Consider the following 56,994-nt stretch of genomic DNA (forward strand, 5'->3'; position numbering starts at 1 on the left):
CAGGGGGTGCAAGCCACCTTCGACTGGCAGGCGGCCCGCGACAGCGTGGTCGGCCGGATGTGCACCGCAACCCTCGTGAATGACGTGGAGACCTACTGATGCTCACGCTCGACCTGACAAACGCGCCGCGCTGGCATGACCTCTCGCCTGGCGTGCGGGTGCAGCTGCGCCCCCTGACCACCGCCCTGATGGTGGCGACGCGCAGCGATCCGGCCGTCGAGGCGGTGCCCGAAAACGCTTCGGACGAGGAACGCGCCGTTGCCTTCGCCAAGGCGCTCGCGCGGCGGGCGGTGCTCGCCTGGGAGGGCGTGGGCGACGCCGACGGCAACGCGATCGACCCGGGCCCCGAGGCCATCGACGCGCTGCTCGATATCTGGCCGATCTTCGAGGCCTTCCAGCTGACCTACGTCTCCAAGGGCCTGCTGCTGGAACAGGAAAAAAACGCCTCCGCGCCCTCGCCGAATGGTCCTTCGGCGGGGGCGACCGATACTGCCAAGCCTGCGCGCAAGCGTGCCCGGACTGTCCGGCGCAGCTGAACCGTCCGGAAACGACGGAGGGTTGGCAGGTCTGGGACCTGGTCGGCCGCCTCGGCGGCCAGATGCGGGTGCTGCCCGGCGCCGTGATCGGATGGGACATGTCCGCCGCGCTGGCGCTCGGTGACGCGCTCGGCGTGCCGCCGCTCGCCATGGCCGAACTGCTGCCCGCCATCGAAGCGGTGATGGTGGCCAAACTCAACGAACAGATGGAACACTCCCATGGCGGAAAAACGGGTTAGCGTCCGCCTCGCGGCCGTGGGTGGACGGCAGGTGCGCGCCGAACTGGAAGGCGTGGGCGAAGCCGGGTCGCGCGGCTTCGGACGGCTGAGCCGCGAAATGGAAGCGGCCAACGCCCGGCTGGCGGCCTTCTCGCGGCGCGTCCGGGTCGCGGCGGCCGCCGCAGTTGCCGCAGCGACCGCCGCGGGTGTGGCGATGATCCGCTCCGGGCTGCAGACAGTCGATGCGCAGGCCAAGCTCGCGCAGTCGCTGGGGACCACCGTGGCCTCGATCCAGACGCTCGAGCGGGCGGGCGAGCTGGCGGGCGTGTCGATGTCCGGCATCGAACAGGCGACCAAGGATCTGACGCGCCGTCTCAGCCAGGCGGCCGCCGGGACCGGTCCCGCCGCCGATGCGCTCGACCGGCTCGGGCTCTCAGCCAACGAGCTGATCGCGTTGCCGCTGGATCAGCGTGTGGGTGCGATCAACGCCGCCATCGAGAGCTTCGTGCCTGCCGCCGAGCGCGCGGCGGTCGCGGGGCAGCTCTTCGGTGAGGAAGGCTCCATCGCCATGTCGCGGATCGACACGGCGACGCTGCGCCAGGCGACGCAGGACGTGCTTGCCTTCGGGGTCGTGGTCTCGGAGCAGGATGCCGACCAGATCGAGCGGACGAACGACGCCATCTCCCGGCTCGGGCTGATCTGGCGCGGGCTGTCGAACCAGCTCGCTGTCGCCGCCGCACCGGCATTGGAAGCCGTTGCCAACGCCATGGCGGCGGTCGCCAGCCGCACCGGCCCACTTGGCATCACGATCCGCGGCCTCTTCGACAACATCGGCCGCCTGACGACCTATGCCGCGACCTTCGCCGCCTTCCTCGCGGGCCGCTGGGTCGCCGGCATGGCCGCCGCCGCGCTATCCGTCCGGGGCCTTGCCACGGCGCTTGTCGTCCTGCGCGGCGCGCTGATCCGCACCGGCATCGGGGCGCTGATCGTCGCCGCGGGCGAGCTCGTCTACCAGTTCACCCGCCTCGTGTCGGGCGCGGGCGGCTTCGGCGAGGCGATGTCGCTCCTGAAGGACCTCGCGGTCGAGGTCTGGGAGCGGATCAGGATGGGCGCCGCCGCAGCGGGCGCGGCCGCCACGGCGATGTTTTTCGACCTGAAGGCCGACGCCGCCTCCGGGATGCAGAGCGCCATCGAAAGCGTGGTCGGTTTCGGGAATACGGCGGCGAATACATTCGAAGGCGCCTACGAGGCGATCAAGGCGATCTGGGGTCTGCTGCCGGCCGCCATCGGCGATCTGGCGTTCCAGGCGGCCAACAGCCTGGTCGACGGCGTCGAGGCGATGCTGAACGGCGTGGTCGCTCGCATCAACGGCTTCATCGGCGGCATCAACCAGGGGCTGGAAGCGCTGGGGTCGGAGCGCCGCATCACGCTGGTGCCCGACCTCGACCTCGGCGAGATCGAGAACCGCTTCGAGGGCGCGGCGACCGCCGCGACGACGGCGGCACAGGCGGCCTTCGACCGGGCCTTCGAGGACAACCCGCTGACCGCGCCCGATCTCGGCCTGACGGAGGCGGCAAACCGGGCCCTCGAATCCGCGAACCTTTATCGCGGGGCCGCGCGCGATCTGGCCGAAGGGGCTCGCGCGCCGCTCGAAAGCTGGCAGGCTCTGCGCGACGCGGTGCGCGGCACCGACGAGGCCAGTGCCGATGCGCTGACCGAGGCAACCGCAGCGGCCGAGCGGCTGGAGACCGCGCTCGGCGATGCCGGACGTGCCGCGACGGATGCAGGCGCGGCGGCCGGAGCTGCCGCCGCTGCGGCAGAGCCCGCTACCGAAGCTGCCGTCACCGGTTGGCAGGCGGTCACCGCCGCGCTGTCGGACTACGCCAGCAAGGCGCGCGAAATCGGCGGCGATATCGGCCAGAGCCTCGTCGGCGCCTTCCAGTCGGCGGAGAACGCGGTCGGCCAGTTCGTGCGGACCGGCAAGCTGAACTTCCGCGACCTCGTCACCTCGCTGCTCGCCGATCTCGCCCAGCTGGCGGCGCGGCGGTTCATCCTCGGGCCGATCGCCAATGCGTTCTCCGGCGTGTTCTCCGGCGCGAGCGGCATCTTCGCCAACGTCCTTCATGCGGGCGGGATGGTCGGATCGGCCGGGCCTTCACGGTTGGTCCCTGCCATGGTCTTCGCCGCCGCGCCCCGGATGCATTCAGGCGGCATGGCCGGACTTCGCCACGACGAGGTTCCCGCAATCCTGCAGCGCGGCGAGCGGGTTCTCTCGCGCCGCGAGGCGCAGAGCTACGGCGCGGGCGGCGGGGTCAACGTCACCATCATGGCCCGCGATGCCGAGAGCTTCCGGCAATCCCGCACCCAGGTCGCGGCCGACATCGCCCGCGCCGTGTCGCTCGGGCGGAGGGGCATGTGATGGCGTTTCACGAGGTCCGGTTTCCCGACAATGTCAGCCGCGGCGCGCGCGGCGGGCCCGAGCGGCGGACGCAGATCGTCGAGCTCGCCTCGGGCGACGAGGAGCGCAACGCCGGCTGGGCCAATTCGCGCCGTCGCTATGACGTTGCCTATGGCATTCGCCGCGCCGACGATCTCGCCGCCGTCGTCGCCTTCTTCGAGGCGCGGAACGGTCGGCTGCATGGCTTCCGGTTCAAGGACTGGGGCGACCACAAGTCCTGCCTGCCTTCGGGCACGCCATCGCCGACCGATCAGTCGATCGGCACCGGCGATGGCACGACGACCGCTTTCCAGCTGGTCAAACGTTATGCCTCGGGCGCGCAGTCCTGGACGCGCGCCATTGCCAAACCGGTTGCGGGCAGCGTGCGCATCGCGCTGGCGGGAGTCGAGCAGCCCTCCGGCTGGACGGTCGATGCCACAACCGGCGTCGTCAGCTTGAGCCCCGCGCCGGGCTCCGGCGTCGCGATCACCGCGGGCTTCGAGTTCGACGTGCCGGTCCGCTTCGACACCGACGCGCTCGACGTGACGCTCGACCTCGAGCGGCTCGGCTCGATCACCTCCATTCCGCTGCTGGAACTGCGCCGATGAAGACCCTCGCGCCCGCCTTTCAGGCCCATCTCGACCAGGGCACGACGACGCTGGCTTGGTGCTGGCGGATCACGCGGGCCGACGGCGTCACCTTCGGCTTCACCGATCACGACCGGACACTCGCCTTCGATGGGACGGACTTCGAGCCGGAGAGCGGCCTGACGGCCTCGGAGGTGCGCTCGGGCTCGGACCTGTCGGTCGATGCGCAGGACGCCGAGGGCGTGCTGACCTCCGACCGGATTACCGAGACCGACATCCTGGACGGCCGCTGGGACAACGCCGAGGTCGAGGTCTGGCGCGTGAACTGGGCCGACACCGGCCAGCGCGTGCTGATGCGCCGCGGGGCCATCGGCCAGATCCGGCGCGGGCGGCTAGCGTTCGTCGCCGAGGTCCGCTCGCTCGCCCATGTCCTTGGCCAGACGGTCGGGCGGACCTTCCAGGCGACCTGTGACGCCGCGCTCGGCGATGGGCGCTGCGGCGTCGATCTCGAGGATCCGGCGTTCAAGGGCACGGGCGCCGTGATCGATCTCCTGCGGGACCGGGCCTTCACCGCCTCGGGCCTCGGTGGGTTCGCCTCCGGCTGGTTCACCTTCGGCACGCTGGACTGGACGAGCGGCGCGAATGCCGGGCGGCGCACCGAGGTGCTCGGCCATGACGTGACGGACGGCATCGCATTGCTGACCCTGCTCGAAGCGCCGGTGCGCGCGATCGCCGAGGGCGACGGCTTCACCATCCGTGCGGGCTGCGACAAGCGCATGGAGACCTGTGGGGCCAAGTTCGCAAACACCGCCAGTTTCCGCGGTTTCCCGCACATCCCCGGCCAGGACGCGGTCCTGCGCTACGCCACCAAGGATGGTGGGCACGAGGGGTCCGTGCTGTGACGCAACCCCTCACATCGGCCGACCCCGCGCGCGTCATCGCCGTCGCGCGCTCCTGGCTCGGCACGCCTTACCACGACCAGGCGAGCCTGCGCGGTGTCGGCTGCGACTGCCTCGGGCTGGTGCGGGGCGTCTGGCGCGAAGTCGTGGGCCCCGAGCCGTTCCCGATCCCGCCCTACAGCCGGGACTGGGGCGAAACCGGCCCGCGCGAGGTCCTCGCCGAGGGCGCGCGGCGCATTATGCCCGAGATCTCTCCGGCCGATGCCGGTCCCGGCGCGCTGGTCCTCTTCCGCATGAGGCCCCGCGCCATCGCCAAGCATGTCGGGATTCTGACCGGCCCCGACAGCTTCCTCCACGCCTATGAGCGGCTCGGCGTGATCGAGGAACCGCTCACCAACGCCCGGCGGCGGCGCATCGCCTTCGCCTTCCTGTTCCCGCAACGCTGAGATCCGCACATGGCAACGCTTGTCCTCGGCGCCGCTGGCGCCGCCATTGGCGGCAGCATCGGCGGCGCGATCCTCGGCGTCAGTGCCGCCACCATCGGCGGCTTCATCGGCTCCAGCATCGGCTCGGTCGTCGACAGCTGGATCATCTCGTCGCTGGCGCCGACGCAGCGCATCGAGGGCGCGCGGCTCCACACGCTGCGCATCACTTCGGCCACCGAGGGCGCGGTCGTCCCGCGGCTCTACGGCCGGATGCGGATGGGCGGCAACATCATCTGGGCGACGGATTTCCGCGAGGAGACGAAGACCACCACCCAAGGCGGCGGCAAGGGCGGCGGGGGCGGCAAGGTCAAGACGACCGAGTATCTCTACTACGCCTCCTTCGCCGTGGCGCTTTGCGAGGGACCGATCACCGGCATCGGCCGCATCTGGTCCGACGGCAAGCCGATGGACCTCTCCGGCGTCACCTGGCGCTGGTATCCGGGCGACGAGGCCCAGACCGCCGATCCGTTCATCGCCGCGAGGATGGGTGCCGCCAGCACGCCCGCCTATCGCGGCACGGCCTATGTGGTCTTCGAGGAACTGGCGCTCTCGACTTACGGCAACCGCCTGCCGCAGCTGTCCTTCGAGGTGTTCCGCCCGCTCGCCGATCCCGACACCGCCGAGGGGCTGACCCGCGCCGTCACCATGATCCCGGCCTCTGGCGAGTTCACCTACGCCACGCAGGCCATCCGCAAGACCGATGGCGGCGTGACGGTGCCCGAGAACCTGAACGCGCTGGCCGACTCCACCGACATAGTCGGAGCGCTCGACCGGCTGCAGGCGATGGCCCCGGCGGTCGAGAGCGTCAGCCTTGTCGTCGCCTGGTTCGGCGACGATCTGCGCGCGGGATCCTGCAAGGTGCGGCCGGGCGTCGAGGTGTCGGCCAAATCCACCACGCCCGCCAGCTGGTCGGTCAACGGCGTCAGCCGCGCCAATGCCTTCCTGGTCAGCCGCGACGATCAGGACCGCCCCGTCTATGGCGGCACGCCGTCCGACTTCGCGGTGGTGCAGGCGATCCAGGAGATGAAGGCGCGCGGGCTGCGGGTGACCTTCTATCCGTTCATCCTGATGGACGTGCCGCCCGGGAACGCACTGCCGAACCCGTACAGCGACAACGCCGGAGAAACCGGCCAGCCTGCCTTCCCGTGGCGCGGGCGGATCACCTGTTCTCCGGCGGCGGGCTACGCCGGAACCGTGGACAAGACCGCCACGGCCGCAAGCCAGGTCGCGGCGCTGTTCGGCGCGGCGACGCCCGCCAACTTCAGTGTCTCGGGTCAGTCGGTTTCGTGGACCGGCCCATCCGGTGACTGGGGTCTGTGCCGCATGGTGCTGCACTACGCCCATCTCTGCGCGGCGGCGGGCGGGGTGGACGCCTTCCTCATCGGGACCGAGATGCCGGGGCTGACCACCATCCGCTCGGGCGCGTCCACCTATCCGGCCGTGCAGGCCTATCGGGATCTGCTCGCGGATGTGCGCTCGATCCTCGGGTCCGGGACGAAGATCGGCTACGCGGCGGACTGGTCGGAGTATTTCGGGCACCAGCCGGGCGACGGCTCGGGCGACGTGTTCTTCCACCTCGACCCGCTCTGGGCCGATCCGGAGATCGATTTCGTCGGCATCGACAACTACATGCCGCTTTCGGACTGGCGGGACGGTTTCGAGCATGCGGACGCGGCCGAGGGCTGGCCCGCGATCTACGACCGCGCCTACCTGCAGGCGAACATCGCGGGTGGCGAGGGCTTCGACTGGTTCTATGCAAGCGCCGCCGACCGGTCGGCGCAGGTCCGGACGCCCATCACCGATGGCGCCGCCGGCAAGCCATGGGTCTTCCGCTACAAGGATCTGCGCGCCTGGTGGTCGAACGCGCACTACGACCGTCCGGGCGGGGTGGAGAGCGGGACGCCGACCGCGTGGGTACCCGAGTCCAAGGCGATCTGGTTCACCGAGCTCGGCTGCCCGGCCATCGACCGGGGCACAAACCAGCCGAACGTCTTCTTCGACCCGAAATCGTCGGAAAGCTTCACGCCGCATTTCTCACGCGGCTGGCGCGATGACGCGATCCAGCGCGCTTATCTGGAAGCGACGTATCTCTGGTGGGGCACTCCGGCGAACAACCCGGTGTCGTCGGTCTACGGCGGCCGCATGGTGCACGTCCCCGAATGCGCTGCCTGGACCTGGGACGCGCGGCCCTATCCGTTCTTCCCGGCGCTGACCGACGTCTGGACGGACGGCGCGAACTGGCGGCTCGGCCACTGGCTGACCGGCCGTCTCGGCGCGGTGTCGCTGGCAGCACTGGTCCGGCATCTCTGCCTGCGTGCGGGGTTGCCCGGGCCCCGGATCGACGTCTCGGGCCTCTGGGGCGCGGTCGAGGGCTACGCCATCACGGCGCTGGAAAGCCCGCGCGCCTCGATCACCACGCTGTCGCGCCACTTCGGCTTCGATGCGGTGGAGACCGAGGGCGTGATCCGCTTCGTCATGCGCGGCCGGGCCTCTGTCGCCACCCTCGCGCCCGACGATCTGGTGGCCGCCCGTGAGGGCGACGTGCAGGAACTGACGCGCGGCCAGGAGACCGAACTGCCGCAGGCGCTGAAGTGGCAGGTCGCGCGGGCGGACGAGGATTACGACGCCGCCCTCGTCGAGGCGCGACGCATCACCGTGGACACGACGCGGATCGCGTCCGAGTCCTTCCCCATGGCGGTGCCGCCCGAGGAGGCCGAGCGCCGCTGCCGCCGCGCGCTGATGGAGGCGTGGGTGGGGCGCGAGACGGCGGCGTTCCGACTGCCGCCCTCGCGGCTCGCGCTCGATCCGGCCGACGCGATCCGGCTGGAGCATGACGGGCGGTTGGTCGATCTGCGGCTCGTCTCCATCGCCGACGCCGAGGCGCGCGGCATCGAGGCGGTCCGCCAGGACCGCGCGACCTACGATCTGCCGCCCGGCGATCCCCGCGCGGCGTCGCTGACGCGGGCCGTGGTGTTCGGCGCGCCGGATGCGCTGCTGATGGACCTGCCGCAGCTGACCGAGGACCAGCCTGCGCATCGGCCGTTTGTCGCGGCGCATGCCGCGCCGTGGCCCGGCGAGATGGCGGTGTTCCGCAGCCCTTCGACGGATGGCTTCGAGCTGCTGACCACCTTCGGCAGCCGCGCCCGGATCGGGGCGCTGGTCTCGGACCTCTACGCGGGCCCCACGTCGCGCTTCGATCTCGGCAATGCGCTGGTGGTCGATCTGCTGACCGGCACGCTGGAAAGCGTCACGGACCTGACGCTGTTCGGCGGGGCGAACGCGCTCGCCATCGAGAGCGCGCCGGGCGTCTGGGAGATCGTGCAGGCGGGTGCGGCGGAGCTTCTCGCGCCCGGCCGGTATCGCCTGACCCGACTCCTCCGCGGCCAGCGCGGCACGGAAGGCGCGATGGGCAATCCGGCGCCTGCGGGCGCGCGGGTGGTGGTGCTCGACGACAGCCTCGCGTCCCTGCCGATCGCCGAGGCCGATCTCGGCATCCCGTGGAACTGGCGCATCGGTCCGGCCAGCCGTTCGGTCAGCGACGAGACTTACGTCGCGCAGTCCTTCGCGTCCGAGGGCGTTGGGCTGCGGCCGTTCTCGGTCGCCCATGTCGAGCAGCCGTGGCGCAGGCCGCGCACGCCCGGCGATCTGACGATCCGCTGGACGCGCCGGTCCCGAGCTCTCGCGGCCGACAGCTGGGGCGGACTCGAGGTGCCTCTCGGCGAGGAACTGGAGGCCTACGAGATCGAGATCCTCGACGGCGCCACCGTGAAGCGGGTGCTGAGCACCGCCACCACCAACGCGGTCTACACCGCCGCCCAGCAGAGCGCCGACTGGGGCGCGCCGCTCGGCCCCGGCGACAGCGTCACCGTCCGCATCTTCCAGCTCTCCGCCCTCGTCGGGCGGGGTGCGCCGAAAACCGTCACGCTGACCTTCTGAGGATCTCATGTCCGACGCCACGACCCATCTTCTGCTGCCCTACATCCTGGCGGCGCAGGCCCAGAAGCACGTCACCCACAACGAGGCGCTGCGGATCCTCGACGGGCTCGTCCAGCTCTCGGTGCTCGACCGGGACCTGACCGCGCCGCCTGGTTCGCCCGCCGATGGCGACCGCTACATCGTCGGCTCGGGCGCGACGGGCGACTGGGCGGGCTGGGACCTGAACGTGGCGCTCTGGACGGACGGCGCCTGGCTGCGTCTGCCGCCCCGGACCGGCTGGCGGGCTTGGGTCGAGGACGAGGGTCTGCTGCTTGTCTACGATGGCGCAAGCTGGGTTGGCACGACCCCGGACGCTCTGCAGAACATGGCGCTCCTGGGCATCGGCACGACAGCGGATGCGTCGAACCCGTTCTCGGCCAAGCTCAACGCCGCGCTCTGGACGGCGAAAACGGTGGCCGAGGGCGGGACCGGAGATCTGTTCTACACCATGAACAAGGAGGCCACGGGCGACGATCTCGGCCTGACGCTGCAGACCGGCTTCGTGACCAAGGCGCTGGTCGGGCTCTTCGGTTCCGACCGCTTCCGCCTCGCGGTCTCCGCCGACGGCAGCACCTTCTTCGACGGGCTCAGCGTCGACAACGCCACCGGCATCGTCGACCAGCCCCGGCTGCCGCGGTTCAAGGCCTATACCAACTACGACAACTACGTCGGTGTGGGGGCCTGGACGAAGATCGTCATCAACAACACCGACTATAACGATCAGGGGGCCTTCGACGCCGCGAACAACCGGTTCGTGGCGCCGGTCGACGGCACCTACCTCTTCGGCGCCACGCTCCTCTACAAGGTGAACGCCAGCACGTCCGCGCGGATGAGCGGGCGGCTCGTGCTGAACGGCACGACCGAAATCCCCGGCTCGCGGAGCGAGATCAGCGGGGCGCATGTTTCCGAGGCGACGGCGCTCTGGCTGCAGACGATGGTGTCGCTCACCGCCGGCGACACCGTCGAGCTGCAGGGCAACTTCCGCGCCGCGGACGGCTACTTCGCCGCCGACCAGACCTCGTTCTGGGGCGCCAAGATCGGCTGAGGAAGGCACGCCATGGCCCCACAACGCCCGGAGGACGGCTTCGTCCGCATGCCAGAGCACGAGTTCGAGGCGATCCTTGCGCGCGCTGCCGAGGAAGGCGCCAAGCGCGCGCTCGCCGATGTCGGGCTCGAGGGCGACGGGGCCGCGCTCGACATCCGTGACCTGCGCTCGATGCTGGATTTGCTCCGACTGGTGCGCCGTACAGCCGTTCAGACCGTCGTCCGCGCGGTCACAACGGCGGTCCTGCTCGCGCTGCTCGCGGGCGTCGCCATCAAGCTGAAGGTCTTCGGCAACGGCCCGTAGCCCAAAATAATCCGACCCGATAGACCACCGGACCCGTCCTTCGAGGCGGGTTTTCTCGTTTCTGGAGGACCCCATGACCACGACCTTCTACGACCACAGGCGCGATGTCCCCGAGAGCAGTTGGCGCTGGCCGAACTTCTCGCCTGCCGAGATCGCCTGCCGCGGCACCGGCAAACTGCTCGTCAACGAACCGGCGCTCGACAAGCTTCAGGCGCTGCGCGACCGGCTGGGCAAGCCGCTGATCGTCCGCCCGGCCTATCGCAGCCCCGAGCACAACCGCGCCGTCGGCGGCGCGACCCGGTCGAAACACCGTATGCGGGGGATCGACGGCAGCGTTCCAGACCACCGAGGCAACAGACCCAGCACTGCTCCACCAATTATGAAGTTGGGCGGTCGCTTGTAGTTAGAAGGCCGTCTCGGGGCACCGCGACGTGGGAGAAATATGGGAGATGCCAGTTGCTATTCTCAATTAAGCGGGCCCTGTTCGCCACTCTGGTGCTGTTGATGCCAAGCCTGGCGTTTGCACAGATGGGCGGCCACGGTCCCGATGCATGGCAAGTCACCGGTGTGGCCGCAGACGATACGCTGAATGTGCGCACAGGGCCCGGCACCGATCATCTTGTGATAGGGGAATTCGCACACGATGCCACTGGCCTGCGGATGGTTACCTGCGTTCCATTCCTCAACCGGCAACAGCACTACGAACTGACGGAGGATCAGAAGGCGCAACTTCCGCCCCGCTGGTGCCTGATGAAGAGTTCAGACCGACGTGTGGAGGGGTGGGTCTCCGCCAATTTCCTCCGGGAAGACACATCGGGCAGCCAGCCCGAAACCGATCCGCTCATTGCCGAAGCGGTCGACATGGTGCGGCGGGTCTATGAATTGGAACTGAGCGCGAGGAGTGAGAGCGCGATCGGCCCGCTGCACCCCTCCGTCGCCCGGTCCTTCTTCTTCTCCGATGTCGTCGAGCGGTTGAGGCAGGGGAATATTGGCGCCGACCCGCTCTTCGGCACCCAAGATAGGGATATCACGGATCTCGAGGTCTTCCCGGCGCCCGAGCGGGCGATGTTCCGCGGCCTGCTCACCGTCCACGCGACGTTTCGCAATTTCGGACATCCGCAACGGGCGATCTTTCGCCTGCGTATAGATGGAACGCTCGAAGATCCGGAAGTCCGTATCATGAGAATCGAACACGATGGATGGGCCCTGAGGCATGTCACTACGCAAAAGTGATCCGGCCGAAGAGTGACGTTTGTCGGGGTGTGGACGCCGGCTCGTCCGGGATGCCAGACAAGGCACGGGCCCCAAGGAGGAGGTGGGATGACAGTGATGAATTTCCATACGGCAAGCTGTGTCATTGCACTCGTCTGCGCCGGCAGCATGGCCAGGGCAGAAATGCACGAGATGCCGGTCGGCGCGGGGGCGCCCCCGTGCGGATCGACGGTCGCGACCGCGGGCCCCGTCCTCTTCCCGATGCCGCAGGACGGTCAATGGGGCTATGTGGACCGCGAGGGCAGCTGGCAACTGGAGCCACAATGGGCGCAGGCGCGAGACTTTCACGAGGCCCGCGCCGCTGTCGGCAGTGAACGGCAATGGGGCATCATCGACACCGAAGGCATATATGTCGTCGAACCCAGATACGAGTCCGATACAATTATCGACGTCGACGGAAGCCGCTGGATCGACAACCCGTTCAAACCATATTCAGAAGGCTGCACCGTAGCGCATCTTTTTGTCGAGAGGTCGCTGAAGCCTTTCCTGATCGACCGCGAAGGCCGCACCTATTGGCGTGACGAATTGCCGGCAGACTTGCGGGGCATGGAGATCCGCGATTTTGGCACCTTCTCCGAAGGGTTGGCCTGGTTTCAGGACGGCACGGTTATGGATGCGAGCTACGGCTGGATCGACCCCACGGGCGCCATCGCGATCGAACCGGAGTTCGTCGAGGCAGGCGATTTCGTTGGCGGGCTCGCGCCTGCTGCGGCACGCGACGGGCAGGCCGGTTTCATTTCGACCGACGGCCAGCTGCAATTGCCGCGCAAGTGGACACTTGACGCCGCCGAGCCGTTTTCGGAAGGCCTCGCGCAGGTCTGGACAGGACCATTCGATATCGCCTTCATGACGCAGTCGGATTTTGCCTTTTCCAGCGTCACGGACAGGGACGGCACCGAGGGGTCCGTCGACATGGCAGGTGCATTCGCCGATGGGCTCGCGCCGGTCCTCGCTGATTTCGGAAATCGATCGGGCCTTGTCTACGTGAACCAGCAGGGCGATGTCGCACTCGTGCCGGACGAGATCGATGGTGTCGCCGTCTGCGATCCGCGGCAGATCCCGGAGTTCCTCAACGGCCTCGCCCGACTTGTGGTGGCGGACGATGGCGAGGATTGCGGCGAAGGGCGGTTCCTCGACGAGCTGCCGTCCTACGATGCGGCACACTACGTCTACATCGACACCGCCGGCGAGGTCGTTCTGCGCGAGCAGAAGTAGCATGGCAGCGCGCCGCAATGGCGGTGGCTTTGGTGGCGGCTCTCGTTGAATGCCTGATCCGCCACCACGTTCGTCCACGCCGGCTGCGCGCCCTGAATGTCGTCCGACCTGCCCTCCCGGCCGTCGCACCACCCGCCTTCACCGTTTTGGAGAACTGCTCTGTCTGCGTTTCCGACCTTCACAAGTTGAGCGACGCTGCACAAAGTCGCCGACGGCAGCTTTAGAGACGACGCACTGCGGCGTCGTAGTGTCGCGTGAAGGTCGGGAATGGGCCGACCACGTCGAGCCGGACCATGCTGTAAGCGCGAAGCAGGCTGCCACCAGCGAGGTCAGTATGGGCTCGGGGCGGACTTGCGGCAGCGCGACAGTCCGAGATGGCCGCTTATCTGTCCTGCCGACGCTCACGGCCCAGACCCGCCATTCGATGGCAGCGGGGTGCCGCGGTGCAGCTTCCACGAAGCGGTCCTTCGCTCATTGGATTGCGGCCAAGAACGTCCGGGAAGGTTTGCTAAACCGGGTCAGAGGCGCTTGCTCTCGGGGAGATCGAGCGGCGGATCGTCGAAATCACGATGGCGATCAGCAGGAGGGCATCGACAGCGAGGATCGTCGCGCTGATCGGGCGCTCAATGAAGATCGACAGACCGTCGCGGGACAGGAGCAGCGCGCGGCGGAAGTTGTTCTCGAGCACGGGGCCGAGGATCATGCCGATGATGATGGGGGCGAGCGGGTAGCTCGCGCGCCGCAGGACGTAGCCCACCACGCCAAAGACCAGCATGACCCAGAGGTCGAAGACCGAGTTCTGAAGGGCATAGGTCCCGAGCGTCGAGAGCAGCAGCACGATGGGTAGCAGCCAAGCCTTCGGGATGCGCAGGACCGACCCGAAGAAGGGAGCGAGCAGCAGGCCCAGGACCAAAAGCACCACGTTGCTCGTCAGGTAAGCGAGGAAGATGCCGCCCGCGATCTCAGGTGTGTTCTGAAACAGATCCGGTCCTGGAAAAAAGCCCAGCAGGAACAGCGCGCCGAGTAGCACGGCGGTCGAGGCATCGCCGGGGATGCCGAGCGACAGGCTCGGGATCAGCGCGCCGCCGCAGGTGCCGTTGTTCGCGGCTTCGGTGGCGACGACACCGCCCGGCGCGCCATCGCCATAGCCCTCTTCCTCGCGCGCAAGGCGCTTGGCCGTGGCGTAGGAGATGAAGGCGCTGACATCGCCGCCGGCCCCAGGGATTGCGCCGAAGAAGGTGCCGATGAGCGCCGAGCGCAGGAGGTTCAGCTTGTGGGAGAGGATAAGGCGCAGGCCCTTCAGCGAGATCCCGAGCCGGTCGATGCTGGGGCGTTTGAGGAACCCGCCGCCCTCAATCTGGAAAACGACTTCGGAAAGCGCGAAGAGCCCGACGACCACGGCAACAAGATGTGGGCCGCTGGAGAGATTGAAGTTGCCGAAGGTAAACCGGTAGGCGTTGGTGAATTCGTCGGTGCCGACCATGGCCAGCACGAGGCCGAGGCCGCCCGACAGCATGCCCTTGAGCGGCGAGCCCTCGGACACGAGGGAGATCGTCAGGAGTCCCAGGATCGCCATGGCGGCATATTCCGGCGGCGCAAACCGCAGCGCGAAATCGGCGAGGATCGGCGAGAAGAATAGCAGGATCAGCCCGCCGATCAGACCGCCGATGGCCGAGGCAGAGACGGCGAGGCCGACGGCGTCCTGCGCGCGGCCCTTCTGCGCCATCGGATAGCCGTCGAAGAGGGTCGCGGCGGCGAGCGGCGTGCCGGGGATGCGCAGGAGGATCGCCGAGATCGATCCGCCCGCCGAGCCACCGATATAGATTGCGATCAGCATCCCCATGGCCGGGACCGGCGGCAAGTGGAAGGCGACGGGCAGCATCAGCACGATGCCCATGAGGGGCCCAAGCCCCGGCAGCACACCGATCACGAGGCCGGCCGCGACTCCGAGCGAAGTCAGCAGGAGTGCCTGGGCGGAGAAGAAGAGCGGCACGCCTTCGCGGATGAGTTCGAGCATCTGGGCGGCCTTAGCTGAAGAGGGAGATCCCGAAGATCCCCACCGGAAGGACGACGTTCAGGAGGCCTTCGAAGACGAAGGCCACAGAGAGCGACAGGGCAACGCCGCCCGCAACGGCGACGAGCGGACGGATGCCGAGCAGCACGAAGAGAACGGCGGAAATGACCGGCGAGGCGATATGGAAGCCGATGAACGGCAACGCGACCAGGTAGGCGATGAAAAGGCCTGTCGTGAGGACCGCCTTGCCGGTCCCTTCGTCCCAAGTTGGTGGCGACGGCTCGGCCACGCGCGCCAGCGCCACGCGGAGGCCGTTCAGGACCAGAAGCCCGATCATGATCACAGCGACCGCCTTGGGATAGATCGCGGCGTTTCGCATCGGTCCGCCGCTTGCCACGCCTTGCTCGGCCAGCGAGGTGGCCGATTGCCAGAAGATCGCGACCGGAATCGCGGCGAAGAGCATCCAGGCGATCCAGTCGAAGGCATAGGTTTGGAGGTTGCGCATGGCGGGCCCCGGGATGGACGGGCGCGGCGGTTTATCCGCCACGCCCGCGCGGATCAGTTGTCGAGCGACTGAAGCTGCTCTTCCTCCCAGGCGACGGCGTCGATGCCGCTTTGCAGGTCGTCCGCCACGGGACCGACGATCTCGGCATATTGCTCGGGGCTGTAGAGCGTCGGCACATAGCCCATGTCGAGAAGGCGCTGTTGCACCTCTTCGTCGTTCAGCGCGGCGCCCATGGCCTCGCGCAGGGTGGCGACGACGTCCTCGGGCGTGTCCTCGCGGACGAGCCACCAGTTCCAGCCCATCGGCGCGAGCCCGGACATGCCGAGGTCGATGCCGAAATCCTGGACGCGCGGCGCACCGTCATAGGTCTCGGAGGCGTCCTCGAGTTCGGACAGGACGGCGAGCACGTCCACCTCGTCCTTGTTCACCGTATAGACGCCGGGGTTGATGATCATGAAATCGAGAATGCCGCTGCGTAGGTCACGGATCGCGACATCGATTTCCGGGTAGGGCACGAGCTGGGCCACCGCGTCCGAGGTCTGAAGGACTTTGGCACCGACCATGTGGGGCAGGCCGCCGGCGACGCCCGGCGAATAGCGCAGCTCGCCCGGATTCTCCTGCGCGTAGGCGATCAGCGCGGGCAGGTCTTCGAACCGGTCCTCGCCCTCGCGCACGACGATTGCGAAGCTGTTCGAGGTCGCGGACCAGAGCGGCGTGAAATCCTCGTAGGTCCAGTCGGCGTTGCCTTGCATCGGTTGCAGGACCAGAGGCGCCACGTAGCCGTCGAAGATCGTGTAGCCGTCGGCGGGGCGCGACAGCGCTGTCTCGAACGCCTTGGTTCCGGCCGCGCCCGGCGTTGAAACGACCGAGATGTTCACCCCGAGCTCCTGGCCCATGGCGTCGGCGATCACCTGGCTCGCGGCCATGGTGGCGCCCGGCGCCCAAGGGTAGATGTTCTCGATATTGCGCTCCGGGAATTGCTGTGCCGCACCCGGCAACGCGAGGGTTGCGCAGACGAGCGCACCCGCCAGCATCTTGATGGTTTTCATGGTATCCTCCCTTCGGATGAGCGGTGGTGCAGTCCGTACCACCGGTAGAATTCCTCCGGCGTGTCGTGACGCTGGAGATCGGCGATCATCGCCGCTTCGAGACGCGACTGGATGTCGTCGTCCCGGATCGGGTTCTGTTGCGCGGGATCGGCGACGAGGTCGTAGAGCCGCGTGCCGAGATCGTCGAACCCGATCCCGTCGTTGTTCGGGGGGCGCTTCGCCTCCGCCGTCGCGTCAATTGCGAGCAGTGGGATGCCCTGCGTAAAGTCGAACGCCGGCGCGAGGCGCGCGGTGCGCAGCTCCTCGGGCGTGAATGGCTCGGTCATGTGGTTTGGGGCGAGCGTGTACTCGACCAGGCCCTCGCTGAAGATATCGGGGGGGTAGTGATAGAGGACGTGTTGCCCGTCGGTGACGCCGATGGGCCCCGAGAACACGCCGAACACCGCCGCGTCACGAGGGCGCGCCTTGGGGTCCTCGACGACCCGCCAGAGGCTCGTCGCGCGCGCCTCGCCGGGCACGTCGAGACCGTGGACCTCCAGAAAGGTCGGCATCAGGTCCGTGGTCTGTGTGAGGGCATCCCGGCGGGTCCCGGCCTGAGCGGTATGCGCGGGGTGATGCACGACCAGAGGAATATGCGAGATCTCCTCGTAATAAGGCATCCGCGCCTTGCCCCACCAGCCGTGTTCGGACAGCAGAAAGCCGTGATCTGTGCCCAGCACGAGGCAGGTGTCCTCCCACATCCCGTGCGTGTCGAGATAGTCGAGCAGCCGGCCGAAATACTCGTCGCACATGGCGACGAGCGCGGCGTAGTTGGCGCGGATTTCGTCGATCTCCTCGGGGCTTTCGGCAACGCGCTCGTAATGCGGCCAGTCGAGAATGCGGCCCTCGTAGCCGGTCCGATAGGTGTCCTTGAACCGCTCGGGGGCGTGGAAAGGCTCGTGCGGGTCGAAGCATTCGAGCATCAGGAACCAGTCGTCGGCCGTGCGATTGTCGTCGAGGAAGCGGAAGGCCGAGGCGAAGCAGCGCGGCCCCGGCATCTGCTCTTCCTCTTCCATGCGCTGGCGATTGATCGCGTGCTGGAGATGTTTGTCGGGTGTCTCGGTGTTGTAATGGCGTGGATCGAACTGCGAACGGATGCGCTCCACCGGCGGCTGAACCAGCGCGACCCAGGGGTCGTATTCCTGCCCGCGGATGAAGTCGTAGCTGTCGAACTTAGTGTGGAAACCATGCCCTCCATCCTCGAAGTAATGCAGGTGATCCGAGACGAGATGCGTATGGACTCCCGCCTGAGACAGCTGCCGCACGAAGGAGCGGTCGTAGGGCTCCATCGGCCCCCAGGAGCGGTGCATGAAGTTGAGCCGCCCAGTGTGCAGATCGCGCCGCGCCGGCATGCAGGGCATCGAGCCGACGTAATGCGTGTCGAACGCCACGCCGAGCGCCGCGAAGCGGTCGAAATTCGGCGTCGCAACTTCGGTGCCGCCATAGGCCCCGAGCGCGCTGCGATTGAGCGAGTCGAACAGGACGAAAATCGTACGCATCTTACCTCCCGAACCGAGTCTTGCAGGGGGCAGAGATAAGCGCCAATATATCTTTACGCGCCTCCGATAGATGGAATTTATCCCTTGCGGATGCTTGTGTCCCGCCACCTCGAGAACTTTCTGGCGCTCTACGAGGCGCGCAGCACGCACGAGGCGGCACGGCGCAAGGGCATCAGCCAGCCCGCACTCACGAGCAGCCTCAAGCTGATCGAGCGTGCCGCGGGCGGCGAGCTCTTCACACGCTCGGCGCGGGGGCTCGAGCCCACAGAGGCCGGAACGGCCCTGCACCGCCATGCGCTCGCCATCGACCAGCACGCCCGCTTCGCGTCGATGGACATTTCGACTGTCCAGAACCGGCTGGGTGGCCGCATCCGCGTAGGCGTCGGGCCTGTGCTCGCCGTCAGTTCGTTTCCCGACGTCGTAGTCCGCTTCCATCGCGAGTTTCCCGATGTGGCGATAGACGTCGAAAGCGGTATTTCAAGCCAACTCGTGGACCGGCTGGGGCGGGATCAGCTCGACCTGATTGTCACGGCTCGACCGACCCGTCCCATGAGTGACGCAATGATCGGCCTGCCGCTGTTTCGCAGCGAGATGGTCGTAGTCTGTCGTGAGGGTCATCCGCTGACAGCCGGTCTGCCAGTGACGCCAGACGCGCTGACCGACTACAGCCGCGTCGGGTTCACCGAGGACTTGGAGTTCGAGGAGCATTCGCGCTCCATGTCTCACTGGCCGTCCGAACGGCTTCGGCCGATTCTCCAGACCAGCTCGATCTCGGTGATGTTCGGCGTACTGGCAGCCACGGATCATTTCGCCATCGTCAGCCACGTGCTCGTCCCGAAGGCGCGCCGCGAGGGGCTCGTCCGACTCGATCTGACCGAGCCGCTCTGGCAGATCGAGGTCGAAGCGTTCTGCAAGACCTCACTGTCCGGTTCGCGGCCGATCAAAGCACTTCAGTCGATCCTTTCGGATGATCCGCCCCTGACATTTGAGTGAAGGCGGAGCCGAGCAAGTGAAATGCCGTGTTCAATGGATGCCCTCTGCGCGGTTCTTGAGGCGGCAGGCCGTGGTAGAACTTGTAGGTAAAGCGTATCTTCTCTGAGGTTGGACGCAAATCGGACAGGCTCCGGCTCAGAGACCAACCCCGTTGCCACGCAATACAGCTGCGCGAAGCGGACGGTCATTCAGTCCTCGTGAGCATGATCAACAGCTATCGAATGGCGCGTCGGATGGGATGCGCCAACGGTTGGGGCCTTCACAACACCGACTATAACGATCAGGGTGCCTTTGATGCCGGGACCAACCTGTTCACAGCGCCCGTGGGCGGCACCTACCTCTTCGGTGCGACGCTGCTCTACAAGGTCAATTCCAGCACAGCGGCCCGGATGCGAGGCCGTCTCGTCCTGAACGGCGCGACCGAAATCCGGGGCTCCTATGGTGAGATCAGCGGCGCGCATGTCTCGGAAGCCACGTCCCTCTGGCTGCAGACGATGGTGCCGCTGGCGGCGGGCGATACCGTTGAGCTGCAGGGGTATTTCCGGGTCGCGGACGGCTACTTCGCGGCCGATCACACGTCCTTCTGGGGCTGCAAGATCGGCTGAGCGGCGAAAGGAGGACCCGATGACCCCACCCCGATCCGAGGGCTTCATGCGCATGCCCGACGCCGAGTTCGAGGCGATCCTGACGCGGGCGGAAGAGGAGCGAGACGGATCAGCGGAACGTCAAGTGGACGTTTCGACCGTCGAACGCCAAGCGCGCGTTGACCGATGTCGTCCTCGACGGCGACGATGCTGCGCTCGACGTCCGCGATCTGCGCTCTCTCGTTGACTGCATCCGCCTGGTGCGGCGGGCGGTGCTTTCGTCGGAGCCCTGATCCAGGGCCACGCGAAAGCCGGCATTGCCGGTCGAGCTATCGGGGTCGTTGCGGGTGCGTGAATGGACGTGATAGCGGTCGCAGTAGCTGACGTGACAGAGATAGGATCCGCCGCGCTGGACGCGGGCGCCGCCTTGCAAGGGCCCGGACGGATCGCGCAGGGGGAAGGGGCCTTTCGGCGGATGCGGCGCGTAGAGATCGCGCGCCCATTCCCAAACGTTGCCGCAGGTATTGTAAAGCCCGAAGCGATTGGGTGCGAAGGCCGCGACCGGCGCGGTCGCTAGAAAGCCGTCCTCTGCCGTGTTCTCCACGGGGAACCGGCCCTGCCAGGTGTTCATCGCGGGCCTGCCTTTCGGGGACATGGTGTTGCCCCAGGGAAACTTCTTGCGGGCGAGGCCACCCCGCGCCGCGAACTCCCACTGGGCCTCCGTTGGCAGGTCGAGCCCGGCCCATGTGCAATACGCCAGCGCGTCGAACCAGCAGACATGGACGACCGGGTGATCCTCCCGGCCGGCCGTGCCGCTGCCCGGGCCCTCCGGCGCGGACCAGCAGGCACCGTCCACCTTCCGCCACCAGGGAAGGCCCGGCGGAGACTTCGGGAACCGCGCGGGATCGTCCAGAAGCAGGTGGAAAACGTAGGACCAGCCTTCCACCTCGGCCACCGTGCGGTAGCCGGTGGCCGCGACGAAGCGCGCGAATTCGGCGTTGGTGCAGGCCGTGGGCGACATGCGGAACGGCGACAGCCACACCCTGCGGCGCGGTGCGTCGAAGTCCTCGCGAAATCGGGACTGCCGCGCGCCCATGTCGAAGAACCCGCCCGCGAGCGGGATCAGTCCGGCACGCAGCTCCTCGCGAACCGCAGGGGACGCCACGGGAACGCGCAGCGCGGCGTCCATGTAGGAGGCGTGGTGCGCAGCCATCCCCAGCGCTGTGCCGCAACACCCTCTCACGCCGCCGCCCCTGCGAACATCAAGACGCTTGCGGCTATGGGCAGTTCGGCCCTTGCGTGCCTGCACCCTCCGCAGCCCCGTGGGCGCCGTTTCACGACAAAGGCCCGGCCTGCTCCGCGACAGCCCTGGCGCTGTCGTGGCGCGGCACGTCACCGATCTCGGCCATCTTCGCATCCAGGCGGGCCAGCATGTCCGCAAAGACTTCCGCATGCCCCGGATCGCCCGCAAGATTGCGCAGTTCGTCCGGATCCTCGTGGCAGTCGAACAGCTCCCATTCGGGCGGCGCATCGCCGTCGTTGGCCCCCGGCTGGCTCAGCCCCTCGGCATACCAGTAGATCAGCTTGTAGCGATCCGTCCGCACGCCGTAATGGGCATAGGCGTTGTGGATGTCGTCCATGTTCATCCAGTAGCGGTGATAGGCCACCTCCTGCCAGCCGTCGGCAGCGCGACCTTCCAGCACCGGGCGCAGGCTGACGCCCTGCATGTAGCTGGGCACCGGCACGCCCGCATAGTCGAGGAATGTCGGCGCGAAATCCACGTTGGTCGCGATCTCGCGCCCCACGGTGCCGGCCGCAATCCCGGCGGGATAGCGCACGAGGAACGGCATCTTCAGCGATTCCTCGTACATGAAGCGCTTGTCGAACCAACCGTGCTCGCCCAGGAAGAACCCCTGGTCCGAGGTATAGATCACGATCGTGTCGCGAGCCAGGCCGTTGGCGTCGAGCCAGTCGAGCATCCGCCCCACATTGTCGTCGATCCCGGCGATGGTGCGCAGGTAGCGCCTGATGTAGCGCTGATACTTGAAGAGGTCGAGTTCGCGCTTGCTGTCGAACATATGGCGCTCGCCGGTCTTGCGGTCGATCAGGACCAGCCCCCGGTGATCGTCCGGCACCTTGCGCATGTCCGAGCCGGGCTTTTCCCGCTCGCCCACTTCCGAGCCACCCTCCGGCAGGACGAGGCCGAGGTCCTCATACGTCATGTCCTGCCGCACCCGCATCTTCGCTGCGGCCGCGGCTGCGGCGCGGTTGGCATAATCGTCGTCATAGGTTTCGGGTACCTGCAGATCGCCCTGGTAGAGGTGGTCGTAGCGCGGATGCGGCACGAAGGGCCGGTGCGGCGCCTTGTGATGACACATCATGAAGAACGGCCGGTCGGGATCGCGCCTTTCGAGGAAGTCGAGGCACTTGTCGGTGATGATGTCGGTCGCGTAGCCCTTCTCGACCACCGGGCCCTCCGGGCCGATCATCTCGGGGTCGAAATAGTCGCCCTGGCCCGGCAGGACCGACCATGCGTCGAAGCCGCTCGGCTCGTGCGCCGGCCCCTCGCCCAGGTGCCACTTGCCGAACATCGCCGTCTGATAGCCCGAGGCGCGCAAATGCCTGGCGACGTTCGGCAGGCGATTGTCCAGATGCGTGTCCAGCGTGGTGACCAGATTCACGTGGTTATGCGTGCCGGTCAGGATCGCCGCTCGCGACGGCGTGCAGATCGAGTTCGTGACATAGCAATGATCCAGCCGCATGCCCTCATCGGCCAGCCGGTCGATATGGGGGGTGCTGTTCAGCCCCGACCCGTAGGCCGAGATCGCGTTGGCGGCGTGGTCGTCGCACATGATGAAGAGGATGTTCGGGCGCGTCATGAATTGCCTTGGTTCGTCGCGGGATGGCCGGCCCCGTGCAGGACGGGTCCGGCCAGCGTGGTCATTGCGCGTAGAGGTTGCCGAGATAGAACTCGGACGCCGGCAGCGGGTCCTCGATCTTGCCGAACTGCGCATAGAGATCGGCCAGCGTGCCGAACCAGTTCTCGACCTGCCCAGCGCGGCTGAGTTCTTCGTATTCGGCGCTCGAGGGAAGCCGGGCCAGCTTTGATTCCGCCAGCAGCGGCGCCTCGGGGACATTCAGGAAATCCGCGGTGATCCTGACCGCCTCTTCGGGGTTGTTCTTGCGGAAGTCGTTGGCTTCCTTGATGACCGCCACGACCTTGCGGATCACCTCCTGGTTCCCGGCCATGTCATCGCTGACGATGAACGACGAGGGAAACGCGATCTCGGGGAAGAACTGCTCGTTCGAGGACAGCTCGTTCAACTCGGGGACGCGCTGCTTGACGACGTCGACGAACGGGTACCAGATGCCCGCCGCATCGATCTGACCGGACGAGAAGGCCGTGACGATGGTCGAGGGATCCATCGGGATCACTTCGATGTCGTCCATCGTCATGCCTGCCTCTTCCAGCGCCAGGCGCAACAGCATGTCGCCGGAAGTGCCCTCGGGCACGCCGACCTTCTTGCCCTTCAGGTCCGAGATGCTTTCGATCCCCGGCTGGGCGATCACGCGATCGGTGTATCCCAGGGCGTTCGGGGCGATGACCTTGGCCTGACCGGACGCAGGCAGCCACAAGGCGCCGGGGCCGATATAGGCGAAGTCGAGCGAGCCGGCGTTCAGCGCCTGCACCTGGATCGGACCGTTGGTGAAGACCTTCAGGTCCGCGTCCAGCCCGTGTTTTTCCCAAAGCCCACGGTCGGTGGCGATGGCCGCGATGGACGTGCCGAAATAGTCGGCGATGTAGCCCATGCGGATCTCGTCCAGCTCCTGCGCGGACAGCGGTCCGGACAGGGCCAGTGCCGACGCAGCGGCCAGCAGGATTCTTCTGGTGATCATCGAGCTCCTCCTTTGACGATCTGGTGACGTTCTGGATCAGGCGGCTTGGGCGTCGCGGCGGTAGACCGCGCGCCAGACCCGGTTGCGAATCTCCATAAATTCGGGCGACAGCCGCACCTCTTCGTCGCGCGGGTAGGGCAGGTCGACCTCGATGATTTCCTGCAGGCGTCCCGGTCTGGCCGCCAGCACGACGACGCGGCTGGCGATGAAGACGGCCTCGTCCACGTCATGGGTGATGAACATGACCGTGCGGCGATCCTTCGACCAGGTGTCCAGCAACTGGTTCTGCAGCGTCACCCGGGTCAGCGCGTCGAGCGCGCCGAAGGGCTCGTCCATCAGCAGGACCGAGGGGTTCACCGCGTAGGCCCGTGCGATGGCGCAGCGTTGCTTCATGCCGCCCGAGAGGGTCTTGGGATAGGATTCGGCGAAGTCCTGCAACCCGACGAGGCCCAAGTAGTGCATCGCCCGCTTGCGCCGCTCTTGCCGGCCCAGGCCCTGCAGCTTGAGGCCGAACTCGACGTTCTCGCGCACGGTCAGCCAAGGGAACAGGGCGTATTGCTGGAAGATCACGCCGCGGTCGGGGCCCGGACCGGACACCGGCCTGCCGTCCACCAGAACCTCGCCCGAACTGTGCGGGATCAGCCCGGCAACCATGTTCATTGCGGTGGACTTTCCGCAGCCCGAGGGGCCGACGACGGTGACGATCTCGCCGTCGGCGATCTCCAGCGTCAGGTCTCGGATCGCCGTGAATGCGTCCGCCCCCGTGCCGAAGACCTTGGAGACGTTGCGGAAGGCGATCTTGGGGTCGGCCATGGCTCAGACCCTTTCCTGCCAGTGGGTCATGCGCTCTTCGGTGCGCACCACGATCCGGTCCATGAGCAGGCCGAGGATGCCTATGGCGACGAGGCTGACGAAGATGGTGGGCAGGTCGTAGTAGAGCTGCGCCTGCTGCATGCGGAACCCGAGGCCCGACTGCGCCGCGATCAGTTCGGCCGCGACCACGGTGGCCCAGGCCGAGCCGAGGCCGATGCGGAAACCCACCAGAATGAACGGGGTCGAGGCCGGGATGACAACGCGCGCAAAGATCGTCCCGTCGCTCGCCCCCAGCACGCGCGCGGCGTTGATGTAGGTCTTGTCCACGCTGACGACGCCCTGATAGGTCGAGACGACCGCCGACAGGAACGCGGCCAGGAAGATCACGAAGGTCTTCGGCTTTTCGTCGATGCCTAGCGTCACGATCGCCAGCGGGATGATCGCCAGTGGCGGGATCACGCGGAAGAACTGGATCCACGGGTCGATGATGACCCGCGCGATCCGGTACCAGCCCATCAGGAAGCCCACCGGCACCGCCAGCACCGCCCCCAGCGCAAATCCGATCAGCACGCGCCGCAGGGACGCGTACATGTCCCCCCACAACTGCCCGTCGATTCCCAGCTCGATCATCCGTGTCAGCACCGTCCACGGGCTCGGCAGTTCGGAGAAACCGGCGACCGTCGCCAGCCACCACAACCCGATGCCCCCCGCGAAGGACAGCACGCCCCAGGCGACATTGCCCGGGTCCCAGCGCCACCGCCTCTTCGGCTCTGCGGTCTCCACGTCGCTGATGAGGCTCATGTCCCCTCCCTTCACGCGCTCACGTGCTTGCCGCCAGGCGCTGCACGCGCAACGCGGCCGCCGGTCCGGTCGTGTAGAAGAACCGCTCCAGGGCGACGCATGCGGCGCCATGCACGCCCGCGGGCTCGGGCAGGCTGGTGCGCTCGACCGTCAGGCGCTGGCGCTGCTGCGGCATCACCCGCGGCGGCAGGTCGCGGCGGAGCGCCTCCAGAAAGGCATCGGGCGCGGTATTCAGATCGCCGCCCAGGACCACCCGTTCCGGCCCCAGCAACGTCACCGCCGTCGACAGCGCCTGCAGCAGGTGCTCGTAGACCCCGAGCCAGGCCTCGGTCCGCATCGCGGCCCCGACCAGTGCGGACCGCGGGATGCCCTGATCGCCCACCATGTCGCGCAACGGCTGCTCGGAAAAGAACCGCTCCAGACAGCCGCGTCCGCCACAGCGGCAGGCCGGGCCGCCGGGATCGACCACCACATGGCCGATCTCGACCGGCGCACAGCGTTCGCCGGCCCCGGTCTGCGCGAACCCCGCGCCGATCCCCTTACCGAGAAACAGGTGCAGGATGCTGCGGGCGTCGCGCCCGGCACCGTAGCGCGCCTCGGCCATGGCGATGGCGGTGGCGTTGTGCTCGAGGACCACCGGCAGCCCCAGTGCCGCCTCGAACGCATCCGCAAAGGCGACGTCGCGCCAGCCGGCAAGGATCGAATGCGTGTTCACCCGGCCAGAGGCATCGACGCTGCCCGGCACGCCGACCCCGACGCCCAGGACCATGCCGCGGTCGGGCCCCGCGCTCTCCAGCACCTCGGCCGCCAGATCGGCGGTGGCCGAGATGATCTCCCGGATCGGATCGGCAAAGTCGAACTCGAACGACCGCGCCGGTCCCAGACCCAGCATCAGATCGCTGAAGGCAACCTGCAACCGCCCCGCGCCGAGGTGGATCGCCAGCACGCGTCGCGCACCCGCGACCAGCGACACGGCCACTGGCGGGCGTCCGATCGCGTGCCCCAGGCCCTCTCGTTCGCGGATCAGCCCGTCGGCATTAAGCTGAGCGATGATCTTGGTGACACCCGCGGACGAGATCGCGGCGCGCCGGGCAAGCTCTGCCCGCGATAGCGGCCCATTGGCGCGCAAGCGTCTCAGGATTTCGCCCGTCCCGTTTCTCAAGGCTTGCCGACCCCGCTTAATTTACTTACTTAGTAAGATAAGCTGACGCGCTTCGCTCGTCAAGGCAATCGGTTGAAGCCGATGATGGTTGAAATTGCTGACGAGGTGGCCGCCATGTCCAAATATGGACATTTGTCGGGATCCGCCCGCATCAGTCCGTTTCCGGCCGAAAGCCCAGAACTCACCGGGAACGTCAGATCGACAGGCAGATCGCCCAGATGGATGCCGGACTGGTCCCCCTCATCAAGGCCGACCCCGAGGTGGCCCGGCGCTACGAGATCCTGATGTCAATCCCTGGCATCGGACCGGTGGCTGCCACCGCTATGATCGTGGACATGCCTGAGCTCGGCACGATGACCCCGAAAGAGGCAGCGAGTCTGGCAGGTCTCGCACCGGTCAGCCGGCAGTCGGGGAGCTGGAAGGGCAAGGCCCACATCTTCGGCGGCTGAAGCGGGCTGCGCACCTGGACACCTCCGGAAACCTCGCGCTGAAGGGTGGATCGTGATTCACTCGGTCTGAGGTCACCGGGGGGACGGCGATGATGGGTCAGATGGGGTTGTGGTCGATGACGGACCGGCTGGCGGAGATCTCCGCACAAGGCGATCCGCTGGAGACGCTGGCGGCGACGGTTGAATTCGAGATGTTCCGGCCGGTGCTGGAGAAGGCGCTCGGCCGCCCGCCGCGCTGGAAGGGGGGCCGGCCGCGGTTCGATCCGGTGCTGAAGTTCCGGATGCTGGTCTTGCAGTCGCTGCACGGGCTCTCATTGGAGCAGACCGAGTATCTCGTCCGGGATCGGCTGTCGTGGATGCGGTTCTGTCAGCTCGGCCCCGAGGACCGGGTGCCGGATGCGAATACCCTCTGGGACATAACAAAGGGGAAATCGAAGGCCCTGTCCTTGAATGCGCTATATGACGCGGCATCCGGGTTCTGACTGATCTGCGTATGCGGGGCACAAGGCGTGGTGACCGGCCCTGGCCCCTCGCGTGGCGATATATTCAGCATGACAGCGCCTCCGGTGATGATGGTTTACGCTTGCCCCAGCAGGGCCGCCTTGTTGGCCATCAGGAAATCGCGGACCGATTGCGGTTTCTGCCCGGTCAGCTGTTCCACGTCATCCGAGGCCACGTCGAGATTCCCCTGGGCAATGGCGACATCGAAGGACGAAAAGACATTCGCCATGAACTCCGGCAGTCCGTGTTCCTTCATCGCCTCTACCAGGGCGTCGCGCGTGATCGGGACGTAGGGGATATCCTTCCCGGCAACTTCCGAAAGAATCGCGGCGATCTCGGCATGGCCGACGGCCTCGGGTCCGGTGATGTCGCGCAGGGTCGAGCCCGTCTCGGATAACAGGGCCGCGGCAGCGGCGCGGGCACAATCGGCGCGCGTGGCATAGCCTGCCTTGCCGTCGCCCGCCGCGGCATAAAGCGCCCCCGCGCCAATCGCCTGCTGTCCGCTCATCAACAGAAGGTCGGCATAAAGGCAGTTGCGCAGGATCGTGTGGGGGATGCCGGTCTGCTCGATCAGCGCCTCGGTCTCGCGGTGATCCACGGCGAATCCGATCGGGTTGTCTTCATCGGGATTGGTGAGCGAGGTATAGACGATATGTGACACGCCGGCCTCCCTGGCGGCCGCGATCGCGTTGCGATGCGCGGCGAGCCGTTTGCCCGGCTCAAGGTCGTCCGTCGAGATGATCAGCAGCCGCCCGCCGCCGGCGAAGGCCGCGCCAAGCGTGGCCGGGTCATTGAAATCACCCGCCCTGACGTCGACCCCTCGCGCCCGAAGCGACTCGAGCTTTTCCGGCGTGCGGGTCATCGCGACGAGGGGTTCGGCCCCTTGCGCCAGCAGGTTCTCAATAACGTGGCTGCCGAGTTGACCGCATGCGCCGGTCACGATGAAGGGGCCCTTGATGGAATTGGACATGGCGTTGTGTTCCTTTCCTGAGTTTCTGTTCAACTGAAGCGAAAGGCGCTTTCGACGGCGCCAAGAACGTGGTCTTCGAAGGTCTTCCGGCCGATATCGGTGCCCGCCGCGCCCGCCACGACATGCAACGGGATCAGGTGCTCTTCGCGCGGATGTGCATCGCGGCCGCCCGGCGCCTCCGACCAGCGCGCGAGCCTGCGGTTGCGTTCATCGGGATCGGGGCAGGTCACCGCATCGGTCAGCCAGGCATCGAACGCCTTGCCGGCGATGGGGCCGCGTGGCCTGCCGCGCAGGCTCTGCATCATTGCAGCCATGTTGTGATAGGTGTTGCCGCTGCCCAGGATCAGCACGCCCTCGTCGCGCAGCGGTTCCAGCGCCCGACCGAGGGCGATATGGCGCCCGGGGTCGAGATCGCGGGCAAGCGAGAGCTGGACACAGGGAATGTCGGCCTCGGGAAAGGCGACCTTGAGCGGCACGAAGGCGCCGTGATCGAACCCGCGCACGGCGTCCTTCGCGGCCGGGAGACCGGCGGCGCGGATCAGGTCATGGATGCGGTCCGCCAGCGCCGGATCGCCGGGGGCGGGCCAGCTCAACTCGTAGGTATGGGGCGGGAAACCGCCATAGTCGAACAGAAGCGGAGGCGCGGGGTTGGTCTGCACGGTGAAGGCGGGCTCTTCCCAATGACCCGAGATCACCAAGAGTGCCCCGGGGCGCTCAGGCAGCGTGCCCGGCAGATCCTGCAGGAACTGCCGGTGCCGGTCCCATTCATCCGGCGGGTTCCAGTCCATGAAGAAGCAGGGGCCGCCGCCATGGGGAATGAAGAGCGTGGGCTGGCGGGCCATGTCCGATTGTCCTTCCCGGTTCGCGGGGAAACCCCGAGTGCCTTTTGCAGGAGGTGGAATAGTTGATTTGTAGCGAAAACTAAAGTAGGAACAGAAAAGTAACCACCCGGTAAGCGAGTGCACAGCGATGCCCAAAACTCCGCCACAGTGCCCGATGGACTCGATCTTGCGTCTGCTCATGGGACCGTGGACGACCTACATCATCTGGGTCCTGAGCGATCAGGGGCCGCAAAGGTTCGGGGCGCTGAAGCGCGCCGTGCCCGGGATATCGACCCGAATGCTGACCGAGCGTCTGCGAATGCTGCAATGTGCCGGGGTCATCTGGCGGGAACAGGCGGAGACTATTCCGCCTGCGGTGACCTATGGCCTGACGCCGCGCGGCGACGACCTTCGAAACGTTCTGGACGCACTGGGGGAAATCGCGAACAGGTGGATGGCTGAGGGGGTCTTTGATGACGATGACGTGGGCGCTGTTTGACTGCGCCGGCCCAAAGAACATCCGGGTGAGAAAGCTTTCGGCGAGGTCGCGTCGCCCCGATTGTGTGTACCCGATTGTATGTATGAGTTGCACAGCGAAAGCTCGTTTTTTGCCGAAGACAGGTGATGGAAACGCCGGATGCCGTTAAGCGCGGCCAGACAGGTGGAGCTATGCGTTCGGTATCACGTATTGGAATCAGGTGATCGATATGAGGGAGAGTAAAGTGGCCGATGTTCTGAAAGGAGCCAGAGAGGTCTTCTTGAAGTTCGGCTTCGAAGGTGCAAGCGTCGATGCGATCGCCGAAGAAGCCAAGGTGTCGAAGGCAACCCTCTATGCGCATTTCCCAAGTAAGGACAAACTCTTTTTAAGCGTCTTGCAAGCTGAGTGCGACAGCCTTTCAATGGAAATCTGCCGTCCGCTTTCAAGCCAGAACGATGCGCGGAGCGTGCTGGAAGAACTCTCGCAGCGGATGATCGGGCTGGTCATGGATGATGACTATATTCGCCTCCTGCGTGTTTGCATCGGCGCGGCCTCGGTTCTGCCGGAGGCAGGCGAAATATACATGGGCTCAGGCCCAACACGCGCCATCAGGACAGTCGCGCAAATACTCGAACGCTTGCACGAGGCAAAATCACAGAACGTGCAAGACATTCAAGGCGCCGCCAGTCAGTTTATTCATCTGTCAATCGCCGGCGTTATCATGCCGCGCTTGCTGGCCGTCGACCAGCCCGTCGATGCATCTGAGCACTCAAAGAGGGCGGCTGACGCGTTTCTGAGGATCTATGCCGGACGAAATAACTTGTAGAGCGGGGGCGCTCAACCGCTTGGCTTCGCATGGTCTGCGGGCGTCATGGTGAGCCACCCGGGTCGGATTCGATTGAACGCTTGACCTTGATGGAACCCCAGACTACCTGAAAGTCAACGTGAACCGACCGGACGGTACAGTTTTGAGTGAGCACATGCCCCTTGCAGAATCCAGAAATGCGTCCCGTAGGATACTTTCTGCGGCGCGTGCGATAGCCGCGCGTGAGGGAGCGGGAAGGATCACGATCGACGCGGTCGCAAAAGAGTCAGGCCTCAGCAAGGGTGGCTTGCTTTACAATTTCCCGACGAAGAAAGCCCTGCTTTCCGGGCTGTTGGATCAGATGTTGGCCGAACATCGGGATCTGCTGGGAAGTGTGCCGGAGCAGCACCCGCTACGCACTTTACGTGGTCATCTCGAAACGGCACTGCAGTCCGAAGGCGTTACCGATGACCTGTCTATAGCCATTCTTGCGGCTGCCGCATTGGACCCGCCGTTGCTCGATCCGCTACGAGTTGAACTGGCCGACGACCTTGAACGTATCGTGTCCGAGACGCAAGACGCTCCGGGTGCTATGGTCGCTGTCCTGGCAATCCAGGGACTGCGGTTCCAGAAACTCCTGAATCTTCCCGACGGCGGCGCAGATCTCAGAGATCGCGCCATCGAACGCTTGAGGACCATGATCGATGAACTCGAATAGAAAGCGAAGTTGGAAACGGGTCGCTTCCGTGCTTGCGGGCGCAGTCGCGGCGGCTCTGGCCATTCCGTTCCTTCCGGCGCCTCTGAGCGATGTGTTGGCCCAAGCGAGGAAAGATACCAATGAAACTGCCGAAGCGGCGGTCGCGCCCGAACTCGACCAACCGGTCGTGGTAGAGGTAACCCGAGCACTCACCCGGGCTGTCAATCGGTCCCGCACTGTTGCCGGCCGCGTCGAGCCCGCCCGCACGGTGGATATTGCGTTTCAGGTGCCGGGACAGATTATTCAACTTCACGTCGAACCGGGCGACAGGATACGCGAGGGCGAGGTGATCGCCAAGCTCGATCAGGTCGATTTCGAACTCACGGTCGTTCGGACTCAGGCGTCCTTCGAGCTTGCGGAGTCCGAATTCGAACGCGCGTCGAGTCTCGCCGAACGGGGAGTCGCGGCCGACGCCCGTCTCGACACTGCACGCGCTCAGTTGGCACAGGCAGGCGCTGCGCTTCGCGAGGCCGAGCGGCGCTTCGAACAAACCGAGCTCGTCGCGCCCTTCGATGCGATCGTCGCACGCGCCTTCATCGAAGAGTATGTCAACGTCACCTCGGCCGCGCCGGTCGTGCGGCTCCAGGATATCAGCGAGATGCGGATCGTGATCTCGCTGCCCGAGGAACTGGCCGCCATCGCGCGGGCGTCCCCCGACGCCTTCGACGTTGTTGCGACTTTCGCGGCGGTGCCGGGCTACACGGCGCCGCTGGTGCTGCGGTCCTTCGCCACGGATGTGGATCCCATGGCGCAGACCTACGACGTGGAATTCGCAATCACGGGCAAGATCGACCCACGCCTGCTTCCGGGAATGACGGCGGATGTGCGCATCTCGATCGCGGCGGAGGAAGATCGCCCGCACTCCGTCATCGTTCCGGTATCGGCGGTGGACACGACGAGCCGGACCGAGCCGTCCATTTGGATCTACGAGGAAGCGTCTGGCCAGGTCGCCCGCAAAACGGTTCGTCTGGGCCTTCCGATGGACGACGAGATCGCCATTCTGAAAGGCCTCCAAGGTGACGAAGTGGTCGTATCCGGCGGCTGGTGGCGGCTTAGAGAAAACCAGACGGTGGCAGTCTCGGGACTCTGACCCTGTGCTCCTGGGATAGGCGGAAAAGGATCTATGGCACTCAGCATATCGCGCGCAAGCATCCGGCGTCCGGTGGCGGTTTGGCTCGCCATCATCTTCTGCCTCGTTGGCGGCTATTGGGGCCTCAATACGGTCGGCCGCCTCGAAGACCCCAGCTTCACCCTCAAGACGGCGCTTGTCTTCGTGGCCTATCCCGGCGCTACGGCCGTAGAGGTTGAAGAGGAGGTCGCCGACGTCGTTGAGAATGCGTTGCAGCAGATGAAGCAGCTTGACCGGGTGGAGTCCAAGTCCATGCCGGGCATGGCCCAGATCACTGTCGAGATCGAGATGACCTATGGGCCGGACGAAATCCCGCAGGTCTGGGACGAGATGCGCCGCCGCATCCGCGACGTGGAGGGGGACTTGCCCGCGGGCGCCCGCCCGCCGATCATCAACGACGATTTTGGCGACGTCTATGGCATGTTCTATGCGGTGACGACGGAAGGTTTGAGCCCGAAGGAACAGCGCGACCTGGCCAAGACCCTGCGGCTCGGGCTGGTCACTGTCGATGGCGTCGCGAAAGTCGAGGTTCAGGGCCTTGCCGAAGAGGTGATCAACATCTCGATCCCGTCCGCACGGCTCACCGAACTGGGCCTTCCGCCGAACCAAATCCTGGGTATTCTGGCGGACGAGAACCAGGTGTTCTTGAACGGCGAGATCACCGAGGGCCCCGCCCGAATCGGCCTATCGGTTCCGCCAGGCTATGTAAGTCCCGAAGGTATAGAGTCGCTGCGGCTGGGCACGGCCGGAAACGTCGGCCAGGTCGCGGTCCATGACATCGCCCGCGTGACCCGTGAGTCGGCCGAACAGCCCAGCCAGATCATCCGGCAAAACGGCGCCCCAGCCTTCACCCTCGGCGTTTCGGCGTTAACGGACCGAAACGTGGTCGAAGTCGGCGAGGCGGTGTCGGCACGGCTGGAGCGCCTCGAGGCGGAGCTTCCGGAAGGCGCTGAGATCATTCCGATCTACGAACAGCACGTCGTCGTGGATGAAGCGGTTTCAAGCTTTCTCGTCAGCCTCGGACAATCGGTCACCATCGTCATCGCGGCGCTGATGCTGACCATGGGCTGGCGCGCAGGGCTCGTGGTTGGCGCGACGCTCGGGCTGACCGTCTTCTCGACGCTGTTCTTCATGTCGATCTTCGGGATCGCGATGGAACGGATCAGCCTCGGTGCGCTGATCATCGCGATGGGAATGCTCGTCGACAACGCCATCGTCATTACCGAAGGGATGGTGATCGGCATGGCGCGCGGCAAATCCGCAGAGGAGGCGGCGGCAGAAACGGAAAGCGCGACGTCGATCCCGCTGCTCGGTGCGACCGTGATCGGGATCATGGCCTTTTCCGGAATTGGCCTGTCGCCGGATGCGACGGGCGAGTTTCTGTTCTCGCTCTTTGCGGTGATTGCGATCTCGCTGCTGATGAGCTGGGCGCTTGCCGTTACGGTTACGCCCTACCTCGGCAAGCTGCTGCTCCGAGCGCCGAAGGACACGTCGACCGATCCTTACAAGGGCGCATTCTACGGGCTTTACCGCGCGTTTCTGTGGCTGGCGCTGCGAAACCGTGTGCTGGTCGTCCTGACGATTGTGGGGGTGACCGTCTGGTCCGTCATGGCCTTCGGGCAGGTCAAGCAGGCCTTCTTTCCCGCTTCGAACACGCCGATCTTCTATGTCGAGTTCCAGATGCCGCAAGGAACCGACATCAACGTCACCGACACTGAAATGCGGCGGCTGGAGCAGATGCTTCTGGACGAGGACGGCGTGACGGACCTGACCGCCCTCGTCGGGAGAGGGGCGAGCCGCTTCATGCTGACCTATAATCCCGAGCAGTCGGATCCGAGCTACGGTCAGCTTATCGTTCGAGTTGCCGACGCCGAGGCTATCACGTCCATCGCGAGGCGGCTCAACCGGGATCTGCCCGCCGAATTCCCCCACGCCTTGGTCCGCGTCGAAGAAATCGTGTTCGGTCCGCCCGCCGGCGCCGATGTGGCAGTCCGCTTTTCGGGACCAGATCCTGTCATCCTGCGCCAGCTCGCGGACGATGCCACCAGGATTTTCGAGAAAGCAGGGACAATCACCAATCCGCGTACCGATTGGCGACAGCGAGAGATCCTTGTCGAACCCATTGTTGACGAGTCACGCATGCGCATTGCTGGCGCGACACGAAGCGCGATCGCGGATACCATTCGCTACGGAACGTCCGGCCTGCGTGTAGGCGAGCTGCGCGAGGACGACACGGTCATCCCAATCCATCTCCGTCTTCCCGAGAGTGACCGCGACGGTGTCGACCGTCTTCTTGACCTGTCGGTTTGGTCCGATGGGGCAGGATCATACGTTCCGATGGCCAACCTTGCCGAGCGGTTCGAGCCACGACTCGTCGAGGCACTCATTCACCGGCGCAACCGCGAACGAACGATCACCGCCCTCGGCGGCGCACGCGGCGACCTGACCGCCGACGAAGCCTTCCGAAGTGTCCGGACACAAATCGAGGCCCTCCCGCTTCCCGATGATTATTCGATGGAATGGGGCGGCGAGTACGAAAGCGCCAAGGATGCTCAGGCAAGCCTTGGCAAACAGCTTCCCTTGGGCTTTCTCGTCATGCTGACAATCTCGATTTTGATGTTCAACAAAGTTCGCCAGCCGCTCATACTGTGGCTCGTCGTGCCTATGTCCGTGACGGGCATGGTCTTGGGGCTCCTGTTCACCGGACTGCCCTTCACCTTCACCGCCCTGCTCGGCTTCCTGTCGCTTTCGGGCATGCTGATGAAAAACGCCATCGTTCTGGTCGAAGAGATCGACCTGCAACGTGCAGATGGTGTTGCGGACTACGAGGCCGTGATGAATGGATCGGTCAGCCGTCTGCGCCCAGTGGTGCTCGCGGCCGGCACGACGATTTTCGGCATGGTTCCGCTCCTGCCGGATGCCTTCTTCGCCTCGATGGCTGTGACCATCATGGGCGGCCTTGCCTTTGCTTCGGTCTTGACGTTGGTGGCCGTGCCCGTGCTTTTCGCGCTCCTCTTTCGGATTCGTCCACCGAAGCGGGAGAGCGAGCCGACCGGACCACAAACCGATCTGGCCTCGGTTTAACCATATGTTCCGGTTCGACGTGCCCGTCCGGCGTGCAGACACCTGACGGGCAAATCCTAAGTCGTGCCCCGAAGGCGTTCAGAAGCTGCCTTCCGTTGTGACCGGCAATCACTCTTCAATATTTCATGGCTTGATGTTAGTCCGCCATTGCGCTAGCAATCTAACAAGTGTTAGAATTAGAGCGCGGCGAACCGATGGCCAGTCGATAACGTACAGAGTCTTTCGCACATTTGATTTGGATGGCGGTTCCTTTCAGACTGGCTGAGAGGAGCTGATACCGGTTCCGGTTGATCAGTTCGGGGCAACGCGGTCGGGCCACCAGTGAAAGCCGGCTTGGCTTCGGATGAGATTGCGGTTGGCGGCAAGGCTCACGCAGCGATCGGCGACGATGGCATCCAGGTCTTCGAGGGTGTCGATGTGCCTGTTGACGATCGGCTCGTCCACGTGGACCCAGAGTGTCTCGGCCGGCTGCAGTTCGGGGGTGTATGGCGGCAGAAAGACGAGGCGGATGCCTTCTGGCACCTCGAGCGGCGCGGTGTGCCAGCCGGCCCCGTCGAGCACGAGGATAATGATCCGGTCGCGTCCGGCCCCGGCCTCGCGGGCGAAGAGCCGGAGAGTGTCCTCGAACAGCGCCTTGTCGACGCCGGTCGCGAGATACCAGAAGCTCTCGCCGGTGGCCGGCGAGACGAAGGCGGTGACGTAGAGCCATTCGAAGCGATGGTGGCCCCGTGCCACCGGCCGTTCGCCGCAGGGTGCCCAGACCCGGCGCAGGATCGGCTTCAGCCCGATGCGATGCTCGTCGGTGGCGAAGACCTCGATCACCGCGCCGGGATGGCGCTCCGCTTCCTCGACGACCACCCCCGCGAGCTTTTTTTAAACGCTTCCTGCTCCTCGGCCGTCGCCGCCTGCGCATGCTGCGGCCGTGGACGCTGGACGGTCCAGCCGATCGCCTTGAGAGCCTCCCAGCCGCGCTGCTCGGCGACCCGCGTGAGCCCAAGTTCGGCCGCGATCACCGCCGCCACCTTCTTCGCGGTCCAGACCCCACCGTCGTCGGGCGGGGCCTTCACCCGCTCGCGCAGCATCGCCAGAACCTGCGGCGTCAGAATCCGTGGCTTCGCGCCGTTCCGCCGGCGCCGGTCGCCGAGCGAGGCCGGCCCGAAGCGGTTGTAGCGCACCAGCAACTCCTCGACCCAGCGCCGAACAAACCCGGTCAGCTGTGCAGTTTCGGCAACCGTGTGCCCCCGCGCCAGCAGCCAGATCACCTGAAAATGGCGCGCCAGTGTCGCATCCTTGCTGCCGCGATATCCCGCCTGCAACTCGGCGACGCTCAGATGAGCCGCAACCTGTACCATGCCTGCCCCCTTCGTTGTCGTTGGGAAGGAGTCTAAAGCGTTTCATTCCAGCAGGGAATCCCACGCACCGCGAGTCAATCAGGCGGAGGCCGTATGAGAATGGACGAGAACGAGAAGCCCAATGCGATGGGGCAAGTGATACAGATCGACGAGGCGCGCATTCGCGACCACCTTGGCGAGATGGTGCGTGGCACGGTGGAGGAAGCGCTGAATGCGATGCTCGATGCCGAGGCGGACCGGCTGTGCGGGGCCGGCCGGTATGAGCGGAGCGAAGGCCGCAAGGACACGCGGGCGGGCAGTTACGAGCGTTCGCTGGAGACGAAGGCCGGATCGGTGAAGCTCAAGGTGCCGAAGCTGCGCCGGCAGACCTTCGAGACGGCGATCATCGAGCGCTACCAGCGCCGGGAAAGCTCGGTCGAGGAGGCGCTGATCGAGATGTATCTGGCGGGCGTCTCGGTGCGCCGAGTGGAAGACATCACCGAGGCGCTCTGGGGCACGCGGGTGAGCCCCGGCACGGTCTCGAACCTGAACAAGAAGATCTACGCCAAGATCGACGACTGGCGGCACCGGAAAATCGAGGGCGACCACCCGTATGTCTTCCTCGATGGCATTGTCATGAAGCGCAGTTGGGCCGGTGAGGTGCGCAACGTGTCGCTGCTGGTGGCCATCGGCGTCACCGCCGACGGTTACCGAGAGATCCTGGGCATCATGGAAGGCCCCAAGGAGGACAAGTCCGGCTGGTCGGCCTTCCTGCGCCATCTGGTGGATCGCGGGCTCTCGGGCGTGCAGCTGATCGTATCCGACGCCTGCCGGGGGCTGGTGGAGAGCGCCACCGAGGTCCTGCCGGACACCCAATGGCAGCGCTGTGTCGTTCATTTCTACCGCAACGTCTTCAGCCTGGTGCCGTCGGGCAAGGTCCGGGATATCAGCAAAATGCTGAAGGCGATCCACGCCCAGGAGGACCGCAAGGCGGCGGCCGAGAAGATGCAGGCGGTGATCGCCGATTTGCGCGCCATGAGATTGGTGAAAGCGGCAGAGCTGTTGGAAGAGAGCGGCCACGAGACGCTGACCTATTACGGCTTTCCAGACAGCCACTGGATCAAGCTAAGAACCAACAACCCGCTGGAACGGATCATGCGCGAGATCAGGCGGCGCACGAAAGTCGTCGGCGCCTTCCCGGACGGTAAATCCTGCCTGAACCTCGCCGCCGCCCGTCTGCGTCACATCGCTGGAACCCAGTGGTCGACACGGAAGTACATGAACATGACCCCGCTATTCGCGGAGCAAACCCAAGGAGCCGTCGTCGCATGATGAAAGTGCGAAAGACTCTGGACACTACCTCAGCAGCCTGTTAGACAAGAACATCCAGGAGTAGACTAAACCTAAGCGGTGCTTTTCCATTGTGGAGAACGTTTGACTCCGGTCCTGCTCCCTCCGCCACCAAATACTGCGAGTTTTATCTGCTGGGTGATCAGCGGCCAATCCCAAGTCTCCCATAGCAGAGTTCGCAGCGTGCCTTGGAGAGACGTGCAGCTGCGAATCCCGGCTAGGTAAGCTTCTCCCCGGCCCCCCTTGGCGGCCCCTTTTCACCGAGCATTGAGACGGACGTCGACGCACGACGAACGTCCAAAGCGCTAGTTGTGCCAAATCACTCCAGCTCCCATTCACCTTGCGGTCCCGCTTGGAGGACCTTTCGCTCTGATTGCGAAGGCAAAAATTGAACTCCGACTTGCCTTATATTACAACATGACAAGCAGTTTGGAGCACACGTGTGGTGGTTACCGCCAGTCCGGATGAGACGGATCCCAGTTTGTGCGGATTACCAGCAGAGGGATGATCGCATGCCAGCACCCAGGCAGCGGAACATGATGACAGGTAAAGAACCGATCTCTGTGACCGGGGTTTACGGCACACTCAACACCGCTACGGCCTGTGGGCAGCATGGACTGGAGGTCATCGCGGCCGTTCTGCTCGGCGACCACTCAGGCTCTTTGGCGGATGGCGCAGCAGAACCCAACATGTATCTGGTGGACACAGTTGCGCCAGTGGACGGCTCATCCCGCGTCGTGCCGGCTAAGGCGCCGGTCGCGCCGGCATTCGAGGCACGTGTTTTCGTGACGCTCGCCGATGACGAGGCGCACTCAATCCGACCGATCGCGCGAGCACCGAGTGGCAATTTGCCCGACACTGTCTTGACCAACGCACACTTTGCTAAAGCGGCCGGTCGGCTTTGCAGCGAGGGGAACGAATGAAACAGGACCAAACGAAAAAACGGACAACCCTGGCCGATCGGGTCTATCACATGATCTACACCCGGATCGTGAACGGTGATTACCCGCCGAACCAGAAGTTGCCGTCCGAGGCCGTTCTTTCGGAGGAGTTCGACGTCTCTCGGCCGGTGCTTCGCGCCGCGCTAGAACGGCTCCGGCAGGAGAACATGGTCTATTCGCGGCAGGGCGCGGGCTCCTTCGTTCGCGCGCACCAGGCGATGCCGGTCGGCTTTGCCCGTGTCGAGACCCTTGCCGACATCCAGCGATGCTACGAGTTTCGCCTGACGCTGGAAACCGAAGCCGTCGCGCTAGCCGCGGTTCGGCGCAATGCCGCGGTGCTGGAGGAGATTGAGGTCGCGCTCGACCTGTTGCGGGATGCAACCAAGTCTCAGCAACACCGCGAGGATGCAGATTTCACCTTTCACCACGGCATCGCGAAGGCGTCGAACAACCAGTATTTTGAGACGGCGCTGCGGGCGCTTCGCGAACATATCAACGTCGGCATGACGTTGCATGGCACTGCGCTCATCACCGAAGGCCCGGTTGGGCTGAACGCCGTGCTCGACGAGCACACTGCGATCTTCGATGCAATTCGGCTTCAACAGCCGGAGGAGGCCCGGAAACTGATGCACGGCCACCTCGTCAACTCGCGCGATCGGCTTTTTGGCGGCGGCCTGATGGACCTCCGGATGAAATGAAGGAGGGCGCTCGACTGGGTCGCGGTCTTCGAAACGAGGCGGCAATCTGGGCCTGTCAGCCGCACTTTGCTCCGCGGTGAGTTAGATTAGCGACCGTATGAAGCGAACGGAAACAGTCTGTTCACCGAGATCTGTGCTTTCAATTGTGGCGGACACAAGGAACGCGCATTGTTGACCATCTGACAACAACTCGAGCGCATGCACGCGAGTGAACCTGTCTGAAAGGCTCACCCCCCAAGGGAAATTGTTAACAATCTCGCCCTCCGGGCCCTGCCGATTCACCGGAAACGCGCACAGGTTGTGGTGTCGATTGCCGGTTCCAACAAGATGTGACCCAACTGAAGTCGGGTTTCGGGAGCAGACAGGCACTACGGATCGAGGTGTTTAAGGCGATCCGGCGTATGGGTCCGGTTATGATCCGTAGCGAGTGCCACGTTTTGCTTGGGGTACATCCACTTCCAGTGTTTTTGGGGAGGGGAGGATGTGCCCCAGGTTGGCGTTCCAAGGCAGCAACACATCCTGTTCGCCATTATCGCTCAGACCATCCGAAATTTCTGGCCCACGAAACAGCGCCTCCCGGAAAGTACGGATCGGCCCCACGCTAGCGCGCGCCGGTGATGGTGACGCCTTGCGGAGACACCTACGTCGTCACCAAACAAGCTTGGCGTGAGCGTTTAGTCAGCTCAGCCGGCCGTCGGACCTAACACCGCTCTTCCGGTCATGCGCGCACACGCCATTCCAGTGGCCGATCAACGTGAGCGCGCGCCTCCCAGAATGACATGGATCAATGTCGGGATGATTAGTCTGCGCCGCGCTGCACACAGCGTGTTGAGCTTTCCCAAATTGTACTGTCGCGCACAATTCGCAGGATACGCCTTGGAAATAAGAAAAATCCCCGCACAATGGAGGCCACCTTGGCTGACGTTTTTCTCCCCGCCCGTGAGCGCCTTTTCATACCGTACATGCGCAAGTTCTACGAAATCTTCGCCGAGCCGGTCGGCTGGGCGGCCTTTCGCGCGATCATCGGCATCAGCTTCATGATCTCCGGCTGGCCTAAGATCATGGCTCCCTTCGCCCAGGTCGGATTTCTGGAATCGATCGGGCTCGCGCCGGGCTGGTTCTTCTCGCCAGCGCTGGCAATCCTGCAGTTCGTGGGGGGCGCGATGATTGTGATCGGGCTTTATACCCGGCCAATCGCGGTCGCCAACACGGTGATGATGCTGGTGACGATCTCATTCCACCTGAACCATCCCTACCCCGAGCTGTTCCTGACAACGGAGGGCCTCTCCTATCTCACAGCCAATCCGGATCTGCTGACAGACAGTGCTCAGCGAGTTCTGCTGTCCGACGGCGGTATCGCCTTCGGAGAGCGCATTCAGGAAAAGGCAATCTATACCTCCGTCTTCTGGGCCGCTGGCACGGCGCTGATCGCAGCGTTCGGAGGCGGCTATCTCTCCGTCGATCGGAGGATGAGCAAGGAGTTCTGATCCAGATACTCCCGCCGACGAACGCCGCGTCGCCCCGCCGGTCCCCGGACCGAGTGGGGCGATCTCCGATCTTGGGGAGGATCGAACCGGCGCATTCGGCGCTCAGGCACATCGAAATCACCGCTTCGTTATGCCTGCTCTGTTGACCTTCCGGTGCCGGAAGGCTGCACATAGTGCCTCTCTTCCCTGGGAAATGGGGGCAACCACATGATGTCCGACTGGCGATTCCGCTTGATTGAGAGATGGGCAAACGAAGGATGACGACACGCAGGTCCATGTTGGCCGGAACGGCGGCCCTCGCCGTCGCGCCTCTTCTGCCATATCGCGCGGCTTTGGCAGGGGCCGAGGCGGAGGTTCTGAAGGCTGCCGTCGCGCAGGTCCAAATTGCGCCTGAGGGGTATCCGGCGACCGAGGTCTGGGGCTACGGGGGAGTCGTACCTAGCACCGAGATTCGGTTGCGGCAAGGGGGGCGCCTCCAGCGCCGACTGGTCAATACACTGCCGGAGCCGACAACGGTGCACTGGCATGGCATCCGCCTCGACAATGCGATGGACGGCGTGCCGGGGGTGACTCAGGAGGCCGTGCCGCCGGGCGGCGAGTTTGCTTATGCGTTCGACCTGCCGGACGCCGGAACATATTGGTATCATTCACACAACCAGTCCTACGAGCAGGTCGCGCGCGGCCTTCATGGACCCCTGATTGTGGAAGAGGCCGATGCGCCGGACGTGGACCGGGACCAAGTGATCGTGCTCGACGATTTCCGGCTGGACCCGGAGACGGGGCAGATCGCCGGCTTTGCGAATATGATGGACTTCAGCCACGGCGGCCGTCTCGGCAACATCGTGGTGACCAACGGCCGCTTCAACCATTCCATGACGGCGAAACACAAGGAACGGCTCCGCCTGCGCCTGATCAACGCGGCGAATGCGAAGATCTTTGAACTGGCGCTCGAGGGTCTTGAAGGGTGGATAGTGGCGCTGGACGGAATGCCGCTCGACGCGCCTGAGCCGATCTCCGAGACGTTCCTGCTGGCGCCCGCACAAAGGGCAGATCTGATCGTGGACGTGACAGCGGACGTGGGCGCGCAAGCCCACCTCGTCCGTTTCGAGCGCGACGAAGCCTTCTCCCAAGTGATGTTCGAAGTTCGTGGCGAGGCCTCCACGAACCGCCGAGACGCGCCACTTCCCCTGCCGCCGAACCCGCGGATGGAGGTCACCGGGTTGGAGGACGCGCTAACGAGCCGGCTGCTGATGGAAGGCGGCGCCATGCGCGGCTTTCAGTCGGCGTCAATGGACGGGCGACCGGTAGGTTTCCAAGAGGCAGCCCAGGCCATGAATTTCTGGGCCTTCAACGGCACGATCGGCATGCCCGATGAGCCGCTGTTCATCGCCGAACAGGGCCGCACCGTGCGGGTGGCGATGCAGAACGACACGATGTTCCCCCATGCGATGCATCTGCACGGCCACCATTTTCGCGAGGTCCTGCCCGGCGGCGGCCTCGGACCGCTCAGGGACACGCTCCTGGTCCTTGGCGACGAGAGCCGCGAGATCGCCTTCGTCGCCCATACGCCGGGCGAATGGGTCTTTCACTGCCACATGCTGACCCATGCCGCGTCCGGAATGATGACACGGTTCAGGGTGACGGCGTGAGGCATCCCGGCGTCCTGACCGGCGCAGGCGTACTGGCAGCCGGCGTGATCGCGGTGGGTGTTCTGACCGGTGGAACGCACACACAGCGCCAGCCAGAAGACGTGGACATCGCGGACGGTGAGGCTCTTTACCAGGCGCATTGTGCCGCGTGTCACGGGGCTCGGCTGGAAGGGCAGGAGAACTGGCAAACGGCCAGCGGCGATGGCCCCCCGCCCGCCCCGCCTCATGACGCGTCCGGCCATACCTGGCACCACGGTGACGACTTGCTCTTTACCTACACCAAGCTCGGCGGCGCAGAGACGCTGGCGCGGCAGGGGGTGCAATTCGAAAGTGGTATGCCGGGGTTCGGAGAGGACCTGAGCGACCGGGATATCTGGAACATCCTCGCTTTCATCAAGTCCACCTGGCCGCAGCGGGTGAAAGAGGTGCAGGCAGCCCGGACCGCAGCGGAATAGGCGTGGAATCGCGCCTTTGCTGGTCCTAAGACCCCACAGCTAGGTCACAATCAAGTTGGTGTTGCATTTCCGACACTGCAATTGTGGCGCGCTCCCTGGCGGGCCATTGTATGCGACGGCACGACGATCTTTGCGCCTCCGGCTCCGGCTCCCTGTCCAAAAGGACAATCCAGACACCTGCACTGTTAACGGATGGGAATTCGCAGCGGCCTCCCTCGCGCCACAGTTCAACCGTCTGAGCGCAAACACCTGCGCTTTCCAACACGATGAATCCCTACTGAGGTCAGGTTTTTGCGGTCTCTCAGACCCTACGGACCGAGTGTTTTTTTCGGTCCTGCGTAAGGGTCCGATTATGACCCGTGGCGAGTGCCTTGTTGGCGAGGGGTGCAACCGCTTCCAGTGTTGTTTGGGAGAGAACCGGTGCACCCCAAGTCGCGGACACTTATCGAAGAATCTGGCTAGCGCTTCGCCCACGCCACAGCGTCTTCCAGCCTGTCGTCGCCCCAGAACACCTCGCCACCCACCACGAAACTCGGCGCGCCGAATATACCGAGCGCCATCGCCTCCTCCGTCGCGGCTGAAAGCGCCTCGACGATCCGCGGGGACTTTGCCGTGTCGATGATGCGTTCTGCGGGAAGACCGATCTCCGACAGGCTTGCGGACAGGTTCGGCTCCTCACCCGCCAGAAGCCCCTCTTCGAACCAGCGGCGATACGTGGCGCGGGTATAAGCTTCGACCCAGCCTTCCTCCGATCCCAGGAGCGCCACCTGGTTTGCCAAGGGAAGATCGGCCAGAGGATACGGCGCCGGCAGCCTCGGGGATAAGCCGTACTTCTGCGCCCTGCGTTCGATATCCCGCCACATGTAGGCTGACTTGATCGGCTTGTCCTTGAAGGGAACGTTGTTCTGCGCGAGCATTACGTGGCGCACGTTGAAGGGCCGCCAACGGAACGCAACTCCGGACGAGTCTGCCATCTGCGCGAGGCGCATGACGGTCAGGTAGCTGTAGGTGCTGCCGATGGAATACCAGAAGTCGATTGTTGCCATACGCGATCAGTCCCGAACTCATTTATCCCATGCCACGTCCGGTGCTCCGAAGGTGTAGACGGCGCGGAGACGATTCGATTTTCGATAGTTTTACGCGTGTGGCGGGAGGGGACGCCCATTATTTGTCGATCTGCGGGCACTTCCATCCTGTCATCAGCGTTCACACCGGCACGAAGAGCGGCGTCAGGGCGCGAGCAGAGCATCTCGGCCCGCGTCGACGGCACGCTCCAAGGCGGCGTCACGCACCACGTCTGCAATGCCCTGAAGTTGATCAGCCAGGGGGTTCGTCTTCCTCCAGATCATTCCGATCGTCCGCGTGGGCCGCGGCGGACGCAGGCGGGCGACCGAGATGTGCGCCGACCGGCGTTCGATGGGCGCGGCCATTTCGGGGATCAATGTCACCCCGATCCCGGCGCTGACCATTTGCACGAGTGTCGAGAGCGAACTGCCCTCCATCAGTTCCCGTGGCGACTGCGAAACGATCTTGCAAAACTCCAGCGCCTGGTCCCGGAAGCAGTGCCCTTCTTCCAACAGCAGCAGCCGCATCTTCTGAAGCGCGTCCACGTTCGGCACGGGCTTGTCCGCATCCGAGACTGGGCGAACCAGCACGAACTCTTCGTCGAACAACTTCACCTCGGTCAACGAAGGCTCCGAGATCGGCAGGGCGACGATTGCGGCATCGAGACGGGCTTCCAGCAAATGGGCGATCAGTTTCTGCGTCACTGCTTCGCGCGGTTGAAGGTCCAACCCGGGATAGAGCGTGGTGAGATGCCGGATGACTCCCGGCAACAGGTATGGGGCAATCGTCGGGATGACACCGATCCGAAGCCGCCCCGCCAAGGGCCCCTGCGACGCGCGGGCCATATCCTGAAGTTCGTCGACGGCGCTCAGGATGGCTGCGGCGCGGGCGGCGAATTCTTCCCCCAGCCCGGTCAGCCGCGTCTGCCGTGGGCCTCGCTCGACCAAGGGCGCGCCGATCAGGCCCTCCAGCTCCTTCACCTGTACCGACAACGCCGGCTGGGTCACGGCGCAATCCTCAGCCGCACGGCCGAAATGGCCATGACGGGCCAGCGCATCGAAATACCGTAAGTGTTTGAGAGAGATGCGAGACATAAGCTGAGATTATCGCTCATGTAAGAAAATGCAATTATGCTTTATCGTGCCGGTCTGATATCTCATCTCCACAACTTAGAATCGTTCTTACTCAAACAATCCGGGTGAGGGCACAGAACTATCCCGGCGCGACGGGCAGAGGTCGTTCCTCGCCCCGTGGCGGTACAAGAACAACACGCGGAGGATCCCCGATCATGGACGGCAACGACATTCAAAGAACCGGCAAATGCCCGGTCATGCACGGCGCCAACACCTCGTATGGCACATCGGTCATGTCGTGGTGGCCCAATGCCCTGAATCTGGACATCCTGCACCAGCAGGACACCAAGACGCAGCCCATGGGTCCGGATTTCGATTACCGCGAAGAGCTGAAATCGCTGGATGTCGAGGCGCTGAAGGATGATCTGCGCGCGCTGATGAACGAAAGCCAGGATTGGTGGCCCGCCGACTGGGGCAGCTACGTCGGCATGTTCGCGCGGGTGGCGTGGCACGCGGCGGGGTCCTACCGGATGACGGATGGGCGCGGTGGCGGCGGCACGGGCAACCAGCGCTTCGCTCCCCTGAACTCCTGGCCGGACAACGTCAACACGGACAAGGGCCGTCGGTTGCTGTGGCCGATCAAGAAGAAGTACGGCAACAAGGTGAGCTGGGCGGACCTGATGATCCTGTCGGGCACGATTGCCTATGAGGTGGCCGGTCTGAAGACCTTCGGTTTCGCCTTCGGCCGCGAAGACATCTGGCACCCGGAAAAGGACACCTATTGGGGCGCCGAGCGGGAATGGCTGGCCGCGAGCGACAATCGCTACGAGAATGTCGAGCAGCCGGAGACCATGGAGAGCCCCCTCGCCGCCGTTCAGATGGGCCTGATCTACGTCAACCCCGAGGGGGTGAACGGCAATCCCGATCCGATGAGGACCGCGGCGCATATCCGCGAGACCTTTTCCCGGATGGCCATGAATGACGAGGAGACCGCAGCTCTTACCGCCGGCGGGCACACCATTGGCAAGTGCCATGGCAACGGTGACGCGGGCTTCCTGAGCGCTGACCCCGAGGGCAACACCATCGAAAGCCAGGGCATCGGCTGGATGAACACCAACGGGCGCGGTATCGGGCGCGACACCGTGGTATCCGGCATCGAGGGCGCGTGGACGACCCACCCCACGCAGTGGGACATGGGCTGGTTCGACATGCTCTTTGGCCATGAGTGGGAGCTGAAGAAGAGCCCCGCCGGCGCATTTCAGTGGGAGCCGGTGAACATCGCCGAAGAGGACATGCCGGTGGACGTGGAAGACCCGTCGATCCGCCGCATGCCGATCATGACCGACGCCGACATGGCGATGAAGGTCGACCCCGTCTACAACGAGATCTGCCAGCGGTTCATGAGGGATCCCGCGTACTTCTCCGAGACGTTCGCCCGCGCCTGGTTCAAGTTGACCCACCGGGACATGGGGCCGAAGGCGCGTTACGTCGGCCCTGATGTGCCTCAGGAAGAACTGATCTGGCAGGACCCGGTGCCCGCCGGCCCCGTGCACTACGACATCGGCGGTGTGAAATCGAAGATCGCGGCGAGCGGCCTGAGTGCGTCGGACCTGATCGCAACCGCCTGGGACAGCGCCCGTACCTATCGCGGCTCCGACATGCGGGGCGGCGCCAACGGGGCCCGCATTCGTCTTGCGCCGCAGAAGGACTGGGCCGGGAACGAGCCCGAGCGGCTTGCGCGCGTGCTGTCTGTGCTTGGGCCCATTGCGGCGGAGCATGGCGCCTCCATCGCCGACGTCATCGTCCTGGGCGGCAGCGTCGGCATCGAGCAGGCGGCGAAGGCGGCCGGCGTCGACGTGACTGTTCCGTTCGAGCCCGGCCGGGGCGATGCAACCGACGAGATGACGGATGCCGAGAGCTTTGACGTTCTCGAACCGGTGCACGACGCCTTCCGCAACTGGGTCAAGGAAGACTACGCCGTCGCTCCGGAGGAGCTCATGCTCGACCGTGCGCAGCTCATGGGCCTGACCGCCAAGGAGATGACGGTGCTGGTGGGTGGCATGCGGATGCTCGGCACCAACCACGGCGGCTCGAAGCATGGTGTCTTTACCGATCGCGAAGGTGCTCTGACCCAGGACTTCTTCGTCAACCTGACGGACATGGGCAACACCTGGGTTCCAGTGGATGATACCACCTACGAGGTCCGCGACCGGGTTTCCGGAGAGACGAAGTGGACGGCCACCCGCGTCGATCTGGTGTTTGGCTCCAACTCCATCCTGCGCGCCTACGCGGAGGTGTACGCCCAGGACGACAACAAGGCGAAGTTCGTGAAGGACTTCGTAGATGCCTGGGCCAAGGTGATGAATGCCGACAGGTTCGATGTGGCCTGATAAGGGCTGGCGCTCTCGTGCCGCCCTTCTGTGGCACGTGAGCATTCGGGGTGTCCTTCCCGCTCGTCCATCCGGCAGTATCTTTGAAAGGACCGGCCACATGGCCGGTCTTTTCGCAACGTGGGCTTGCTGATACCGATAGGTCACGACACTGAAGGGCGCGTTGGGAAACGGGATCAAGCACGTGGCACGGACATCTAAAGGCCCGGATCGCGATACGACAAACGAATTCGCCCGCCTCGATGCGTTCATAGGTTCGTACATGACGCCCCACGGCGGGGATGCCGCCCTTCCCGGCCCCGAACTCGGCCCATTCCTTAAGCGTGTCCGATACCACGGGGTGCAGGGCATCCTGAATGCCACGCCATCCTTCCAGGCCGCAGCCGGACCGGACCTGGCAGGCGCCGTCTCCCGGATGGCTATGGCCGATGCCGTGCACGAAGAGGTCCACCGCACCCTTTTGCGCGAGGTGTTCGACGCATTCGCTGCGGCTGAAATCCCATTTCTGGTCCTCAAGGGCACAGCAGTGGCTTACCTGTTCCACGAGGACCCGGCGGCGCGCCCGCGCTGCGATACGGACCTCTTCGTGCCGGAGGATCGCCTGTCAGATGCCGAAAGCTGTCTGGCAAGCCTCGGCTTCCAAACCTCGCCGGTCTACGCGCCGGTCTATCAGCACACGCACGCGATCACCCGCCACGGCATGAGCCTCGAGATCGACCTCCACTGGCGCGCCGCCAATTCCGAGGTCATCAGCCGCGCCTTTGAGTTCGACCCGATGCTGGCGGACAGCCAGCCGGTCCCCCGGCTTCACCCGGCCGCTCGCGCGCCGTCCTCCGCCGATCTGCTGTGCTTCGCGATCATGCACATGGCGCTCGATCAGGCGCACCGGAGTGGCGCGCGGATGATCTGGCTCGACGACATGGCACTCATTGCCCGGCGCCTCGGCGAAGCGGGCTGGGCGTCCTTCCTGCGCGGCGTGGAAGTACGGGGGCTTGCCGGGGTCGCGCGATCCAGCCTGAATAAGGTCGAAGCCAAGTTTGGCGGCTTGGTTCCGCAGCCCGTCACCGCCACGTTGAACACATTGCCCAACGGCGCGCTCTCCGACTACCTTTCGGCATCCCGCACACAGCGCTTCCGCCAGGAACTGGCGATCCGGCCGCCCGCCGACGCGCTTCGTTTCCTCTGGCAGGTCGTCCTGCCCGACCGCGCACGCCTCGCCGCGAAATATGGTGCCGCGCCGGCATGGAAGGTACCGTGGCTCTATGCGCGCCGTGCGGTGTCGGGCCTGCGCCAGTGGAGACTGATGCGATGAAGGCGCTTGCCCTACGGCTCCTGCGCCCGCGCGCAGGGCAGTTCCTTCTGGTCGCTTTGCTTATCGCTTCAGGAAGTCTCGCTGGTCTGGCACTCCCGCTGGCGGCGGGGCGGATCGTGGCGGGGCTGGTGGGTGACGCGGTCGAGGTATCCCCCGCGCTGCTGCTGGCCACCTTGGCATTTCTCGCCGTGCAGAATGGCCTGACCTACCTCAGCAATGTCCGCTCGGAGCGGCTCGCGACGCACGTATTGGCGGAACTCCGACGCACCGTTTACGCCCACGTGCAGCGCCTGCCGTTGGACTTCCATGAGAGCCGGCCCCGCGGCGCAACGATGTCGGTCCTCGTCCGGGATGTGGACTTCGTCGGCCAGTTCATGACCAGCTTTGCGGTCTCGATGGTGCCGCTTCTGGTGACCCTCGCTGGGGCGTCGGTCGCCATGCTGAGCCTCGATGTGGCCTTGGCGCTGCCGATTCTGGTCGTCATTCCGGTGGCCATTATCGCCTTCAGATTGTTGGCACGGCATTTCCGGCCACTCTCGCTTGAACTCCGGGATGCCGAGGGGCAGGTCCTCGACCGGTTGGAAGAGACCATCGGAATGATCCGCACGATCAAGTCCTTCGGCCGAGAGCCGCTGGAGGATCTGCGGTTCGCCGAGGCCGTGGCCGATGCCCGCGACCTGCGCTGCCGGCTCGAACATCGGGAAGCGGCGCTCCGGCCCGCGATCCAGTTCCTGTCAGGAGCTGCGGTGCTTCTGCTCTTCTGGGCGATTGGCGCGCGTCTGTCCGGCTCCGGCCTGTCCACATCCGAATGGACGGCGTTGCTGCTCTATTCCGGGATGATCATCCGTCCGCTGAGCGGTTTGGCGGGGTCCTGGGGCATGGTTCAGATTGCACGGGGCAGCGTTGCGCGGCTCGACGACGTCCTCAGGCTCGCGCCCGAAGACCTGCCGCCGGATTGGGCGGAGACGCCAAGGCTGACCGGAGAGATCTCGTTTCTCGATGTGGGGTTCTGTTACCCGAACGGCACGAGAGTCCTCGATGAGGTCAGCTTCACGATCCGCGAGGGCACCGTGGCCGGCCTGCTGGGCCGCAACGGCGCCGGAAAGAGCACCGTTCTGAAGCTGATCGAGGGCCTCTATCTCCCCTCCGACGGCACCGTTCTGGTCGGCGGGCAGCCGACCTCCGAGCAGGATCTCACGGTCCTCCGGCGGAACGTGATCGTCGTCTCTCAACAGGTCCAACTGGTGGACGGATCCGTCCGGGACAACATCGCCTACGGCCGCCCCGATGCTCCCGAGGAGGCCGTGATTGCCGCCGCCCGGCGCGCCTTGGCACATGACTTCATCCAATCTCTTGATAGGGGCTATGAGACCGCGATTGGCGAGAACGGCGTGCGGCTCTCCGGTGGGCAGCGGCAACGCCTCGCGCTCGCGCGTGCGCTTCTGTGCGATCCGCCGATCCTTCTGCTCGACGAGGCAACAGCCATGTTCGACCTCGAAGGTGAAGACGCGTTCTTTTCGACCTGCGCGGAGGCTTTTGCCGGCCGGACAGTCATCATCGTCGGCCATACGCCCAAGGTATTCGACGCCGTCGACCTTTGCCTCACTGTGGAGAATGGCCACGTCTTCTCCTCGGACCTGCCGCAGGAACGGAAAGCGCATGCGGGGGAGTGATTTCCTTCGGTTCCTGCTCACGCTCGACGGTCCGCACCGCCGGCTGGCGGCGGAGGCGTCGGTCGGCCTGCCCCGCCTGCAGCGGCGCATCAAGATTGACGGGCTGAGCAAAACGCTGTCCGCGCCCACCTATCCCATGTCGACGCCAGTTTTGCCGGAATACGATGTCCTCACCGGTTATGGGGCGGTCGTGAACAGAGTGGCCGGGATGCGCCTTGTCCGGGCCACCTGCCTCACCCGCTCGGTTTTCCTGCAACGCTGGCTCAGATCGCGGAATACCGAGACCACGCTCCGGATTGGCATTCGCACTTCGGAGGGGCCATTCGCGGCCCACGCCTGGCTCGAAGCGGACGGTCGGCCGATCAACGATACGGCCGAAAATGTCGCTCGCTACGAGCCGATTGCGGACGTGGCGCTTGCCGATGGGGCGCTATTTCGTGCTGCTGACGTCGGGTAGAGGCAGACCGGACGCTTCAGCCCGCAGGCTCGATCAAACCGCGCTCGCGAAGCTCGGAAACGAGGGCCTCCAGGTCCGAACGCACGTCGGCCTGGGCGACGTCGAATTCCGCCGCGACGGTGCTGATGATGGCACCCACTGTACTGCCGTCCGCGAAAAGGCTCCAGATGAAGGCACCGCTTCGGTTTAGGCCGAAATACCGGTCGGAGTTCAGGTCGAGGATCACCATTTCCTCGCCCACCGTCCGCGGAAGGACGTTCTGAGGCACCCGAAACCGATCGTCGTCGTCCAAACCAACCGTCATTGCCCGCACTCCCTAAATACTCGTATCACGGCGCCCGTCCCGCCAAACTGTCCATGTGTCGTGTCTCCAGGTGGTCTATCACCTTCGGGAGGCAGTCGAAACGGCGCGGATAGGACAAGGTGAACACGGGCACCCGGGCGGCGATCTCGGCACAACTCCCGATGAGCCACGCCTTCCAGTCGGCCGACCAGAGGTCGATCCCGAAACTGTTGCGCACGAGATGTCCGCAAGCCTCTGCGGGCGACAGGCGTAGGCTTTTTATCTCGTCGCCAGAGTCCTGTGCGGGCTGCAAAACGTAGATCGCGTCGAGCGGTCCGGCCTCCGCCGCGGCGTCGCCATCCAGATCCACCCGAAGCTTGCCCGGTGGACCGGCCTCCCCCGAGACAATCCCATCCTCAGCGAACATCGCCTCGAAGGTCTGCGGCCAAACCCGAAGAGAGGCCGAGAGCCCTCTTGCGATGACGCCATCGGCCAGCGGCGTCAGCGTCAGACAGTCGTCTGTCAGCAACGCATGCCCCGCCCGCATCATCGCAGCGGCGAGCGTGGACTTGCCCTGCCCGGACCGCCCGCAAAAGGCAACCGCCGCCCCACCGAGCCGCACGGCAGACATGTGCAGTGTCGCGATACGTTCGTGCGACAGGATACGAGGAATGATGTCGTCGGAGACCAAGTGGTCGAGGGCTGCCGGGCTATGCCGAAAGTGATCGGGCATCCGGACATGTCGGGACCAAGTATCGAGGACGAAGCGCAGCACGTCACCATCCCAGCATGAAATTGGCTCCGTCGCTCCTTTATGAGCGGCCTCGGCGGTGATCTCATGCCGACGAAAGGAAAAGTCCGTTGCCGGGTGCGTTACCCGGGCCACCTCGGCTCCGATCTGGCCAGGATCGCAATCAAATCCGAAAGACCAGCCTGCCAAAGGCTCCCGATAGGGTGCGGTCCCCACAATTAGATCCTGAATTTGCGGCATGACGATACACTCGCCCCATCGGCGCGGCAGGAGCCCTCCGGCTCCGGCGGCGCTAAACCAAGCTCGTTACGCGCCGCAGATGCTTTCAAGCATCTTCAGACGTTGGGCCTTCTGATGGTCTGATCGTCCGCACCACTATTTTCCCTGTTTCCGGCCGACCCTGCGAGCGTCAACTCGGACAATCCGCCCAGTTCGCTCAGTCTCGGCGCCTGGTAAGCTTTGAGGGAGCTTACGTCGTCAGACGATGCCGTCGTCACAAATCCATTATTCATGTCAGACCCGATTAGCCAATAATGCAGTCTCGTTAACCTTTAGACACGTTCTAGAAATTTCTCAAGTGTCAAGGCCATTAAGGTATGGTTTTCCGCTGACGACCCGGCGGGCGGCTTCATGTATTCTCTGACGGACAGCCGCGCGGCCTGAACACGATCTTTGGGAATGGCCTCTTCCAGAGCATTGTTGAACCGCCGACCGACGTGCTGGAACCCCCGGCGCCACCTGAGGTCCTCGGGCATCCTATCCGCCATTGCCCGGCGAACGATGTGTTTCGGCCACCCGCGCCGGCGTTTCTGGTCGTCTGGCAAACCGATGCAGAACTCCACGAGGCGCCTGTCCGTATATGGGTCGCGGCATTCGATGCCCCAGGCTGCCGCGATGCGGTCGTATCCTTCCCGAGCTGATGAAATGAAGGGAAAGACCATTGTCGCCATCGCTTCGGCTTCCCTGTCGTAGGGAGTCCGCCGTTCCAGTGATGCCCGCATCGCGCGTATGCGGCCGATGGCGTCGACGCGTTTTGCAAAAACCGGGTCGATGGTCGACCGGGCAATGATCTCGGCCGGGGCGTGCCGGTTCCAATGCGCGCTTCGAAGATGCCTCACCGCGGACGGCATGAGGACGCGCCGTACGACGCGGCCGAATTTGAGTGCCCCACTCAACGAGGATTGCCGAGCGAAATCCGCTTCGCCGATGCAATCCCGGTAGGCCGTCAATACGTGCCCTGATCGGACCAACCGCAAGATCATCGAGCCTGTGGAGGTCACCACATCGCCCATCACGCCATCCAGCATGACCGAAACGCCATGATCCGCGGCGGTTCGGTAGACCTGCCGCGGCATGGTGGCCGTGAAGTTGAAGGGTTCCTCCGTCTTAAGCAGGTCCGCCAGCGCCTGGTTCGCATGTCGGGATACATCCGTGAGCGGCACGTCAACCGGCTGCAATCCGCAGGTCTCCTGATTGCGCCTGATCATGGCCGTCTCGATGAACGTCGGGTCGTCCGTCACGCCCGAAAATGTCCGGAGTGGCGGTCGTCCGGCCGACAACACAGCCGCCGCCGCCACGGAGCCAGAGTCCAGCCCGCCGCTGAGCATGATCCCACCCGGCTTCGACATTCGTAAGCGACATCGGACGGCCTCATCGAAGACCTCGAGGAAGTGGGCCTCGTAATCCCCATCGCTTGTCTTGTCGCTGTGGGACAGCGCCGTCGGCTGCCAGTATCGCGATAGGTCCACGGTATGGGACGAAACGATCATCCGGTGCCCGGGCGGGAGACGGTAGACGTCTTGCCAGAACGTGGATTCGTGGTCGATCCCTTCCAGCGGGATCTGATCGTCGAGGAGGAAATCCGCGATCCGTGGTTCATACAGTTTCCGCGGGACCATCGGCGCGGCGACCACCGACATCGGCGTGGAGCCGAACACGAACCAGCCGTCGTTTGCGAAATAGGCAAAGGGCTTCATGCCCATGTGGTCGCGCGCGGCAAAGAGGGTCTGGTCCCGTGGATCCCAGATCGCGAAGGCAAAATCGCCCAGCAAGTGGTCCACACAGTCGCGCCCCCATTTGAGGTACGCCAGAAGTGTCAGTTCCGCGTCCGAGGCCGGATGGCGGCAGTCCAATGCCGTCAGCAGTTCCTCGCGGTTATCGAGGCGTATGTCGGCGGTGAGTGTGCAGCCGGTCGGAGGATGGCGGAGCGGCTGCTCGTCGCGCACGGCGTCAGGCGTGGTCAGGTTGTGTCCGTTGCCGAGGGCGGCCGCGCCGTCAACAAAATACCGCGTGCCGTCCGGTGCGCGCGTGGCGAGGTCCTTCGCCATCGGCACGAGGCTTTCGCGCGAGACCACCCCACCCCGGCGGTTCAGGAGGCCGAAGATTGCGCCCATAGGTCAGGTTCGCTCCTGCGAAGCTGCGCGCTCCCCGTGTTTCTGCCGCGGCGTTTGGGTCATCGTCCCTGCGTCAGCTGGCCGGCGCGTTGGCGGCCTTGCGAGCCTCCTTGGCCTTCACCTGGCGCCTGCGATGATGCAACGTCGGCTCTGTGTATCCAGACGGCCAATTGCCGTCGTTGAAGACCAGATCGCACGCCGCCTGGAACGCGTGGCTTCCGAACTTCGGCGCCATGGGGCGATATTCCGGATCGCCCGCGTTCTGCGCATCGACCTTTTCGGCCATTCGACGCATCGCGTTCATCACCCGCGTCTCGTCCACGACCCCATGATGGAGCCAGTTGACCAGTGCCTGGCTGGAGATCCGGCAGGTCGCACGGTCCTCCATCAGCCCGACGTCGTTGATGTCGGGCACCTTGGAGCAACCGACCCCCGAATTTACCCACCGAACGACGTAGCCGAGGATGCCCTGGCAGCAGTTCTCCACTTCCGTCTCGATTTCGTCCTCGCTCAGCGTGCGATTGAGAACCGGGATCGTCAGCAAGGCATCCAGCGAGGCCCGCGGCCCCCTCTCTTTTATTTCCGCTTCGATCTCGTCGAGGCGGTGGAAGACGTCGACGACGTGGTAATGCGTGGCGTGAAGCGTCGCCGCGGTCGGGCTGGGGACCCAGGCGCAGGTGGCCCCTGAGAGGGGGTGGCCGATCTTCTGGTCCAGCATGTCGGCCATCCGGTCCGGCGCGGCCCACATCCCCTTGCCGATCTGCGCGCGCCCCTTGAGCCCGCAGGACAGCCCGATATCGACGTTCCGGGTTTCATAGGCCGACAGCCAGGCCGCGTTCTTCATCTCTGCCTTCGGCACCATCGGGCCCGCCTCCATGGAGGTGGAGGTCTCGTCCCCCGTCCGGTCGAGGAAGCCCGTGTTGATGAAGCACACCCGCTTCTTCGCCGCCTCGATGCAGGCGGCAAGGTTGGCCGAGGTTCGCCGTTCCTCATCCATGATGCCGACCTTGACCGTGTTGGGCTCGAGTCCGAGGATTTCCTCGACCTTGGCGAAGATCTCGCAGGCGAAGCGCACCTCTTCCGGGCCGTGCATCTTGGGCTTGACCACATAGACCGAGCCCGCCGGCGAGTTGACCGGACCGCCCTCGCGTCGCAGGTCGTGCAACGCGATCAGGACAGAGATCAGGGCATCGAGAAGGCCCTCGTAGATTTCCCCTCCAGCCGCATCAAGGACCGCAGGGGTCGTCATCAAGTGGCCGACGTTGCGGACCAACATGAGCGAGCGCCCGCGCAGCACCTCCGGCGTGCCGTCCGGCGCCTCATACTGGATGTCCGCGTTGAGCGAGCGGGTGAAGGTTTGCCCGCCCTTGGCGACGTCCGCCGTCAGGTCGCCCTTCATCAGGCCCAGCCAGTTTCCATAGGCCTGCGCCTTGTCCGGCCCGTCGACACAGGCGACGCTGTCCTCCATATCCATGATCGTGGAAATGGCGGCCTCCAGGATGACGTCCGATATCCCCGCCGGATCGCTCGCGCCCACCTCCGTGGTGGGGTCGATGACAATACGGATGTGCAGGCCGTGGACCTTCAGGATCAGCTCCTCCAACGTGCCGTCCTCGGCTCGCACCGTTCCGGCGAAGGCCGACGGGTCGTCCAGCGCCGTCAATCCGGCCGAATGCTTGAGCCCGAGGATCGGTCCATCGAAGGTGAAGCCCGCCACCTCCTTCCACCGGCCTGCCGCCAGCGGCACGACCCGGTCCAGGTGCTTCTTGGCCCAACGGATCACTTGTTGGCCACGCTCGGGGTCGTATCCGCCTTCGGGCGGCAGGCTGCCCAGAGCGTCTGTGCCATAAAGGGCATCGTAAAGGCTGCCCCAACGGGCATTGGCGGCGTTCAGGGCATACCGCGCGTTCGTTACCGGCACCACAAGCTGCGGCCCGGCGATCCGGCTGAATTCCGGGTCGATATTGGCGGTCTCGATGGTGAAGGGCGCCGGCTCCGGCACGAGATACCCGATTTCTCGCAGGTAATCTTCGTAGGCTTTCGGGTCGATGGGTTCGTCGCGACGCCGGATATGCCAGGCGTCAATCTTCTGATGGATGCGACCGCGCTCCTTGAGGAGGGTCTTGTTGCGCTCTCCGAACGCCTCCACCATGTCGGCAAGGCCCGCCCAGACACGATCCGCGTCTAGTCCGGTGCCGGGTATCACGTCCTCCTCGACCAACCGCGCCAGCGTTTCCTCGACATTCAGGCCGTTGCGTTCGGTATAGCTATCCACGTCTCCCCCCGGATACTCGCCTGCGGCTCGGCGTCCGCCCAGCGACCCTACCAGAAATGCCGCCCGCATCAATCGTCAGGACCATTCCG

Annotated in this window: 53 protein-coding genes and 1 pseudogene (1 of these 54 only partly in view); 33 read left to right on the top strand and 21 right to left on the bottom strand. The window is 65.1% G+C overall.

Going from position 1 to position 56,994, the window contains the following annotated elements:
* The 13 genes from BM075_RS16510 to BM075_RS16565 form a co-directional block, all read left to right on the top strand.
* Window positions 1-99: the 3' portion of a phage tail tube protein gene (locus BM075_RS16510; protein ID WP_093361802.1), read on the top strand. Its footprint begins 843 nt before the window's first position; 99 of the gene's 942 nt are visible here — the last part of the coding sequence; its start codon lies beyond the left edge, outside the window; its stop codon occupies window positions 97-99.
* Window positions 99-536 carry a hypothetical protein gene (locus BM075_RS16515; RefSeq protein WP_093361803.1) on the top strand — a complete coding sequence of 146 codons (438 nt, stop codon included), beginning with the start codon at window positions 99-101 and terminating at the stop codon, window positions 534-536. Before BM075_RS16510 ends, BM075_RS16515 begins: the two co-directional genes overlap by 1 nt.
* Window positions 537-598: 62 nt before the next feature.
* Window positions 599-775 carry a DUF7697 family protein gene (locus tag BM075_RS24480; protein ID WP_177208386.1) on the top strand — a complete coding sequence of 59 codons (177 nt, stop codon included), beginning with the start codon at window positions 599-601 and terminating at the stop codon, window positions 773-775.
* Window positions 756-3,173, top strand: a complete 2,418-nt coding sequence (locus BM075_RS16520) for a phage tail tape measure C-terminal domain-containing protein (protein ID WP_093361804.1) — start codon at window positions 756-758, stop codon at window positions 3,171-3,173. The genes BM075_RS24480 and BM075_RS16520 overlap by 20 nt, the downstream gene beginning before the upstream one ends.
* Entirely contained in the window at window positions 3,173-3,799 is a 627-nt protein-coding gene (locus BM075_RS16525) for a DUF2460 domain-containing protein (RefSeq protein ID WP_093361805.1), read from the top strand. The genes BM075_RS16520 and BM075_RS16525 overlap by 1 nt, the downstream gene beginning before the upstream one ends.
* Complete coding sequence (locus BM075_RS16530; RefSeq protein WP_093361806.1) at window positions 3,796-4,680, top strand: DUF2163 domain-containing protein; 885 nt, start codon at window positions 3,796-3,798, stop codon at window positions 4,678-4,680. The genes BM075_RS16525 and BM075_RS16530 overlap by 4 nt, the downstream gene beginning before the upstream one ends.
* The gene (locus BM075_RS16535; RefSeq protein WP_093361807.1) at window positions 4,677-5,123 is read left to right on the top strand and encodes an NlpC/P60 family protein; all 447 of its coding nucleotides are present in this window, start codon (window positions 4,677-4,679) and stop codon (window positions 5,121-5,123) included. The genes BM075_RS16530 and BM075_RS16535 overlap by 4 nt, the downstream gene beginning before the upstream one ends.
* A gap of 9 nt (window positions 5,124-5,132) precedes the next feature.
* Entirely contained in the window at window positions 5,133-9,098 is a 3,966-nt protein-coding gene (locus BM075_RS16540) for a baseplate multidomain protein megatron (RefSeq protein ID WP_093361808.1), read from the top strand.
* Between the two features lie 7 nt (window positions 9,099-9,105).
* Window positions 9,106-10,182 (top strand): DUF2793 domain-containing protein, encoded by a 1,077-nt coding sequence (locus tag BM075_RS16545; protein WP_093361809.1) that lies wholly within the window; start codon window positions 9,106-9,108, stop codon window positions 10,180-10,182.
* A 12-nt stretch (window positions 10,183-10,194) separates the two neighbouring features.
* A complete protein-coding gene (locus BM075_RS16550) occupies window positions 10,195-10,485 on the top strand; it encodes a DUF6127 family protein (RefSeq protein WP_093361810.1) in 291 nt (96 codons plus the stop codon).
* A gap of 73 nt (window positions 10,486-10,558) precedes the next feature.
* Window positions 10,559-10,888, top strand: a complete 330-nt coding sequence (locus BM075_RS16555) for a D-Ala-D-Ala carboxypeptidase family metallohydrolase (protein ID WP_218152871.1) — start codon at window positions 10,559-10,561, stop codon at window positions 10,886-10,888.
* 53 nt (window positions 10,889-10,941) lie between these two features.
* Entirely contained in the window at window positions 10,942-11,718 is a 777-nt protein-coding gene (locus tag BM075_RS16560; protein WP_093361811.1) for an SH3 domain-containing protein, read from the top strand.
* 87 nt (window positions 11,719-11,805) lie between these two features.
* Window positions 11,806-12,972, top strand: a complete 1,167-nt coding sequence (locus BM075_RS16565; protein ID WP_093361812.1) for a WG repeat-containing protein — start codon at window positions 11,806-11,808, stop codon at window positions 12,970-12,972.
* Between the two features lie 508 nt (window positions 12,973-13,480).
* On the opposite strand, the gene BM075_RS16570 is transcribed toward BM075_RS16565, so the two are convergent.
* Genes BM075_RS16570 through BM075_RS16585 form a run of 4 tightly spaced genes read right to left on the bottom strand, consistent with a single transcriptional unit; the run spans window position 13,481 to window position 18,078 of the window.
* Window positions 13,481-14,989: a tripartite tricarboxylate transporter permease gene (locus BM075_RS16570; protein WP_093361813.1), complete on the bottom strand. Its 1,509-nt coding sequence runs from the start codon at window positions 14,987-14,989 to the stop codon at window positions 13,481-13,483.
* Between the two features lie 10 nt (window positions 14,990-14,999).
* Complete coding sequence (locus BM075_RS16575; protein ID WP_093361814.1) at window positions 15,000-15,491, bottom strand: tripartite tricarboxylate transporter TctB family protein; 492 nt, start codon at window positions 15,489-15,491, stop codon at window positions 15,000-15,002.
* Between the two features lie 53 nt (window positions 15,492-15,544).
* Window positions 15,545-16,540, bottom strand: coding sequence for a Bug family tripartite tricarboxylate transporter substrate binding protein (locus tag BM075_RS16580; RefSeq protein WP_093361815.1), 996 nt, complete (start codon window positions 16,538-16,540; stop codon window positions 15,545-15,547).
* Window positions 16,537-18,078 carry a sulfatase gene (locus BM075_RS16585; protein WP_093361816.1) on the bottom strand — a complete coding sequence of 514 codons (1,542 nt, stop codon included), beginning with the start codon at window positions 18,076-18,078 and terminating at the stop codon, window positions 16,537-16,539. The genes BM075_RS16580 and BM075_RS16585 overlap by 4 nt, the downstream gene beginning before the upstream one ends.
* A 90-nt stretch (window positions 18,079-18,168) precedes the next feature.
* Here BM075_RS16585 and BM075_RS16590 point away from each other — a divergent pair, with 90 nt between their 5' ends.
* From BM075_RS16590 to BM075_RS25125, 3 genes are all read left to right on the top strand, one after another.
* Window positions 18,169-19,071 (top strand): LysR family transcriptional regulator, encoded by a 903-nt coding sequence (locus BM075_RS16590; protein WP_093361817.1) that lies wholly within the window; start codon window positions 18,169-18,171, stop codon window positions 19,069-19,071.
* A gap of 203 nt (window positions 19,072-19,274) precedes the next feature.
* Window positions 19,275-19,676 carry a hypothetical protein gene (locus tag BM075_RS16595; protein ID WP_245758887.1) on the top strand — a complete coding sequence of 134 codons (402 nt, stop codon included), beginning with the start codon at window positions 19,275-19,277 and terminating at the stop codon, window positions 19,674-19,676.
* Between the two features lie 158 nt (window positions 19,677-19,834).
* Window positions 19,835-19,948, top strand: coding sequence for a DUF6127 family protein (locus BM075_RS25125; RefSeq protein WP_342741259.1), 114 nt, complete (start codon window positions 19,835-19,837; stop codon window positions 19,946-19,948).
* 17 nt (window positions 19,949-19,965) lie between these two features.
* Here the strand turns inward: BM075_RS25125 and BM075_RS16605 are convergent.
* The 6 genes and pseudogenes from BM075_RS16605 to BM075_RS16630 all read right to left on the bottom strand — a co-directional run.
* A pseudogene (locus BM075_RS16605) lies at window positions 19,966-21,108 on the bottom strand (formylglycine-generating enzyme family protein); the annotation flags it as partial.
* Complete coding sequence (locus tag BM075_RS16610; RefSeq protein ID WP_093361818.1) at window positions 20,990-22,534, bottom strand: sulfatase family protein; 1,545 nt, start codon at window positions 22,532-22,534, stop codon at window positions 20,990-20,992. The gene BM075_RS16610 and the pseudogene BM075_RS16605, both read right to left, overlap by 119 nt.
* Window positions 22,535-22,595: 61 nt before the next feature.
* A complete protein-coding gene (locus tag BM075_RS16615) occupies window positions 22,596-23,552 on the bottom strand; it encodes an aliphatic sulfonate ABC transporter substrate-binding protein (RefSeq protein WP_093361819.1) in 957 nt (318 codons plus the stop codon).
* 36 nt (window positions 23,553-23,588) lie between these two features.
* Complete coding sequence (locus BM075_RS16620) at window positions 23,589-24,365, bottom strand: ABC transporter ATP-binding protein (RefSeq protein WP_093361820.1); 777 nt, start codon at window positions 24,363-24,365, stop codon at window positions 23,589-23,591.
* Window positions 24,366-24,368: 3 nt separating this feature from the next.
* Window positions 24,369-25,166, bottom strand: a complete 798-nt coding sequence (locus BM075_RS16625; protein WP_093361821.1) for an ABC transporter permease — start codon at window positions 25,164-25,166, stop codon at window positions 24,369-24,371.
* Window positions 25,167-25,185: 19 nt separating this feature from the next.
* Window positions 25,186-26,328, bottom strand: coding sequence for an ROK family transcriptional regulator (locus BM075_RS16630; protein WP_093361822.1), 1,143 nt, complete (start codon window positions 26,326-26,328; stop codon window positions 25,186-25,188).
* Window positions 26,329-26,546: 218 nt separating this feature from the next.
* On the opposite strand from BM075_RS16630, the gene BM075_RS16635 reads away from it, so the two are divergent.
* A complete protein-coding gene (locus BM075_RS16635; RefSeq protein WP_093361823.1) occupies window positions 26,547-26,777 on the top strand; it encodes a transposase in 231 nt (76 codons plus the stop codon).
* Between the two features lie 89 nt (window positions 26,778-26,866).
* A complete protein-coding gene (locus tag BM075_RS16640) occupies window positions 26,867-27,259 on the top strand; it encodes a transposase (protein WP_218152872.1) in 393 nt (130 codons plus the stop codon).
* A gap of 95 nt (window positions 27,260-27,354) precedes the next feature.
* On the opposite strand, the gene BM075_RS16645 is transcribed toward BM075_RS16640, so the two are convergent.
* Both BM075_RS16645 and BM075_RS16650 read right to left on the bottom strand, forming a co-directional pair.
* Window positions 27,355-28,248 carry an NAD(P)H-binding protein gene (locus BM075_RS16645; protein WP_093361824.1) on the bottom strand — a complete coding sequence of 298 codons (894 nt, stop codon included), beginning with the start codon at window positions 28,246-28,248 and terminating at the stop codon, window positions 27,355-27,357.
* A gap of 29 nt (window positions 28,249-28,277) precedes the next feature.
* Entirely contained in the window at window positions 28,278-29,090 is an 813-nt protein-coding gene (locus BM075_RS16650; RefSeq protein WP_093361825.1) for a DODA-type extradiol aromatic ring-opening family dioxygenase, read from the bottom strand.
* A 154-nt stretch (window positions 29,091-29,244) separates the two neighbouring features.
* On the opposite strand from BM075_RS16650, the gene BM075_RS16655 reads away from it, so the two are divergent.
* From BM075_RS16655 to BM075_RS16675, 5 genes are all read left to right on the top strand, one after another.
* Window positions 29,245-29,568, top strand: coding sequence for a winged helix-turn-helix transcriptional regulator (locus tag BM075_RS16655; protein ID WP_093361826.1), 324 nt, complete (start codon window positions 29,245-29,247; stop codon window positions 29,566-29,568).
* A 223-nt stretch (window positions 29,569-29,791) separates the two neighbouring features.
* Window positions 29,792-30,373: a TetR/AcrR family transcriptional regulator gene (locus BM075_RS16660; protein ID WP_245758882.1), complete on the top strand. Its 582-nt coding sequence runs from the start codon at window positions 29,792-29,794 to the stop codon at window positions 30,371-30,373.
* 154 nt (window positions 30,374-30,527) lie between these two features.
* Window positions 30,528-31,070: a TetR/AcrR family transcriptional regulator gene (locus BM075_RS16665; RefSeq protein ID WP_093361828.1), complete on the top strand. Its 543-nt coding sequence runs from the start codon at window positions 30,528-30,530 to the stop codon at window positions 31,068-31,070.
* Window positions 31,057-32,199 (top strand): efflux RND transporter periplasmic adaptor subunit, encoded by a 1,143-nt coding sequence (locus BM075_RS16670; protein WP_093361829.1) that lies wholly within the window; start codon window positions 31,057-31,059, stop codon window positions 32,197-32,199. Before BM075_RS16665 ends, BM075_RS16670 begins: the two co-directional genes overlap by 14 nt.
* Window positions 32,200-32,232: 33 nt before the next feature.
* Window positions 32,233-35,322: an efflux RND transporter permease subunit gene (locus BM075_RS16675; RefSeq protein ID WP_093361830.1), complete on the top strand. Its 3,090-nt coding sequence runs from the start codon at window positions 32,233-32,235 to the stop codon at window positions 35,320-35,322.
* A 291-nt stretch (window positions 35,323-35,613) separates the two neighbouring features.
* Here BM075_RS16675 and BM075_RS16680 read toward each other — a convergent pair whose 3' ends face one another.
* Both BM075_RS16680 and BM075_RS16685 read right to left on the bottom strand, forming a co-directional pair.
* Window positions 35,614-36,180 carry an IS630 family transposase gene (locus BM075_RS16680; RefSeq protein WP_093361831.1) on the bottom strand — a complete coding sequence of 189 codons (567 nt, stop codon included), beginning with the start codon at window positions 36,178-36,180 and terminating at the stop codon, window positions 35,614-35,616.
* A complete protein-coding gene (locus BM075_RS16685) occupies window positions 36,141-36,674 on the bottom strand; it encodes a winged helix-turn-helix domain-containing protein (protein ID WP_093361832.1) in 534 nt (177 codons plus the stop codon). The genes BM075_RS16680 and BM075_RS16685 overlap by 40 nt, the downstream gene beginning before the upstream one ends.
* Before the next feature lie 126 nt (window positions 36,675-36,800).
* On the opposite strand from BM075_RS16685, the gene BM075_RS16690 reads away from it, so the two are divergent.
* From BM075_RS16690 to BM075_RS16715, 6 genes are all read left to right on the top strand, one after another.
* Entirely contained in the window at window positions 36,801-37,985 is a 1,185-nt protein-coding gene (locus BM075_RS16690) for an IS256 family transposase (protein ID WP_177208397.1), read from the top strand.
* Window positions 37,986-38,539: 554 nt separating this feature from the next.
* The gene (locus BM075_RS16695) at window positions 38,540-38,926 is read left to right on the top strand and encodes a hypothetical protein (RefSeq protein ID WP_093361834.1); all 387 of its coding nucleotides are present in this window, start codon (window positions 38,540-38,542) and stop codon (window positions 38,924-38,926) included.
* On the top strand, window positions 38,923-39,642 hold the full coding sequence (locus BM075_RS16700) for a FadR/GntR family transcriptional regulator (protein WP_093361835.1): 720 nt from the start codon (window positions 38,923-38,925) through the stop codon (window positions 39,640-39,642). Before BM075_RS16695 ends, BM075_RS16700 begins: the two co-directional genes overlap by 4 nt.
* Before the next feature lie 914 nt (window positions 39,643-40,556).
* A complete protein-coding gene (locus tag BM075_RS16705; protein ID WP_245758883.1) occupies window positions 40,557-41,129 on the top strand; it encodes a DoxX family protein in 573 nt (190 codons plus the stop codon).
* 257 nt (window positions 41,130-41,386) lie between these two features.
* On the top strand, window positions 41,387-42,778 hold the full coding sequence (locus BM075_RS16710; protein WP_093361837.1) for a multicopper oxidase family protein: 1,392 nt from the start codon (window positions 41,387-41,389) through the stop codon (window positions 42,776-42,778).
* Between the two features lie 53 nt (window positions 42,779-42,831).
* Window positions 42,832-43,233, top strand: a complete 402-nt coding sequence (locus BM075_RS16715) for a c-type cytochrome (protein ID WP_425445200.1) — start codon at window positions 42,832-42,834, stop codon at window positions 43,231-43,233.
* A gap of 458 nt (window positions 43,234-43,691) precedes the next feature.
* On the opposite strand, the gene BM075_RS16720 is transcribed toward BM075_RS16715, so the two are convergent.
* Complete coding sequence (locus BM075_RS16720; protein WP_093361838.1) at window positions 43,692-44,279, bottom strand: 2-hydroxychromene-2-carboxylate isomerase; 588 nt, start codon at window positions 44,277-44,279, stop codon at window positions 43,692-43,694.
* Window positions 44,280-44,462: 183 nt separating this feature from the next.
* Window positions 44,463-45,392 (bottom strand): hydrogen peroxide-inducible genes activator, encoded by a 930-nt coding sequence (locus tag BM075_RS16725; RefSeq protein WP_093361839.1) that lies wholly within the window; start codon window positions 45,390-45,392, stop codon window positions 44,463-44,465.
* A gap of 194 nt (window positions 45,393-45,586) precedes the next feature.
* On the opposite strand from BM075_RS16725, the gene katG reads away from it, so the two are divergent.
* From katG to BM075_RS24485, 4 genes are all read left to right on the top strand, one after another.
* Window positions 45,587-47,761, top strand: coding sequence for a catalase/peroxidase HPI (gene katG / locus BM075_RS16730; protein ID WP_093361840.1), 2,175 nt, complete (start codon window positions 45,587-45,589; stop codon window positions 47,759-47,761).
* 184 nt (window positions 47,762-47,945) lie between these two features.
* The gene (locus BM075_RS16735) at window positions 47,946-49,073 is read left to right on the top strand and encodes a nucleotidyltransferase family protein (protein ID WP_143089896.1); all 1,128 of its coding nucleotides are present in this window, start codon (window positions 47,946-47,948) and stop codon (window positions 49,071-49,073) included.
* Window positions 49,070-50,746 carry an ABC transporter ATP-binding protein gene (locus BM075_RS16740; RefSeq protein ID WP_177208389.1) on the top strand — a complete coding sequence of 559 codons (1,677 nt, stop codon included), beginning with the start codon at window positions 49,070-49,072 and terminating at the stop codon, window positions 50,744-50,746. Before BM075_RS16735 ends, BM075_RS16740 begins: the two co-directional genes overlap by 4 nt.
* Complete coding sequence (locus BM075_RS24485) at window positions 50,733-51,203, top strand: lasso peptide biosynthesis B2 protein (protein ID WP_177208390.1); 471 nt, start codon at window positions 50,733-50,735, stop codon at window positions 51,201-51,203. Before BM075_RS16740 ends, BM075_RS24485 begins: the two co-directional genes overlap by 14 nt.
* A 16-nt stretch (window positions 51,204-51,219) precedes the next feature.
* On the opposite strand, the gene BM075_RS16750 is transcribed toward BM075_RS24485, so the two are convergent.
* The 5 genes from BM075_RS16750 to BM075_RS16765 all read right to left on the bottom strand — a co-directional run bounded on the left by BM075_RS16750 (window position 51,220) and on the right by BM075_RS16765 (window position 56,905).
* The gene (locus tag BM075_RS16750) at window positions 51,220-51,507 is read right to left on the bottom strand and encodes a PqqD family protein (RefSeq protein ID WP_093361844.1); all 288 of its coding nucleotides are present in this window, start codon (window positions 51,505-51,507) and stop codon (window positions 51,220-51,222) included.
* A 25-nt stretch (window positions 51,508-51,532) separates the two neighbouring features.
* Entirely contained in the window at window positions 51,533-52,261 is a 729-nt protein-coding gene (locus BM075_RS16755; RefSeq protein WP_143089898.1) for a phosphoenolpyruvate carboxykinase (ATP), read from the bottom strand.
* Window positions 52,262-52,572: 311 nt separating this feature from the next.
* A complete protein-coding gene (locus tag BM075_RS25200) occupies window positions 52,573-52,749 on the bottom strand; it encodes a lasso RiPP family leader peptide-containing protein (RefSeq protein ID WP_143089899.1) in 177 nt (58 codons plus the stop codon).
* A 39-nt stretch (window positions 52,750-52,788) separates the two neighbouring features.
* Window positions 52,789-54,630 (bottom strand): asparagine synthase-related protein, encoded by a 1,842-nt coding sequence (locus BM075_RS16760; protein WP_093361846.1) that lies wholly within the window; start codon window positions 54,628-54,630, stop codon window positions 52,789-52,791.
* A 73-nt stretch (window positions 54,631-54,703) separates the two neighbouring features.
* Window positions 54,704-56,905: a malate synthase G gene (locus BM075_RS16765; protein WP_245758884.1), complete on the bottom strand. Its 2,202-nt coding sequence runs from the start codon at window positions 56,903-56,905 to the stop codon at window positions 54,704-54,706.
* Window positions 56,906-56,994: the final 89 nt, after the last annotated feature.

Source organism: Tropicimonas isoalkanivorans, from assembly GCF_900112335.1.
GTDB classification, from domain to species: domain Bacteria; phylum Pseudomonadota; class Alphaproteobacteria; order Rhodobacterales; family Rhodobacteraceae; genus Tropicimonas; species Tropicimonas isoalkanivorans.

Excerpts from the sequence above, each read along its gene's own strand:
- BM075_RS16515 (WP_093361803.1), top strand. The coding sequence starts at position 99 with ATGCTCACGCTCGACCTGACAAACGCGCCGCGCTGGCATGACCTCTCG.
- BM075_RS24480 (WP_177208386.1), top strand. The coding sequence starts at position 599 with ATGCGGGTGCTGCCCGGCGCCGTGATCGGATGGGACATGTCCGCCGCG.
- BM075_RS16520 (WP_093361804.1), top strand. The coding sequence starts at position 756 with ATGGCGGAAAAACGGGTTAGCGTCCGCCTCGCGGCCGTGGGTGGACGG.
- BM075_RS16525 (WP_093361805.1), top strand. The coding sequence starts at position 3,173 with ATGGCGTTTCACGAGGTCCGGTTTCCCGACAATGTCAGCCGCGGCGCG.
- BM075_RS16530 (WP_093361806.1), top strand. The coding sequence starts at position 3,796 with ATGAAGACCCTCGCGCCCGCCTTTCAGGCCCATCTCGACCAGGGCACG.
- BM075_RS16540 (WP_093361808.1), top strand. The coding sequence starts at position 5,133 with ATGGCAACGCTTGTCCTCGGCGCCGCTGGCGCCGCCATTGGCGGCAGC.
- BM075_RS16545 (WP_093361809.1), top strand. The coding sequence starts at position 9,106 with ATGTCCGACGCCACGACCCATCTTCTGCTGCCCTACATCCTGGCGGCG.
- BM075_RS16550 (WP_093361810.1), top strand. The coding sequence starts at position 10,195 with ATGGCCCCACAACGCCCGGAGGACGGCTTCGTCCGCATGCCAGAGCAC.
- BM075_RS16555 (WP_218152871.1), top strand. The coding sequence starts at position 10,559 with ATGACCACGACCTTCTACGACCACAGGCGCGATGTCCCCGAGAGCAGT.
- BM075_RS16565 (WP_093361812.1), top strand. The coding sequence starts at position 11,806 with ATGACAGTGATGAATTTCCATACGGCAAGCTGTGTCATTGCACTCGTC.
- BM075_RS16570 (WP_093361813.1), bottom strand. The coding sequence starts at position 14,989 with ATGCTCGAACTCATCCGCGAAGGCGTGCCGCTCTTCTTCTCCGCCCAG.
- BM075_RS16575 (WP_093361814.1), bottom strand. The coding sequence starts at position 15,491 with ATGCGCAACCTCCAAACCTATGCCTTCGACTGGATCGCCTGGATGCTC.
- BM075_RS16580 (WP_093361815.1), bottom strand. The coding sequence starts at position 16,540 with ATGAAAACCATCAAGATGCTGGCGGGTGCGCTCGTCTGCGCAACCCTC.
- BM075_RS16585 (WP_093361816.1), bottom strand. The coding sequence starts at position 18,078 with ATGCGTACGATTTTCGTCCTGTTCGACTCGCTCAATCGCAGCGCGCTC.
- BM075_RS16590 (WP_093361817.1), top strand. The coding sequence starts at position 18,169 with ATGCTTGTGTCCCGCCACCTCGAGAACTTTCTGGCGCTCTACGAGGCG.
- BM075_RS16595 (WP_245758887.1), top strand. The coding sequence starts at position 19,275 with ATGATCAACAGCTATCGAATGGCGCGTCGGATGGGATGCGCCAACGGT.
- BM075_RS16610 (WP_093361818.1), bottom strand. The coding sequence starts at position 22,534 with ATGACGCGCCCGAACATCCTCTTCATCATGTGCGACGACCACGCCGCC.
- BM075_RS16615 (WP_093361819.1), bottom strand. The coding sequence starts at position 23,552 with ATGATCACCAGAAGAATCCTGCTGGCCGCTGCGTCGGCACTGGCCCTG.
- BM075_RS16620 (WP_093361820.1), bottom strand. The coding sequence starts at position 24,365 with ATGGCCGACCCCAAGATCGCCTTCCGCAACGTCTCCAAGGTCTTCGGC.
- BM075_RS16625 (WP_093361821.1), bottom strand. The coding sequence starts at position 25,166 with ATGAGCCTCATCAGCGACGTGGAGACCGCAGAGCCGAAGAGGCGGTGG.
- BM075_RS16635 (WP_093361823.1), top strand. The coding sequence starts at position 26,547 with ATGGATGCCGGACTGGTCCCCCTCATCAAGGCCGACCCCGAGGTGGCC.
- BM075_RS16640 (WP_218152872.1), top strand. The coding sequence starts at position 26,867 with ATGATGGGTCAGATGGGGTTGTGGTCGATGACGGACCGGCTGGCGGAG.
- BM075_RS16645 (WP_093361824.1), bottom strand. The coding sequence starts at position 28,248 with ATGTCCAATTCCATCAAGGGCCCCTTCATCGTGACCGGCGCATGCGGT.
- BM075_RS16650 (WP_093361825.1), bottom strand. The coding sequence starts at position 29,090 with ATGGCCCGCCAGCCCACGCTCTTCATTCCCCATGGCGGCGGCCCCTGC.
- BM075_RS16655 (WP_093361826.1), top strand. The coding sequence starts at position 29,245 with ATGGACTCGATCTTGCGTCTGCTCATGGGACCGTGGACGACCTACATC.
- BM075_RS16665 (WP_093361828.1), top strand. The coding sequence starts at position 30,528 with ATGCCCCTTGCAGAATCCAGAAATGCGTCCCGTAGGATACTTTCTGCG.
- BM075_RS16670 (WP_093361829.1), top strand. The coding sequence starts at position 31,057 with ATGAACTCGAATAGAAAGCGAAGTTGGAAACGGGTCGCTTCCGTGCTT.
- BM075_RS16675 (WP_093361830.1), top strand. The coding sequence starts at position 32,233 with ATGGCACTCAGCATATCGCGCGCAAGCATCCGGCGTCCGGTGGCGGTT.
- BM075_RS16685 (WP_093361832.1), bottom strand. The coding sequence starts at position 36,674 with ATGGTACAGGTTGCGGCTCATCTGAGCGTCGCCGAGTTGCAGGCGGGA.
- BM075_RS16690 (WP_177208397.1), top strand. The coding sequence starts at position 36,801 with ATGGGGCAAGTGATACAGATCGACGAGGCGCGCATTCGCGACCACCTT.
- BM075_RS16695 (WP_093361834.1), top strand. The coding sequence starts at position 38,540 with ATGATGACAGGTAAAGAACCGATCTCTGTGACCGGGGTTTACGGCACA.
- BM075_RS16700 (WP_093361835.1), top strand. The coding sequence starts at position 38,923 with ATGAAACAGGACCAAACGAAAAAACGGACAACCCTGGCCGATCGGGTC.
- BM075_RS16710 (WP_093361837.1), top strand. The coding sequence starts at position 41,387 with ATGACGACACGCAGGTCCATGTTGGCCGGAACGGCGGCCCTCGCCGTC.
- BM075_RS16720 (WP_093361838.1), bottom strand. The coding sequence starts at position 44,279 with ATGGCAACAATCGACTTCTGGTATTCCATCGGCAGCACCTACAGCTAC.
- BM075_RS16725 (WP_093361839.1), bottom strand. The coding sequence starts at position 45,392 with ATGTCTCGCATCTCTCTCAAACACTTACGGTATTTCGATGCGCTGGCC.
- katG (WP_093361840.1), top strand. The coding sequence starts at position 45,587 with ATGGACGGCAACGACATTCAAAGAACCGGCAAATGCCCGGTCATGCAC.
- BM075_RS16740 (WP_177208389.1), top strand. The coding sequence starts at position 49,070 with ATGAAGGCGCTTGCCCTACGGCTCCTGCGCCCGCGCGCAGGGCAGTTC.
- BM075_RS24485 (WP_177208390.1), top strand. The coding sequence starts at position 50,733 with ATGCGGGGGAGTGATTTCCTTCGGTTCCTGCTCACGCTCGACGGTCCG.
- BM075_RS16750 (WP_093361844.1), bottom strand. The coding sequence starts at position 51,507 with ATGACGGTTGGTTTGGACGACGACGATCGGTTTCGGGTGCCTCAGAAC.
- BM075_RS25200 (WP_143089899.1), bottom strand. The coding sequence starts at position 52,749 with ATGAATAATGGATTTGTGACGACGGCATCGTCTGACGACGTAAGCTCC.
- BM075_RS16760 (WP_093361846.1), bottom strand. The coding sequence starts at position 54,630 with ATGGGCGCAATCTTCGGCCTCCTGAACCGCCGGGGTGGGGTGGTCTCG.